This window comes from Dechloromonas sp. ZY10 (assembly GCF_041378895.1).
GTDB classification, from domain to species: Bacteria; Pseudomonadota; Gammaproteobacteria; order Burkholderiales; family Rhodocyclaceae; genus Azonexus; species Azonexus aquae.
In genome coordinates, this window is the sequence record NZ_CP144212.1 from 388892 (window position 1) to 444934 (window position 56043).

Below are 56043 nucleotides of genomic sequence, written 5' to 3' on the forward strand. Positions count from 1 at the left end.
CAGATGTGGCGGCAGCAGGTCAAGGCGCCGGGCGAATGCCGTTCCGATCTCTGGCAGTACATTGAATTCGCCAAGCGCTTCAAGGTCGAGGAGGTCTGGCCGGCCGAACTGCTCGACAAGACTCCCGAGTACAAGGGCAAGACGCTTTACGATGTGCTCTATGCCAACAAGGACACGACCCGCTGGGGCATCGACGAGGTTGCCAAGGTCAATGCCCACGGGATCAAGGGCTACATGAACGACGAGTCGCAGGCTTTTGGCTTTTACGTCCAGAAGGGCCTGTTCGAGGAGTATGCCCAGTTCGGTCGTGGCAAGGCGCATGATCTGGCCGATTTCGATGTCTATCATCGGGCGCGCGGTCTGCGCTGGCCGGTGGTCAACGGCAAGGAGACCCTGTGGCGTTTCCGCGAGGGTTACGACAGCTATGTGCAGAAGGGCGAGGGCGTACGCTTCTATGGGTATCCTGATGGCAAGGCAATTGTTTTTGCTCTGCCCTATCAGCCGGCCGCCGAAATGCCTGATGCTGAGTACGATCTGTGGCTATGTACCGGCCGGGTGCTCGAACATTGGCACACCGGCTCGATGACCCGGCGGGTGCCCGAGTTGTACAAGGCGATGCCCGACGCCGTGATCTACATGCATCCCGAGGATGCGAAGAAACGCAGTCTGGTGCGCAACGACGTGGTCAAGGTTTCGACCCGGCGCGGCGAGATCCAGTTGCGGGTTGAAACCAAGGGGCGTAACAAGCCGCCGCTGGGTTTGGTATTCATCCCGTTCTTTGACGAACATCGGCTGGTCAACAAGCTGACGCTTGATGCTACCTGCCCGATTTCGAAGGAAACGGATTTCAAGAAGTGTGCCTGTAAGGTCGTCAAGGCCTGATGATCGGCTGAGAAAGAAAGGAAACCGGGTGGGCTGCTGCTGTTGGGGGACGCAGCGGCTGCCCGGCACGAGATGGAAAGCAATAGCAACAAAAAAACGCTGGCGCGTCGCCAGTTCATCTTTGACAGCGCCCGGATGGCTTGCGGTGTCGGCATGCTCGGCCTCGGCTTGGGTTTGTACGCCAAGCAGAGCAAGGCGCTGCCGGCGCTGGCCCTGCGCCCCCCCGGGGCCTTGCCGGAGGAGGATTTTCTCGGGGCTTGCATCCGCTGCGGGTTGTGCGTTCGCGACTGCCCCTACAACACCTTGTCACTGGCCAGGCCGGAACAACCGGTGGCGACCGGGACCCCATTTTTCACCGCCCGTAACATCCCTTGCGAGATGTGTGATGACATCCCCTGCGTCAAGGCTTGTCCGACGCAGGCGCTGGACCACGGGTTGACCGACATCAACCGGGCCAAGATGGGTGTCGCGGTCTTGATTGACCATGAAACCTGTCTCAACTTCCTCGGCTTGCGTTGCGATGTCTGCTATCGCGTCTGCCCGGTGATCGACAAAGCAATTACCCTCGACATGGTGCCCAATCAGCGGACCGGTCGCCATGCGATGTTCCTGCCGACGGTACATTCCGAGCACTGCACCGGTTGTGGCAAGTGCGAAAAATCCTGCGTCCTGGAGGAAGCCGCAATCCGGGTGCTGCCGCCAAAGCTGGCCAAGGGCGAACTGGGGCACCATTACCGGGTAGGTTGGGATGAGCAGAAAAAGGCAGGTGGCTCCTTGATCGATGAAAGCAAGATGCTCGACCTGCCGGATCGCCTGCCCGAAGGCGCAGTGGTTCCCGGGCATTACGATCCGGCCAGCGGGATGACTGCGACCGCGCGGGGTTTGCCGGGAAGTGAGGCCGGTGCGATTCCAAGCGCGCCGCCGGGATTGGGAGGGGGTAAGCCATGAGCAAGCGAATCGGAGCCGATGCGATTGCCGCCAAGGGCTGGCTGCGCTCTCACCGCTGGTTGCTGTTGCGGCGGTTTAGCCAGTTGTCGATTCTTGCCCTGTTTTTGCTTGGCCCATTGGCCGGGATCTGGCTGGTCAAGGGCAATCTGAATTACAGCTACACCCTCGATTTTCTCCCGTTGACCGATCCCTACGTTGCCATGCAGTCGCTGGTTGCCGGGCATCTGCCGGAAATGCTGGGCAGTCTCGGGGTATTAATTGTGTCGCTTTTCTATTTTCTGGTCGGGGGGCGCGTCTATTGCAGTTGGGTTTGCCCGGTGAATATGGTCACCGATGCGGCAGGTTGGTTGCGCGATCGCCTGGGGATCAAGGGCAGCGTGCATCTATCGCGGCAAACCCGCTACTGGATTCTGGGCATGACGCTGGTCGGCTCGGCTGTGAGCGGTGTGGTGCTGTGGGAATTGATCAACCCGGTCTCGATGCTGCACCGGGGGTTGATTTTTGGCCTCGGGGCGGCGTGGACCGTGGTGCTCGCAGTCTTTCTGTTCGATCTGTTCGTGATGAGCCGTGGCTGGTGTGGGCGTTTGTGCCCCGTGGGGGCTTTTTACAGCCTGATCGGGCGCAGGAGTCCGCTACGGGTACGCGCCGGACAGCGCCAGGCCTGCAACGATTGCATGGACTGTTTTGAGGTCTGTCCTGAGCCGCAGGTTATCCGCCCGGCGCTCAAGGGTGAGGAAAAAGGCGTCGGTCCGGTGATCCTGGCGCCGGATTGCACCAATTGTGGCCGCTGTATCGATGTCTGCGCGAAGGATGTGTTCGCCTTCGGCCTGCGTAGTAACAACCCGGCGTCGACGCTGCCTGGCCAGCGTCAGGGGGCGGGTGAGTGATCAACAAGTAACCGAGGAGGAGTAAGCACCATGAATCAGACGTTGAAGTCGACCTTTGCCGTACTTGCTTCCGCTGCATGCTGGACGTTTGCCTTGCCGGCCAGTGCGGAGGAATCGCCGCGTCCGATGCGGGGGGCTGATGTGGCTGTCAGCGATTCGGCACCGGAACTCAAGAAGTATCTTGGTGGCAAGCCCGGCGGGCAGGAAAAGGTGGCGCGCACCTTCCGCGATCAGCCACCGGTGATTCCCCATGCCGTCGAAAACTTCGATGAGATCACGCTGGAGGAAAATCAGTGTCTGAGTTGCCATGGTCCCGAGGTGTACAAGAAAAAGAATGCCCCCAAAATCGGCGACAGTCATTTCCGTGACCGCGAGGGGCGCGTTCTGAGCACTGCGTCGGCTGCACGGCACAATTGTGTTCAGTGCCATGTGCCGCAAGTCGATGCGCCGCCGCTGGTCGGCAATGATTTCAAGGGCGATGTCGCGACGGCGCCGGCAGCACAAACCGCCAAGGCCAAGAAAAAGAACTAGCGGCGAGCCGACGGTGATGTAAAAACGGGGCTCCCGAAATGGGGCCCCGTGCTTTTTGGGGGGCGCGCCCCTCAGGCGGCGAGCAGTCCGCGCATTTTTTGCAGCGCTTTGCTCTCGATCTGCCGGATGCGTTCAGCTGAAACGCCAAATTCAGCGGCGAGTTCGTGCAGGGTTGCGGCTTCGCCGTCGTGCAACCAGCGGGCCTCGATGATGCGGCGGCTACGCTCGTCCAGGCCGGCTAGAGCAGCCTGCAGACCATCGCTGGCGAGTTCGCTCTGAGCCTTGTACTCAAGCATGCGAGTCGGCTCGTAGCGGCTGTCGGCGAGATAGTCAATTGGCGCGAAACTGTCTTCGCCATCCTCCGGGCTACCTTCAAGCGCAAGGTCGCGACCACTGAGGCGGGTTTCCATTTCAACCACCTCTTCGGGTTTTACCCCCAGGCGGCTGGCTACTTCGGTGGCCTGTGAGGCGGACAGGGTGTCGACGCCTTCGTAATCGTTTTTCAGACTGCGCAGATTGAAGAACAGCTTACGTTGTGCCTTGGTCGTAGCGACCTTGACCAGCCGCCAGTTCTTCAGGATGTACTCATGGATTTCGGCCTTGATCCAGTGCATCGCGAAAGAAACCAGGCGCACGCCGCGGGTTGGGTCAAAGCGCTTGACTGCCTTCATCAGGCCAATATTGCCTTCCTGAATCAGGTCGGCATGCGGCAGGCCGTAGCCCAGATAGCCACGAGCAATCGAAATTACCAGGCGCAAATGCGACAGCACCAACTGGCGCGCAGCTTCCACATCGCCTTCGTTGCGGAAGCGCTCGGCCAGCCGGGTTTCTTCGCTCTCACTCAAAAGCGGGTAACGGTTCGCCGTTTGAATATAGGCGTCCAGATTGCCAGCAGATGAGAGAACAGGAAGCGCCAGAGCGTGGGTCATTGCGAATATCCTCCTTCAACGTTTGCTACATTTTAGCACTCGCTGTCTCAGAGTGCTAAGCGTTGCATTGGGTTCCCGCTGCCTTATCCGCCGAGCAGCGACTGCTCGCGCAGACTCTGCTCCGCATGGCGATAATCCTGGTGCAGTTGTTCGAGGCTGCGCGCAGCCCGGGGCCAATCCGGTGATGCAGGCCGGCAGCAGGCTTCCAGGTCTTTGGCGGTGGCCGACAGATGGCTGAAGCCAAGGTTGCTGCAGGCTCCCTTGATTTCGTGGGCCGCCGCTTCAAGTTCGCTGGCATCGCAGCGGTCCAGCGCTGCGGCAACCCGGGCCAGCAAGCCCGGCATGGTTGCGGTAAAAGCGTCCAGCAGCTCCCGGATGATTGTTTCGTCGTGGTCGCACAACTCGCGTAGCGGGCCCAGATCAAGCTTGCCGGGTGCGACGGGGGGCTGCTGCGTAACGGCGGCCGGTGCGGAGGCTGGCAGTTCCTCGCGGCGCGGGCGAGCGCAGCGCTGCAGGGCGCTGGCCAGATGCTCTGTATTGATTGGCTTGCTGACGTAATCGTCCATGCCGGAAGCAAGGCAACGCTCCCGGTCGCCTTGCATCGCGTTGGCGGTCATTGCGATGATCGGCATGTGCGGCAGGTTTTCCTCCTGCTCGATCCGGCGGATTTTGGCCGTCGCCTCGAAACCGTCCATCACCGGCATCTGGCAGTCCATCAGCAGGGCAGCAAACGGAAGAGTATTGAAAGTGTGTACCGCTTCCAGACCATTGGCGACGATGTGGGTGCGGTAGCCGAGTTTGCGCAATTGCAGTTCGGCGACCTTCTGGTTGGTCGGGTTGTCTTCTGCAAGCAGGACCAGGCGCCCCTGGTTCAAGGCTTCCCGTAAATTGCAGGCATCGGCGGCTTGCCCTTCGTGGTGTGCGGCCTCGGCGGCATCGTCCGGGGCTGGGCTGCCAAATAGCGTGTTGAACAACTCCGACTGGTGCAGGGGTTTGCTCAGGCATGCGGCAAAGCCGGCATTGAGTGCCTGCTCGAACAGTTCGCGCTGGTCGTAGGCGGTCATCAGAACCCGCCGCAATGCAGGCGGCCCTGGCATTGCGCCGATCGCCTGCGCCAGTTCCAGTCCGTTCATTTCCGGCATTCGGTAGTCGATCAATGCAGCCGAGAAAGGGCGCCCGCTCTGTTCGGCATCGTCAATGGCGGCAAGTGCATCGCGGGGCCGGGCGACACAGACGTTATCGATGCCCCAGGAGTTGAGGTAGCGACGGAGGATGGTGCGATCAGTGTCCCGGTCGTCGACTACCAGCACCCGTTCGCTGGCAATCTGTTCCGGGGTGGTGCGCAAGGGGCGTTGCTGTCCGTTGCCGGCAGGGAGCGGGAGATCGAACCAGAAGGTCGAGCCTTGCCCTTCTTCGCTGGTGACGCCAATTTCACCGCCCATCAGGGTGACGAGTTGCTTGCTGATCGCCAGTCCGAGGCCGGTGCCGCCAAATTTTCGGGTGGTGGAGCCGTCGGCTTGCGAGAACGACTGGAACAGGCGACGCTGGCCGTCGGGGGAAATCCCGATCCCACTGTCACGAACGGCAAAACGCAACCAGTTCGGCTCGGATCGCGGGCTGGCCTGGACCATCACCTCAATGCCGCCCCGTTCGGTGAATTTGACTGCGTTGCCGATCAGGTTGAGCAAAACCTGGCGCAGGCGGGTCGGGTCGCCGCGCAGGTTGTCGCACAGGCCAGGGTCGATGTAGCTCATCAGCGACAGTCGCTTGTCGCTGGCCTTGGGAGCGAGCAGATCAATCACGCCCTCGACGACTTGCTGCAACGAGAAATCGATATTTTCTATATCCAGCTTGCCAGCTTCGATTTTCGAGAAATCGAGAATGTCGTTAATGATGGTCAGCAGTGAGTTGGCCGAGTCCCGCACCAGACGGGCAAAGTCGTGCTGCTCGGGATCGAGTTGCGTATCCAGCAGCAGATCGGTCATGCCAATGATGCCGTTCATCGGTGTCCGAATTTCGTGGCTCATGTTGGCCAGAAATTCCGATTTCATCTGCGCATTGGCCAGCGCCTGGTCATGTGCTTCGCGCAAGGCTTGTTCGGCGGCTCGCCGGGTGCTGATGTCAGAGAGGTGGGCGATGAAGTGCGAGATTGCCCCGTCGTTGCCATGTACCGGCGAGTAGTCGATTTCCGCAGCAAAGAGGCTGCCATCCTTGCGCTGGTAGTCGATTTCGGCAGTGAACCGTTCGCCGCGTTCGAGGCTGGAGACCAGCGCTCTGATCGTTTGCGGATCGGTATCGGGACCTCGCAGCAGGGCGGTTCGGCGTCCCTGGGCTTCGCCGGCCGGATAGCCGGTGATCTGGGTAAAGCCGGAGTTCACATACTGAATGGTCGGACCTTCGAGCGTGGCATCGGCGGCCGTGATCATGATCCCCTGATCGCTCTCCTGAATCGCCAGTTCAAGCAGGCGGATCCGGGCTTCTGCCGCCTTGCGGGCACCGATGTCCTGGAATGAAACCAGCGCACCGACCAGTTCCCCTTCGAAGGTTAACGGGGCAGCCCGGTAGGAAACCGGGAAGGCTTCACCGTCGCGGCGGAAGAAACAATCTTCGCCCTCGTGAGCCTCGCCTTGGCGGGCAACGGCCAGAAGCGGGCAAGCGGCTGCCGGGTAGGGGCGGCCATCGCAGTGACTGTGGTGGGTATGGGCGTGTGCCGGCAGCCCCAGCAATTGGCTGTTTTCCCAGCCAAACATCTGTTCGGCAGCCCGGTTGATGAAGGTGATCTTGCCGTCGCAATCGGTTGCGTAGACTCCGTCGCTCAGGGTGTCGAGGATGGTGGTGATGCGTTCGCGCTGGAGCGCTGCCTCCCGGCCGTGGCTGCGTGCCGCCTGCAGGGACAGGTTGAGATGGCGGATGAACTGGACGCCGATCAGCGCGGCAAAAAAGATGACTAGCAGGATCAGGCCGGTTTCAACCTGATTGAAGTACCTGCGCTTGGTGTTGATCTCGCTTTCGAGCGATTGCAGGCGCTGTTCGCCTTCGACAAACAGGCGATTGGCATTTTCCTGCAGGCGTTCAAAGTACGGCGGGGTTCGCTTCAGGTAGAGAGCCAGTGCTTCCTCCGCGCGGTAAAAATCGCGCGGATTTTCGTTTTCGAGAGCCACCCAGCGCTGCTCGAGCAGTGCGCCGAGTTCCCGGCTCAATTGCTCGACCTGATGCAGATTGGTGCCGACCTCTATGTCTTCCATGATTCTTTGCCGGTCTTCGGCGGTCGGCTGGAAGTAGACTTCCTGGGCTTTTTCCTGCTGCTCGGCGAGGTTCAGCAATAGGGAACGCTGGGCAACGCCGCCGTCGCGCAGGACGCCCAAATCATGGCGGACCTTTTCCTGGCGGGCGGCAAGGGCGCGCTGGATGCGCAGGAAGCCGGCGCGGTTCTGGGTGACCGCCATCTGGTAAATGTCGCGCTCCATGGAGCGGATGCTGTGCACGATCTCTTCGCCGATGAACAGGCGGGCGCGCTCGTTGTTGCTGCGCTGTTGCAGTTCCTGATCGAGATCGGCGAAAAATAGCCGTACCCCGAGGATCAGGCCGATGCAAAGCAGGACAAAGGCGATCAGCCAGGACAGTGAGCGGCTGGCTGATTGCACAACGGCGGTCGTGTTCCGGCTATCGGTCGGGGGCGAAGAAACGGTCATCGGGGGCGGCAGGGCTCGCCGTGAGCACATGAAGGCAACAGTTTAGCTGACGCCGCGCTGACCGAGAACGGCGCGTGGCTGGATAATCAGGATTTTCTTATAAAAAACCCCTTCAATAAATGTGGTTTATGGGTGCTCACTGCTAGAATTGACGGCTCCAGTGGCCGCTTCCGGAGATTTTCTGCGGCCCGTGTACGCTTCTTCTCGATGCGAGTTAGTCATGCGCTGGTTCAATAATCAAAAAATCTGGTTACGCTTGGTCGGCGTGATTTCGGCAATGCTGTTGCTGTTGTGGTCGGTAACCATCCTGTGGACGCAGGCGGAACAGCAACACAATGCCGAGGTGCAGGCACGCGAGTTTGCCGGCAGCGTTCATCAGATGACGCTGGCTGCGCTGACTGCGATGATGATGACTGGCTCCATCGATCAGCGGCAGCTGTACCTTGACCAGATTCGCAATACCAGCAATATCCACGAACTCGAAGTGTTTCGTGGCGAGGCAGTCGCCGCCCAGTACGGACCGGGTTTGGCGCCCAAGCGGGGGGCCGACGCCGATGAACTGGCCGTGCTGCGCCTGGGTTCGCCGGTATTCCGGGTTGAGCCGGGGCAGGGCGCCTTGAAGGCGGTACTGCCGATTTTTGCGAGCAGCAATTATCTCGGCAAAAACTGTCTGGGGTGCCACAGCGTACGAGAGGGCGCGGTGATGGGGGCGGTGAGCATGAAAATCTCGCTTGAGCAGGTCAATGCTCAGGCTCGCGATTTTGTCCTGCGCCTGTGCGGGCTGGCCCTGCTGCTGGCGGTTCCCTTCCTGTTGTTGATTTACGGCTTCATCTCGCGAGCGGTGACCCGGCCGCTGGAACGGGTGATCGGCTACTTCGACGCCATTGGTGCCGGCCGCTACGATAACCGGATCGAAGCGCACAGCCGGGATGAGGTTGGCACCTTGCTGCACGATCTCGATCTGATGCAGCAGAAATTGCGCCACGATGTTGCCGAGAGTCGCAGGGTGGCCGACGAAACGATGCGGATCAAGGTGGCGCTCGATAATGCGACGACCAATGTGATGATTGCCGACAACGATGGGCGGATCATTTATCTGAACCGGGCAGTATGTGCGATGTTGCGGGCGGCCGAGGCTGATTTACGGCGCGACTTGCCGAATTTCACGGTCGACGGCCTGCTTGGCGAAAATTTCGACGTGTTCCACCGGCAACCGGCACATCAACGGCAACTGCTGGCCGCCCTGGGGCAGCCTCACCGGGCAGAGGTTCGGGTTGGCGGGCGGGTGTTCCGCCTGATCGCCAATCCGGTGGTGAATGAGCGAGGAGAGCGTCTCGGGACTTCGGTCGAATGGCTGGATGCCACGCAGGAGGTGGCGATCCAGCAGGAAGTGCAGGCGATTGTTGCGGCAGCACTGACGGGGGATCTTCAGCGGCGTGTCGAACTGAGCGACAAGCAGGGTTTCATGCGCGAACTCGGGCAGGGGATCAATGCCTTGCTGCAAACCAATGCCCAGGTTCTGGGTGATCTGCAGCGCCTGCTGTCGGCGTTGGCCCGCGGTGATCTGACCGAACAGATCAGCGCCGATTACCATGGCATCTACGGTGAGTTGAAGGACGATGCCAACGCGACCGTGGTCCGCCTGCAGGAAATGATTGGCCAGGTCAGGACGGCCGTCGAATCGATCAATACCGCTGCCGGCGAGATTGCCTCGGGCAATACCGACCTGGCGCAGCGTACCGAAGAACAGGCTACTTCGCTGGAGCACACGGTGACCCGGATGGAAGAACTGACCCAGACGGTCGAGGCGAATGCGGCAAACGCTGCGCGTGCCAACCAGATGGCGATTCAGGCGTCGGAAGCGGCTGCCCGCGGTGGCGAGGTAGTCGGCCGGGTGGTCAGCACCATGGAAACGATCAATGAAGCTTCGCGGCGGATCGGCGACATCATCGGGGTAATTGATGGGATTGCCTTTCAGACCAATTTGCTGGCTCTCAATGCAGCGGTTGAAGCTGCGCGGGCAGGAGAACAGGGGCGCGGTTTTGCCGTGGTGGCTACCGAGGTGCGCAAGCTGGCTCAGCGTAGCGCCGAAGCCGCCCGTGAAATCAAGGGGCTGATCGACGATTCGGCAACCCGGGTTGATGCCGGTTCGCGCCTGGTCGAGCAGGCTGGCGTGGGGATGGGGGAAATCGTGACGGCAATTGCGCAGGTCACCGGCATCATGGGGCAGATTTCGACCGCCAGTTCGGAGCAGTCGACCGGGATCGGCCAGGTCAACCAGGCCCTGGCCCAGATGGACGACGTCACGCAGCAGAATGCGGCGCTGGTCGAGGAGGCCGCTGCTGCTGCCGAATCGCTGGAAGAGCAGGCGCGCAACCTGAGCGATGTGGTTGCCCTGTTCCGGCTGGATGGCGCCGCCCCATCCGTCCCCGCGTATACCCCGGCGCCGCTTGCGGTGGCCCGGCTGCCGGCAAAGGCGCCGGGGCGGGACAGTGAATGGGCCGAGTTCTAGGCTTTTCGATTACCCCGGCAGGGGGCATGATGGTTTCAGCGGACAGCCGGCAGGCAAGGGTATATCCTTGCCCGGTGCAGAACTATCTCGCGGGCTGACATGCTCCTTCCCTTCGTCGCCAAATCTCCAGCTCAGGCTTTTCGGCGCGCCACTTTGGCGACCGGCGTGATGTTCGTGCTGTTCGCACTGAGCTTTGCCATTTATGTCAGTACTGAAAAACGGATCGACCAGGCGAACGAGTTGCGGATCCGTTCCTTCCTGCTGGCCGACGAATTGCGCCAATCCTCCGATGACCTGACGCGCATGGTGCGCAGTTATGTCGCGACCGGCGAGGTTGGTTACCGGCAGTATTTTTTCACCATTCTCGATATCCGTGAGGGCCGGCAGCCGCGTCCGCCCGATTATCACAATATTTACTGGGACCGGGTCCTGGCGGGCGAGACCATGCCCGTCGGGGATGAAGCGGTGCCCTTGCTCGAATTGATGCGTCGGGCCGGATTCACGGCCGAGGAGTTCGCCAAGCTGAGCGAAGCCAAGGCCAATTCGGATGTCCTGGTACGCCTCGAGCGGACGGCCATGCGCATGGTCGAGGAGCAGGGGGCGGCACCGGCCGAGGCCTTGTTGCTGGTCCATGGGCGTGAGTACCACCAGGCCAAGGCAGCGATCATGAAGCCGATCGGCGAGTTTTACCGGATGGTCGACCTGCGGACGCAGGCGGCGGTCGAGGCGACCAGCCACATGGCCTGGGTGATGCGGCTGGTGTTCATCGTGTTCGCTTTGTTGCTGGTGCTGATGATCCGCTACCTCTACCAGACCTTGCGGACGACCCTGGGCGGCGATGTCGGCGCTGTTCATGCCCAGATCGAACGGCTCGCTGCCGGCGATTTTTCTGAACCGGCGGGTGCCGCCGGGCAGGGGGAGAACGTCCTTGGCTGGCTGGCGGAGACTCGGGGGCGTCTGCGCCGGATGGAACAGGCCCGGCGTCAGGCCGAGCGCGATAGCCGGCAGCAGCTTGAAGCCCTGGTCGGTCAGCGGACCGAGGAACTGACCGCTGCCAAGGAGGCTGCTGAAGCGGCCAGTCGGGCCAAGGGCGCCTTTGTCGCCAACATGTCGCACGAAATTCGCACGCCTCTGAATGCGATTACCGGGATGGCGCATCTGATGCGTCAGGGCGGGCTGCCTCCCGAGCAGATGGAGCGTCTCGAAAAGCTGGAAACCGCCGGGCGCCACCTTTTTGCCATCGTTAATGACATTCTTGATTTGTCCAAGATTGAGGCCGGCAAGCTGGAGTTGGTGGACGAGCCGCTGTCGCCAGCTTGTCTGGTGACTAATGTGCTGTCCATTCTGCAGGTTCAGGCGCAAGCACGAGGCCTGGAACTGAGCCACGAACTCGGGCCGGTATATGCTCCTCTCCGGGGGGATCCCGGACGTTTGCAGCAAGGCCTGCTCAATTATGTCGGCAATGCCGTCAAGTTCACCGAGCGTGGCCGGGTGGTGGTGCGCCTCAAGCAGTTGGCCGAAAGCAGCGACGATGTCTTGCTGCATTTTGCGGTCGAAGACAGCGGGATCGGGATTGCGCCTGAGGTTCTGCCCCGCCTGTTCGCATCCTTCGAACAGGCTGACAATTCGCATACCCGGCGTTTTGGCGGTACCGGTCTGGGCTTGGCGATTACCCGCAGGCTGGCGCAGATGATGGGAGGCGATGCCGGGGTCAGCAGTACCTTGGGCAAGGGGAGCCTGTTCTGGTTTACCGTGCGCTTGCGCAAGGGGCAGGTACCGACGCCGACTGTTTCTCCGTTGCCGGTCGCCGGACTGGCGCCTCCGGCTGGGCGGGTGTTGCTGGTCGAGGATGAGCCGATCAATTGCGAGATTGCGTTATCCCTATTGGCGGAGCTCAGTTCCTTGTTGCAGGTTGATGTGGCTGCGAACGGCCGGATTGCGGTAGGTCTTGCGGGGGAAAATTTCTACGACTTGATTCTGATGGACATGCAGATGCCGGAAATGGATGGCTTGAGCGCCACCCGGGCCATCCGGGCAATGCCGCAGCACGCGCAGACGCCGATCGTGGCAATGACCGCAAATGCCCTGGCCGAGAGCCGCACGGCCTGCAGCCAGGCCGGGATGAATGATTTTCTGGCCAAGCCGGTGGAGCCGGCGGTGTTGTTTGCCATGGTGGGCAAGTGGTTGCAGAAGTAGCGGCAGTTTTGCCGCAGGCGCAGTATCGCGGGCGCTTTGCGCCGTCGCCGACCGGGCCTTTGCATTTTGGCTCGCTGGTGGCGGCAGTCGGCAGCTATCTTGATGCCCGCAGCCAAGACGGCGAATGGCTGGTGCGGATCGAGGATGTCGATACTCCGCGCTGCCAGCCGGGAATGGGCGACGCGATCCTGCGCAGTCTCGATGCCTTCGGCTTCGCCTGGGATCGCGAGGTGATCTGGCAAAGCCGGCGCAGCGAGGCCTATGCTGCAGCGCTCGATGAGTTAAGGCGGCGCGGTCTGGCCTATGCGTGTGGTTGTTCACGCAAGGAAATCGCTGATTCGGCGACGCGGCCGGCGGTCGATGGCGGTTTGGCCTACCCCGGGACGTGTCGTGACGGCCTGGCGCCAGGGCGTAGCGCGCGGGCGTGGCGCCTGCGCGTGCCGGACCAGCGGATCGGTTGCGTGGACCGGATTCAGGGCGAGGTTGCGCAGCACCTGGCCGAGGATGTTGGCGATTTCGTCCTGCTGCGGGCAGACGGTTTGTTTGCTTATCAACTTGCTGTCACGGTCGACGACCAGTTTCAGCAAATTTCCGACATCGTGCGCGGTGCCGACTTGCTCGATTCGACGCCGCGCCAACTCTGGTTGCAGCATTGTCTGGGGGCGCCAACGCCGCGTTATGCGCATTTGCCAGTGGTTGCCAACGCCGCCGGCGAAAAGCTCTCGAAGCAGACACGGGCTGCCGCGATTGATCCCGCGCAGGCCGCGCCGCAACTGGTGGCCGCGCTGCGTTTTCTCGGGCAGCCGGTGCCGGACGAACTGGTGTGCGCATCACTTGCCGAGGTCTGGGCTTGGGCGCTGGCGCACTGGGATTTCGCGCGGATTCCGCAGCAGCGGGCGGCGATCATTTAACTGCGCTTGCACCCTTTGGCTCTTTGACCGGGGGGCAGGATCGGGTCCGTAGTTGTTGGTGCACAGCCTAGTCGTCGGTGCGGTCGGTTGGCAGTACCAGATTGGCCGCCAGTCGGACCAAGCCGTAGCTGGCCCAGCGCAACAGGCGCGAAGGCCATGGCTGGCGCTCGAACTCGCCAGCGCGCATGCGCCGGGCCCCGCTGGCGAGAGCCTGTTCGACGCGCGCCTGCAGTTGTTCGGCAAAGCGCCGGTCGGCGACGACCAGATTGGCCTCCTTGGCCAGCAGCAGACTGAAAGGGTCGATATTCGACGAACCGACGGTTGCCCATGTGCCGTCGATGACCGCCACCTTGGCGTGGAGGAAGCTCTTTTCGTACTCGAAAATCTCGATTCCGGCTGCTAGCGCACTGCGGTAGAGCGTTTGCGTCGCATAACGCAGTAGCGGATGGTCGCTCTTGCCCTGCAGCAGGATGCGTACTCGTACCCCGCGGCGGGCGGCGGCGTAAAGGGCGCGGCCGAAGCGGACGCCGGGCAGGAAGTAGGCGTTGGCAATCAGGATTTCGCGGCGGGCGCTGCGGATCGCATCGAGATAGGCGTTGAGAATGTCGGCGCGGTGGCGGATATTGTCGCGAATGACGAAGGCGGCACTCTGGTCGCCGACCTGCGGCGGCGTTGCCGGTTGGGTGTCGAGCAGGCGATAACGGCGCTTGAAGTTGGCCCAGGCGACAATTTCCCACATCCGCCGCATGTTCTGATGCATCCGGGCGACCAGCGGGCCTTCGACCTGTACTGCGTAGTCGTAGCGCGGGCGCATCTCGGGCGGGGCGTTGTCGTCGTCGACGATGTTGATGCCACCGATGAAAGCGATCCGGCCATCGATCACCGCCAGCTTGCGGTGCAGGCGGCGGAGGCGGTGACGGCGCAGCCGGAAGCGGGCGAACTCGGGGCGATAAAGCATGGCCTGCACGCCAGCTGCGAGCAGTTGCGGCAGAAAATCGGCGGGGAAATTCCGCCCGCCAAAGCCGTCGACCGTGACATGTACCCGCACCCCGCGCAGCGCCGCCCGGCACAGCGCGGCGCTGACCGCCTGGCCAATGGCATCGTTGGCGTAGATATAGCTTTCGAGGTGAATGTCGCGGCAGGCGCTGTCAAGTGCGGCGAGCAGGGCGGGAAAATACTCGCGTCCCGACTCAAGGAGGGTCAACCGGTTGCCGGGAATCTGCTCAGGAGGCATGCCGCGTCAGGTGGGCTGAGAGCGCGGCGTGGTCGGAAATGGCCGACCACGGCGGGCCGTGGTGGATTTCGGTACGGTGCACGGCGAAGCCGCGCAGGTAGATGCGGTCGAGGCGGAACATCGGCAAGGCGGCCGGAAAACTGCGCGCCGGGATGCCGCGTGGACAGCTGAAGGCTTCGCTCAGGCCGAGGCGGCGGGCAAGCTGGTCACCGGCGCGGTTGCGCCAGTCGTTGAAATCGCCGGCGATGATCAGCGGTGCCTGCGGGTCGGCCTCGCGGTCGAGATAGTCGGCCAGCGCCTCCATCTGCCGCCGCCGCGAATGACCGAACAGCGACAGGTGCACGCAGACACAATGGGCGACGGTTTCCGGCAACTGGATGCGGCAGTGCAGCAGGCCGCGTTTTTCAAAGTGCAGGTGGGTGACGTCCTGGTTGTGGCTGTGCAGGATCGGAAAGCGCGACAGGATCGCGTTGCCGTGGTGGCCGTGGTCGTAGATCATGTTGCGCCCGTAGGCGCTGTCCAGCCAGTGCTCGTCGGCGAGGAACTCGTGCTGCGGCGCGGCCGGCCAGTCGGCATGATTTTCGGCGTGCTGCAGGTGCAGGCCCTGGACTTCCTGCAGGAAGACGATGTCCGGGTTGAGATGGCGCAGCCGCTCGCGCAACTCGTGCACCATCATCCGCCGGTTGAATTGCGAAAAGCCCTTGTGGATGTTGTAGGTGGCGACATGCAGCGCGGGCATTTTCATCGTCGGGGCCGCTTCAGGAAATCGCCAGCATCCGGTCCAGTGCCAGCTTGGCCGCAGCCGTTTCGTGTTCCGGCACCTTGATCTGATTGACCACCTTGCCCTCGGCCAGGTTTTCCAGCGTCCACGCCAGGTGCTGCGGGTCGATCCGCTGCATCGTCGAGCACATGCAGATGGTGGTGGCCATGAACTGCACGATCTTGTTCTGCGGCAGCACTTCCTTGGCCAGGCGGTCGACCAGATTGAGCTCGGTGCCGACCAGCCAGCGCGTGCCTTCCGGTGCTTCCTTGATGGTCTTGACGATGTGCTCGGTCGAACCGACGTAGTCGGAGGCGGCGCAGACTTCGAAGTTGCACTCCGGGTGGGCGATCACCTTGCCCTCGGGATACTTGGCGCGGAAGGCGTCGATGTGCGACTTCTGGAACATCTGGTGCACCGAGCAGTGGCCTTTCCACAGCAGGATGCGCGCCTTCTTGATCTGGGCCGGGGTGAGACCGCCCATTTCCAGATCCGGGTCCCAGACCACCATTTCGTCCATCGCGAAACCCATGTTGTGGCCGGTCCAGCGACCCAGGTGCTGATCGGGGAAGAACAGCACTTTCGGGCGCTGGTCAAAGGCCCATTTGGCGATAGTGCCGGCATTCGAAGAGGTGCACACGATGCCGCCGTGCTCGCCGCAGAAGGCTTTGAGGTCTGCGGCCGAGTTGATGTAGGTGACGGGGGTGACTTCTTTTTCGACATCGATCACCGCGCCTAGCTCGCGCCAGCAGCGTTCGACCTTGGCCAGGTTGGCCATGTCGGCCATCGAACAGCCGGCGGCAAGATCGGGCAGGATCGCGATCTGGTTGGGTGCGGTCATGATGTCGGCGACTTCGGCCATGAAGTGCACGCCGCAGAAGACGACATATTCCGAGTCGGTTTGCGAGGCGAGGCGCGACAGCTTGAGTGAGTCGCCGGTCAGATCGGCATGCTGATAGACGTCGGCACGCTGGTAATGGTGGCAGAGGATCACGGCCTTCTTGCCGAGCTTGGCGCGGGCAGCGCGGATGCGTTCCTGACAGGCTTCGTCGGAGAGGCTGTTGAACGGGTCGAAGGAAATGGTCGCGGTTTGCATGCTGAGACAGAGTGTAAGGGTTGGTTTTTGTCGATTTTTACGGTCGACCGTGAAAATTCGCGAAAATGCCTGGCCGCATCAGCCCTGGTGCCAGGGCAGTCCGGCCTTGCGCCAGCCGCCGATGTGACCGCGCTGACCGTTGGCGTCCTTGTCGCCCTCGAAGCCTTCAAGGATGTTGTAGCAATTGGTGAAACCCACTTCGCAGGCCGTGCTGGCGGCGCCAATCGAGCGCACGCCGCTACGGCAGAGGAACATCACCAGCGCTTCGCGATCGACCTGGCGGGTCAGTTCGGCAACGAAGTGCGGATTGCGCGTACCGCCCGGGTACTGGTTCCATTCGATTTCGACTGCCTGCGGTACCCGGCCGACCCAGTCCCATTCGGCACGGGTGCGCACATCGACCAGACGGGCGCCGGGCGCCTGCTGCAGGAGCAGGTAGGCTTCCGCCGGCAATAGTTCGCCCTGATAGGGGCGGCCCAGGCCTTCGGCACGCGCCTGCGCCAGGCGCAAAATTTCGGTAATCGTTCCCATGGGTGGCGGCTGCTAGAATCCAGGGGCGTAAGTATAGGGCAGAGACGATGGCAGAGGGCGAATTCGACCTGGGCAGTAACGGCGCGTTGCGTCACGCGGAGGCGCAGCGCGCCACCTGGCTGAGTGCCGGCGTCAATCTGCTGCTGACTCTGGCGCAGTTGCTGGTCGGCTGGCTGGCGCACTCGCAGTCGCTGCTGGCGCATGGTCTGCATTCCTTTTCCGATCTGCTGTCGGATTTTCTGGTGCTTTTTGCTACCCGCCAGAGCGCGCACCCGGCTGATGCTGCGCATCCGTATGGTCATGCCCGCTTTGAAACGGCTGCGACGCTGATCCTCGGAACTTCCCTGGCGCTGATCGGCGGTGGCATCCTCTGGGATTGCGCCAGTCGTCTGCAGCAGGGCGAGGCACCGCCTGCGGTGGCGGCAGCGGCCTTCTGGGTTGCCTTGGCCACGGTGGTTGCCAAGGAAGGGTTATATCGTTACCTGGCGGCAGTAGCCGATCGCCTGCGTTCGAAATTACTGTTGGCCAATGCCCTGCATACCCGGGCTGATGCCGCTTCGGCCCTGGTGGTGGTGGTCGGTGTCGGCGGTGCCTTGCTCGGCTGGCCTTTGCTTGACTTGCTGGCAGCTGCCTTGATGGGCCTGATGATTCTGCGCCTGGGCGGCGAACTGGGGCTGGGGGCGCTGCGCGAACTGATCGATACCGGGCTGGAGGCTGCCGAGGTTGCGGCGCTGACCACGACGGTCCGGGCGGTGTCCGGAGTAGTTGGCGAGCCCCGGCTCAGGACCCGGCGGATGGCGCAGCATGTGCTGGTCGATGCACATGTTCAGGTCCGGCCACGGATCAGCGTCTCCGAAGGGCACCGGGTGGCCGAGGCAGTACGTGAGCGCCTGCTGGCGATGCACCGGGATGTCCTTGATGTACTGGTTCATATCGACCCCGAGGACGATGGGCAGGCTTTGCCGGCGCCTGGTTTGCCGACGCGCGACGCCATCATGGCGGTGTTGGCGCCCGGGCTGGCGGGGTGGCCGCCGCTGGAGCGGATGGAGTTGCACTACCTCGGCGGACGCCTGGAAATCGAATTGTTCTTCACTGCGGCCTTGCCGGCAGGGGCGGGGCTGGAGGCGCTCGAGGCCCGGATTGCGGCAGCCTGGCCGGAGGTCGGTGGGCTGCGCAACTTGGCGGTCTGGGTGCGCCACGCACCGTAACGGTGCTGCCCCTGGTGGATGCGCACCAATTGCGTGCATGGATTCTTTTGGCGACGAGCTTATCCCCTTGTGGCACAATAGAAAGTTGAGTCGCAGGCAGTGGCATGCTTCCTGCTAGCAAACAGCGTTGCGATTTTTGATTGGCGCCGGACAGCCCGGCACATTGTTTTCTTAGGAGACTAACGCTTATGGCAACCCCGCAAGACGTGATGAAGATGGTCAAGGAAAACGACGCCAAGTTCGTCGATTTCCGTTTCACCGACACCCGTGGCAAGGAACAGCACGTCACCGTGCCGGTCTCCGCCTTTGACGAAGACAAGTTCGAAAACGGTCACGCTTTCGACGGCTCCTCCATCGCTGGCTGGAAGGGTATCCAGGCTTCCGACATGATCCTGATGCCGGATCCCGCTACCGCCTACATCGACCCGTTCTTTGACGAAACCACCGTGGTTCTGTCCTGCGACGTCGTCGATCCTGCCGACGGCCGTGGCTACGACCGCGATCCGCGCTCCATCGCCAAGCGCGCTGAAGCCTACCTGAAGTCCTCCGGCATCGGCGATACCGCCTATTTCGGCCCGGAACCCGAATTCTTCATTTTCGATGGCGTCGAATGGTCGGTCGACATGTCCGGCTGCTCGCTGAAGATCCACTCCGCCGAAGCCTCCTGGGGTTCCGGTGAGAAGAACGACGCCGTTGGCGGCGCCACCGGCCACCGTCCGACCGTCAAGGGCGGCTACTTCCCGGTCCCGCCGATCGACAGCCTGCACGACATCCGCTCCGCCATGGTCCTGACCCTGGAAGCCATCGGCTGCCCGGTCGAAGTGCACCACCACGAAGTGGCCAACGCTGGCCAGTGCGAAATCGGTACCGTCTTCAACACCCTGGTCAAGCGTGCCGACCAGACCCAGATGCTGAAGTACGTGGTGCACAACGTTGCCCACCAGTACGGCAAGACCGCCACCTTCATGCCCAAGCCGATCGTTGGCGACAACGGTTCCGGCATGCACGTGCACCAGTCGATCTGGAAGGACGGCAAGAACCTGTTCGCAGGCGACCAGTACGCCGGCCTGTCTGAAACCGCCCTGTTCTACATCGGCGGCATCATCAAGCACGCCAAGGCCCTGAACGCGATCACCAACCCGGGTACCAACTCCTACAAGCGTCTGGTCCCGCACTACGAAGCTCCGGTCAAGCTGGCTTACTCCGCCAAGAACCGTTCCGCTTCGATCCGCATCCCGTTCGTCGCCTCGACCAAGGCCCGTCGTATCGAAACCCGCTTCCCGGATCCGATCGCCAACCCGTACCTGTGCTTTGCCGCTCTGCTGATGGCTGGTCTGGACGGTATCCAGAACAAGATCCACCCGGGCGATCCGGCTGACAAGAACCTGTACGATCTGCCGCCGGAAGAAGACGCGCTGATCCCGACCGTTTGCGCCTCGCTCGAAGAAGCTCTGGCCAATCTGGACAAGGATCGCGAGTTCCTGACCCGTGGCGGTGTCTTCTCCAACGACTGGATCGATGCCTACATCGCCCTGAAGATGGAAGAAGTCAATCGTATCCGCATGACCACCCATCCGGTCGAGTTCGATATGTACTACAGCTGCTAAGCAGCCACTGTAGTAGCCAGAAGGCGGGACTTGTTCCCGCCTTTTTTATTGTCGTTGCAAGACGCAGTCAGTTCGGTAGACTTGCCCTCCGGAGGAGTTCATGGCGATGACAAAAATCTTGGTCCGGGCGTTGCTGCTGGCGTCCCTGGTGACGTTGCCGGCATCGGCGCAGGTTATTTACAAGTGCGTAGATGCCGGTGGCGGGGTGTTGATTTCGAATCACCGCGTCGATAAAAACTGCAAACCCATCGTCAGCGCACCTGAGAACAACTTGCCGCCGCCGAAAGCTGCGCCCAAGGCTGCGGCAACACCCAGCCCGGCGGGGTTCCCCCGTGTCCAGGAAGAAACCCAGAAGGCTCGCGATAGCGATCGGCGCCATATCCTTGAGCAGGAGTTGGCGGGCGAACAGCGCAGTCTCGAGACCGCCCGGCGCGATCTGGCCGATCTGGAGGCGCAGCGGCCCGGTGTGGATCGGTTGCTGCCCTATCGCGAGCGGGTGCAGCAGCATGAGCGCAATGTCCAGGCGCTGCAGAAAGAACTCGGCAACTTGCGTTAGTCCCCGGGGTTGGCGCTTGCACCACTGAGGGGGCCGGGTATCCCTCAGTGATCGCTGCTAGCCGGTACCTAGGCTTTGACCCTGTGCCAGGCCGCGTAGAGCGCCGGCAGGAAGAGCAGGGTGAGCGCCGTGGCGACGATCAGGCCGCCCATGATCGCCACGGCCATCGGTCCGAAGAAGTCGTTGCGCGACAGAGGGACCATCGCCAGCACGGCCGCCAGTGCGGTCAGTACGATGGGGCGGAAGCGGCGCACGGTCGATTCGACAATGGCCTCCAGGCGAGCTTTGCCCGCCGCCAGGTCTTGTTCGATCTGGTCGACCAGAATGACTGAGTTGCGCATGATCATCCCGAACAGCGCGATCGCACCGAGCAGGGCCATGAAGCCGAAAGGCTTGTTGAAGACCAGCAGAAACAATGCAATGCCGATGATGCCAAGCGGCGCGGTCAGCAATACCATGATTACCTGCGAGACGCGCTGCAATTGCAGCATCAGGATGGTGATTACCGCGAGGATGAAGATCGGCATGCCTGCAGCTACCGATGCCGATCCTTTCGAAGATTCTTCGACCGAGCCGCCAATCGCCAGTTTGTAGCCCGCAGGCAGCTTGCCGGCAATGCTGCTGATTTGCGGCTGCAGGCGGTCGACAATGGTCGCCGGCTGGGTTTTGCCATAAAGGTTGCCGCGGACAGTAATCGTTGGCAGGCGGTCGCGGCGCCAGACAATTCCGGGTTCGAAATCGTGGTGCAGGGTGGCGACCTGTGACAGCGGTACACTCCGGCCGCTGCGGGTGGGTACGGCAAGATTCGGTAGTTGTTCCAGTCGGCGCTGCTCGTCGGCAGCACCGCGCAGCACGATGTCGATGCTCTTCTCGCCCTCGCGGAAGTTGGTTACGGTCAGGCCGTTGCGGCTGAGGTTGAGCAGGGCCGCGATGTCCTGGCTGGAAACGCCAAGCAGGCGGGCCTTGTCCTGGTCGATCTCGACGCGGACGACCTTGGATAGTTCGCTCCAGTCGGTATTGATGTGCGACAACTCGGGGTCGCTACGCATCACCTCAGCAATTTCTGCAGCGATCCGGCGCAATTCGCCGAGGTCCTCACCGGAGACCCGGTACTGCACCGGATAGCCGACTGGCGGACCATTTTCAATCCGGGCGATGTGTGCGCGGGCAGCGAAATCGCCTTGGTCGAACAGGGTGATCAGGCGCTGGCGCAGGGCTTCGCGCGATTCAACGCTACGAGTGACGATGACCAGCTGGCTGACGTTGGCGGCCGGCAACTGCTGGTCAAGACCGAGGTAATAGCGCGGCGAACCGGAGGCGACGTAGGCGATGTAGTGCTCGAAATCTTGATGTCGTTCCTGATCGGCATCCAGCCAGCGTTCAAGGCGTGCCGTTTCCGCGTCGATGGCAGCGACCGAGGCGCCTTCCGGCAGGCGCAGTTCAACGTTGAGTTCCAGTCGGGTCGAGTTGGGAAAGAACTGTTTCTGGACCTTGCCCATGCCGGCCAGCGACAGGACGAACAGGCCCAGGGTCAGCCCGATCACCAGCCAGCGGCGGTGTACGCAGAGCGCGACGAGAGCGCGGAAGCGACGATAGAAGGCGGTGTTGTATACATCGTGATCTTCTCCATGTGCCGGGCCGCCGAGGCCAAGCCGGACGAGCGCGGCGTACAGGCGCGGCAGCCGTCGTTCAATCAGGCCGGCTGCGCGCGGTGCACGCGGGTCCGGGAGCAACTTGTAGCCCAGCCAGGGAATCGCGATCACTGCCGCCAGCCAGGAGAGCAGCAGGGCGATGGCGTTGATCTGGAAAAAGGCAAAGGCGTATTCGCCGGTCGAGGATTTGGCAATCGCAATTGGCAGGAAACCGGCGACGGTGACCAGTGTTCCCGACAGCATCGGGCCGGCGGTGCTGGTGTAGGCGAACGATGCGGCACGGGTGCGCTCCCAGCCCTGTTCCATCTTCACCCACATCATTTCGACGGCAATGATGGCGTCGTCGACCAGCAAGCCGAGCGCCAGTACCAGCGCACCGAGCGAGACCTTGTGCAGGCCGACGTTGAACAGGTGCATGCAGAAAAAGGTGGCGGCCAGAACCAGCGGGATCGAAATTGCAACCACCATCCCGGTCCGCAGGCCGAGGCTGATGAAGGTGACCAACAGGACGATGATCACTGCCTCCGCCAGCGACTGGACGAAGGCATCGATCGAGCGCTTGACGGCCTGCGGCTGGCTGGCGGCCTCGCCGATTTCGACGCCGACCGGCAGAGTCTGGCGCAGTTCGTCGAGGCGGCGGTCGAGTGCCTTGCCGAGCTGGATGACGTCGCCGCCCTTGCTCATCGCAACGCCGATAGCCAGTGCCTGCTTGCCGCCGTAGCGGACCATGGTATTAGCCGGGTCGCTGGTGCCGCGATGGACGCGGGCAATGTCGCCGAGTCGCAGATTGCGGCCGTTGGCGCGAATCGGGGTGGCGGCGATGGCCTCGACGCTGTTGAAGCTGCCGCTGGGGCGAATCTGGATACGTTCGCTGCCGGTTTCGGCAAAGCCGGCGCCGCTCACCGCATTTTGCTGACCGAGTGCCTGGGTGATCGTCGCCAGATCGATCCCCAGTGTGGCCAGTTGCGCATTGGCCAGATCGACATAGATCTTTTCATCCTGGATGCCGAACAGTTCGACCTTGCCGACATTGGGCAGGCGCAGCAATTCATCGCGCAGGCGCTCGGCAATATCTTTCATCTGCGGGTAAGAAAGACCTTCTGCGGTCAACGCGTAAACATTGCCAAAAACGTCGCCAAACTCGTCATTGAAAAATGGTCCCTGAACTCCGGCTGGCAAGGTGTGGCGAATATCGCCGACTTTTTTGCGGACCTGGTAATACACATCGGGGACTTGTGCAGGCGGTGTGCTGTCCTTGGCAAAGAACAGCACGGTCGATTCGCCGGCGCGCGAATAGCTCGACAGGCGATCAATGAACGGTGTTTCCTGCAGTTTTTTCTCGATCTTGTCGGTGACCTGTCGTTCCACCTCCTGCGCCGATGCGCCAGGCCAGAAAGTCCGTACCACCATCAGCTTGAAGGTGAAGGGCGGGTCTTCGGCCTGGCTCAGCTTGCCCCAGGCAAAAACGCCGAGCAAGGCGGTGACGAGCAGGAAATACCCCACCAGGGTGCGATGGTGCAGGGTCCAGTCGGAGAGGTTGAAGCGTTGGCTTGGGCTGTGTCCGTTTGGCATGGCGGTGGCTTCCGTGGCAGTCAGCGTTGTTGCGCCGGCGGCGTTGCTGTCTTCGGCTCAACCGCTTCGCCTTCGGCTAGCCGGGCGGCGCCGGCGATCACCACCAGTTCGCCTGGTTGCAGGCCGCTGGCGATACGCACGCCGTTTTCCTCGTACGCCGCCACGGTGACCGGTCGTGATACGACCTTGCCCGCCACCACCACCCGCACGATCGCTCCCTGGCCCTGATTGATCACTGCCGGCAGGGGCAGGAGCAGACCCGCTCCAGGCTGCCCGGCAGCGCTGACCCGAACGCTTGCCGTCATTCCCAGACTGACTTCGGGTGGCGGGTCGATCAACCGAATTCGTGCTGCATAGCTGCGGGTTTGCGGGTCGGCGGCCGGGGCCAGTTCGCGCAGTTCGCCGCGCAGGGAGATTTTCGGGTTGGCCCACAGGTTGACCGTGAATTGTTTGCTTGCCCGCAATTCGGCAACCCGGCCTTCCGGAACAGCAATGGCGACTTCCTTTTGCTCCGGGCGGGCCAGGCGCAGCACCGGCTGGCCGGCTGCCACTACCTGCCCGGCCTCGGCCAGGACGGCGGTGACGACTGCCGGCGCTTCGCTGCTCAGGCTGCCATAGCTGGCCTGGTTGCCGCTGATCCGTGCTTGCGCGCGGGCCTGGTCGAGGCGCGCACGCGCAGCGTTGGCGGCATTGTCACGGGTTTCGAAGGCGCTGGGGCTGACGAAATTCTTGCTCAGCAACCCGGCATAGCGTTCGCGTTCGGCACGGGCCGTCGCATGTTCGCTTTCGGCACTGGCCAGTTGTGCGGCTGCAGCGCTGGCCGCAAGTTGCAGATCAGCTGGGTCAAGCCTGGCCAGCGGCTGGCCCGGGCGAACCTCGGCGCCGGCATCGACCAGTCGGGCGGCGATCTTGCCGCCAACGCGGAACGCTAGGTCAAATTCATGGCGGGCCCGTATCTCTCCGCTGTACAGCGAAATGCTCTGCTGCTCTTCTCCGGCGGCTTGCACTAAAACGGTGCGTGGTCCGCTCGGTGGCGCTTCCTGGCGGGTACAGCCGCCAAACAGAGGGAGCAGGATCAGCGTTCCAAGGGCGGGGAGAAGCAGCCGGGAGGGGAAGAAGAGGCAGCGCATGGCAGTCGATGGGCGGAGAGGGAAGCAGGATGATAATGAACGACGGGTCAGTAACGCAAGGTGCATCCTTGCCCGTATGGCAAAGCGCCGTACAATGCAGCGATGGAAAACAACGCCCTCCCCGTTTCGGCCTTTGCCGCTTTCGATCTGCTGGCCTCAACCGTGCTTCTGCTCGACGAAGCCCAGCAGTTGCGCTACATCAACGCTGCCGGCGAGAACCTTCTTGCAGTTAGTTGCCGCTTTGCAGCCGGCAAGCCACTGGCGGCGGTGTGCACCTGTTCGGCGACGCTGCAGGGGGCGTTGGAAAATGGTCTGGCCAACAATTGGGGTTATACCGGTCAGAATGTCGAGGTCCGCCGGCTGGATGGCGAGGTCCTGCATCTCAATTGTACGGTCACCCCCCTGCGCCCCGAGGTTGCAGCCGGGATGCGCCTGTTGCTCGAATTTCAACCGATTGAGCATCATCTCGCGGTGACTCGCGAGGAGCGTCTGATTGAGCAGCAGCAGGCCAATCGTGAATTGATCCGCAATCTGGCTCACGAAATCAAGAACCCTCTGGGGGGCTTGCGGGGGGCTGCGCAACTACTTGAGCACGAATTGGTGGGGTTGCCCAATGCGCCTTCGCTCAAGGAATACACGCAGGTCATCATCAAGGAGGCTGACCGGTTGCAAGACCTGATGCAGCGCTTGCTGACTCCGCAGCGGCCAATGCTGCCGGCAACCGTGAATATTCATGAAATTCTCGAGCGGGTGCGCAGTTTGCTGACCGCCGAGTTTCCCGGCACCTTACAGGTGCGCCGTGATTACGATACCAGTTTGCCGGAATTGTTCGGCGACCGGGAACAATTGATCCAGGCGCTGCTCAACATCGCCCGCAATGCTGCGCAGGCGATGGAGGGGCATGGACGCATCGTGCTGCGGACCCGCTCGTTGCGGCAGGTGACCTTGGCCAAGAAGCGCTATCGTCTGGCGATTGAAATTCGGGTGATTGACAACGGCCCGGGGATTCCCGATGAAATCCGCGAACGGATGTTTTACCCGCTGGTTTCCGGGCGCGAGGGCGGCAGTGGCCTGGGGCTGACGATCGCCCAGAACTTCATCCAGCATCATCACGGGACGATTGATTGCAGCAGTCGTCCCGGAGAGACAGTTTTCGTCTTGCGACTGCCGATTGAAGAAGCCTGAGCATGATCAGGTCCGACTCTTGCTAGGGGAGTGCATTCCGACTATGAGTGAGTGCGCCACCATGAAACCCGTCTGGATCGTAGACGACGACCGTTCCATCCGCTGGGTGCTGGAAAAGACCCTGGCCCGCGAGGGTATTCCTTTTCGCAGCTTTGCCTCGGCTAACGAGGCTCTAGCCGAACTGGAGCAGGGCGAGCCGCCGCAGGTGCTGATGTCGGATATCCGGATGCCCGGACGCTCCGGCCTGGATTTGCTGCAGGAGGCGAAAACCCGTTTTCCGACACTGCCGGTGATCGTGATGACGGCCTACTCCGACCTGGAGAGCGCGGTGGCGGCTTTCCAGGGCGGCGCATTCGAGTATTTGCCCAAGCCCTTCGATGTCGATCTCGCCGTGGAACTGATCCGGCGCGCGATTGATGAATCGTTGCACCAAAGTGGTGCTCTTGAGGAAGAGGCTCTGGCCCCGGAAATCCTTGGGCAGGCCCCTGCGATGCAGGAAGTTTTTAGAGCTATCGGCCGTCTTGCATTGTCACATGCGACGGTGCTGATCACCGGTGAGTCAGGATCAGGCAAGGAACTGGTGGCGCGCGCACTGCACCGGCATAGTCCGCGTGCCGACAAGCCGTTCATTGCAATCAACACGGCAGCGATTCCGCGCGACTTGCTCGAATCCGAACTGTTTGGCCACGAGCGGGGGGCGTTCACCGGGGCGCAAACCCAGCGGCGCGGCCGCTTTGAGCAGGCCGAGGGCGGGACCCTGTTCCTTGATGAAATCGGCGATATGCCGGCCGAACTGCAGACCCGGCTGCTGCGCGTGCTGTCGGATGGGCATTTCTACCGGGTCGGGGGGCATTCGCCAATCAAGGCCAATGTCCGGGTGATCGCTGCGACCCACCAGCATCTGGAGGCCCGGGTCAAGGATGGTCTGTTCCGGGAAGATTTATTTCATCGTCTCAATGTGATCCGGATTCGGCTGCCGGCCCTGCGCGAGCGTCGCGAGGACATCCCGCTGCTGACCAAGCATTTTCTGCAAAAAAGTGCTCGCGAACTGGGCGTTGAGCCGAAGCGACTCAGCGAAGCTGCGCTCAAGTACCTGGCGGCGCTCGACTTCCAGGGCAACGTCCGGCAACTGGAAAATCTCTGTCACTGGCTGACCGTGATGGCGCCGGGGCAACTGGTTGAAGTGGGCGACCTGCCCGCCGAACTGCGTGCCGAAACTCCGGTAGCTCAGGCTGACAATTGGGAAAATGCGCTGGCCGCCGAGGTTGATTCCCTGCTTGCTCGTGGCGTACCTGATGTGCATGGCGAACTGGTCCAGGTCTTCGAGCGAATCCTGATCTGCCGCGCACTGCAGCATACGGGGGGGCGCCGTATCGAAGCGGCTAACGCGCTTGGCATAGGGCGCAATACGATTACCCGCAAGATTACGGAACTGGGGATCGATGCACAGAAGGAGCCAGGCGCCGCCTGACTCCGCTCCGGCATGCAATGGGGCGAACGGGGCACCGCAGTTGACGGATGGATGACGTAGATTCGATGGCGGTGCCGGAAATGATGCTATCTTTAAAAGATCTACAGGATCAGTTGGGGTCAGCGCATCATGCAGGACTTTCTGCCTCGGGAAAACCTTCCGGCCGGATACCTAGTTTGCCGCTATGGCGAGCCGGGTGACTCTGCCTACATCATCGAGGCCGGTGGAGTCGAGGTAATCACACCGGCCGGGGTCAGTATCGCGCAACTCGGTGCCGGTGAGATTTTTGGCGAAGTTGCCTTGCTGGATCGCCAGTCACGCACCGCTTCGGTGCGTACGTTGAGTGAAACCACCTTGTTGCGCATCGATCGGGTGCATGTGCAGGAGTTGCTGAAGCGCACCGACCCGGTGATCCGGCATCTGCTGACGGTCCTGCTCGAACGTTTCCGGGCCCGCAGCGAGGCTCTGCTGCCGCTTGACCGACGGGCTGCGGTCGAGGATGGACGGATTGCCACCCAGACGCTGATGCTGACTCAGGACCTAGCGCATGCCATTGCCAGCAACCAGCTGGAGTTGGCGTACCAGCCGCTGGTCGATTTGCCCTTGCGCCGTCTGCTCGGGTTCGAGGCGCTGATCCGCTGGCGGCATCCGCTGCTTGGCCCGATCGTCCCGACCAGTCTGATCGCTTTGGCGGAGAAAACCGGACTGATTCATTCGCTCAGCGAATGGGTATTGCGCCGTGCCGTTGGCGACTGGCCGCAAATGCGTCGCTGGTGCTGCCAAGAAGCTGATTGCACCCCGTTCATCTCGGTCAATCTGTCGGCCCCGGATTTGTCTGATCCCGGCATTGTCGGTGTCGTGGCCGGTTTGTTGCAGCAATCGGAAATGCGTTCCGGCGAACTGCACCTTGAATTGACTGAAAGTACCCTGATTGAGGACCGCGATCAGGTCAGCTTGATTCTCGGCCAGCTTTCCGCACTCGGGGTCAAGGTCGCACTCGACGATTTTGGTACAGGCTACGCCGGCCTTGATTGCCTCAAGTCGCTGCCGGTTTCCTGTCTCAAGATCGACCAGGTGTTCGTGCGTGAAATGCTGAGTTCTCAGCGTAGTCACGAGATTGTCTCGACGGCGATCAATCTGGCGCGCTCGCTCGGCTTGTCCACAATTGGTGAAGGGATCGAGGAGGAGGCCGTCGCCGCTGAACTGGAGCGCCTGGGGTGCGATATCGGCCAAGGCTATCATTTTGCCCGGCCGCTGGCGCTGGCCTCGGTTGCTGCATGGGTAGGAGAGGCCCGGCGGCTGGGGCGGCTCCAGGGGGCGATGTTGTGCGATTGAATGAATTGGGCCGGTGGTTGCATCCCGCGCCCCCAGTTCATCGGCCGGCCTTGCGCTGATTGATCCTAACAACCAGTTTGGAAGCCGGTCGGCTAACCGACTTTTCTGCGATTGCTGATGCCTTTACTTGATCCTGTGGTTTTGCGTCCTTTGCTGGGCGCGTATGCCGGTCGTTTCGATGTCGATGCGCTGGCCGTATGTGATTCAACCAGCAGCGAATTGCTGCGCCGTGCCGATGCTGGAGCGCCGTCGGGGACCGTGGTGGTGGCCGATGCCCAGACCGCCGGGCGAGGTCGGCGCGGGCGCAGCTGGTTATCGGCGCCGGCCGATAGTCTGACCTTTTCGTTATTGTGGCGTTTCCCCTGCAGCCCGCTGCAGTTGTCGGGCCTATCGTTGGCCGTTGGGGTGGCTCTGGCGCGTGCCCTGAGTGGTCTGGGGGCACGTGGAGTCGGGTTGAAATGGCCGAACGATGTATTGCTCAGACGTGCCGGCGAATTTGCCAAGCTGGCCGGTATTCTCATCGAAATGGCCTCAGACCGCCGGGGAACCCAGGTGGTGATAGGCATCGGCCTTAACCTGCGGGCGCCGGATGCGGTTCCCGGGCAGCCGGCGGCCGGGTTGGTCGATGCGCTGGCGAGCGGCGAATTGCCGGAACGGCACGCCTTGTTTGCCGCCCTGCTGGTCGAATTGGCACAGGTGCTCGACGCATTTACGGTCGACGGCTTTGCCGGGCAAAAAAACGAATGGCAGCGCTGGCATGCCTGGCAGGACGAGCCGGTGCGGGTGGTCGAGGATGGTCGCGAATTGCTCGCCGGCACCTGCATCGGTGCCGATTTCGATGGCGCCTTGCTGGTCCGTGGGGAAAACGGGGTCGAACGGGTGCTGGCGGGCGATGTCAGCTTGCGCCACGGATGATGGCGGGCCCTGCCGGATTGCCGCAGGCGGCCGCTTTTCCGCAGTCTCACGGCTTCCGCCGGGTCGGGCAGGGGGCCGCTGGGTCCCGGGGGCTGCGGCCCCGGTCTGTGGCTGAAACGGGGTTTGGCCGATGATACTCTGCATCGATTGCGGCAATAGCCGGATCAAGTGGGGCCTCTGGTCAGCTACCGGCTGGCGGGCGCAAGGCGCGCTGGCGCATGGCGAGGTCGGACAGCTGGCAACGCTCACGGTCGACGCGCCGGAAGTGCAAAAAATCCTGCTTGCCAATGTCGCCGGGCCGGCGCTGGCGGCCCAGATCGCGGCATTGGTCGCCGCTGCCTGGCCGGGGCGTCCGCTCCTGACGGCAGCGAGCCAGCCGGCTGCGGTCGGGGTCCGTAACGGCTACCGCTCGCCGGAGCGTCTGGGCGTGGACCGCTGGTGCGCGCTGCTCGGAGCCTGGGCCAGGGTGCGCGGGGCCTGCCTGGTGGTGATGGCGGGGACTGCGACAACGGTCGACAGCCTGACTGCCGATGGTTTTTTTCCGGGGGGGCTGATCCTGCCCGGTCTCGAACTGATGCGCAAAAGCCTGGCCCGCGATACCGCCGGGCTGCCGCTGGCGCAGGGGCAGCATGTGGCGCAGCCCAACTGCACCGACGACGCGATCATCAGCGGCTGCCTTGAGGCACAGGCGGGCGCCATCGAGCGCGCCTGGCGCCGGCTGGCCAACCCTGTGGCCCCCTGCCTGTTGTCTGGTGGCGCTGCCGGGCTGATCGGGCCGGCGCTGGAAATTCCCTGGCAAGGGGTCGATAATCTGGTGCTCGACGGGCTGGCGACGCTTGCCAGCGAACCCATGCCGCCGCTTCTGGGGTGAACCAGGAGGCCGCAGTTAACCGCTTTTAATGTCGGCTGGGGCCGTTTCCAGGTTGAATATTCGCCGGGCGCGCCGCACAATCGCAGCAGACTTTTCCCGGAGGCCTCCATGTTCGATCCCGTTCTTTCTGCCTTGCCGGCCTTCGCCAGTTTTTTCCTGACCGCGCTGGCCTTGCTGGCGGCCTTTCTCGGGCTCTACATCGCGGTTACTCCGTATAATGAAATGGCATTGATTCGTGCCGGCAACGAAGCGGCAGCGGTTAGCCTCGGCGGTGCGACCCTCGGATTCGCCCTGCCGATTGCGGTGTCGGTTGCGGTCAGCCACAACATCTATGCGATGCTCGGCTGGGGCGTGGTCGCCGGCGGCGTGCAGCTGCTCGCCTACACGCTTGCCCGTCTGGTGCTGCCGACGCTGAACCAGGCGATTCCGCAAGGGCGACTGGCTGCTGCGATCTTCATGGCCTCGTTGTCACTGGGGGTCGGTATCCTTAACGCCGGTTGCATCATCTGACCCAGCCAACTTTCCAAGGAGCCGCTCATGGCACTGATGGACTTCATCAAAAAGCAGTTTATCGACATCCTGCAGTGGACTGAGGACGGCGACGGCACGCTGGCCTGGCGCTTCCCGATGCAGGAAATGGAAATCCAGAACGGCGCCAGCCTGACTGTTCGTGATTCGCAACTGGCGCTCTTTGTCAATGAAGGCCAGGTTGCCGACGTCTTCGGCCCCGGCATGTACAAGCTGAATACGCAGACGCTGCCGGTTCTGACCTACCTGCAGAACTGGGACAAGCTGTTCGAGTCGCCCTTCAAGTCGGACGTCTATTTCTTCTCGACGCGCGGCCAGCTCGATCAGAAGTGGGGGACGCCCAACCCGATCACGATCCGTGACAAGGACTTCGGGATTGTCCGTCTGCGTGCCTTCGGCATCTATTCCTACCACCTCAGCGACGCCAAGGCCTTCTACCAGAAGATCTCCGGCAGCCGCGAGCGCTACGGGCGCGACGAGCTCGAAGGGCAGTTGCGCAACACCCTGGTCGGCGGCATCAGCGACCTCTTCGGCGAGTCGGGGATCCCCTTCATCGACATGGCGGCGAACCAGGACGAGTTCGGCCGCGCGATGTTCGCCAAGGCGGCGCCGCTGTTCGCCGAGTACGGCCTGACGCTGGATAGCCTGGTGGTGCAGAACGTTTCCTTGCCCGAGGAGTTGCAGAAGGTTCTCGATCAGAAGATCGGCATGAACATGATCGGCGACCTGCAGCGCTTTACCCAGTACCAGGTGGCCAATGCCATCCCCGAGGCGGCGAAGAACGAGGGCGGCATGGCCGGCCTGGGGGTTGGCATGGGCGCTGGCGTCGGTTTCGGCCAGGTGATGGCGCAGGCGCTGGGCCAGGCCGTCGCTGCGCCGACGGCGGCCCCGGGCGGTGCCGCCACGGTCTCGGCCGACGAGGTGGTGGCGACGCTGGAGAAACTGCACGGACTGGTGCAGAAAGGCATTCTCAGCCAGGCCGAGTTCGACGCCAAGAAGGCGGAATTGCTGCAAAAACTCGGTTGACCGTGAAAGTGCCTCGTTCCCGCCAGGTGTTGGCTTAACTTGCGCCAGTTCCCGTGGCCCTGACCGCTTCCTGTCCCTCCTGCGGCGCCCCGGTCGTCTTCCAGTCGGCCGGGTCGGTTTTTGCCGTCTGCGAATACTGCCAGAGCACGCTGGTCCGCCGCGATCAGGCGCTTGAAGACATCGGCAAGATGGCGGCGCTGGCCGAGGATCGCTCGCCCCTGCAACTAGGCAGCGAAGGGGTTTATAAAGGCGTGCATTTCGCGCTGATCGGGCGCATCCAGATCAAGTACAGCCAGGGCTTGTGGAACGAATGGCATCTGCTCTTCGACGACATGCGCACTGGCTGGCTGTCAGAGGCGGCCGGTGAGTATGTGCTCACCTTCCTAAAGCACCCTGGCGAAGCGCTGCCGGCCTTTGCCGAACTGCAGGCCGGGCGCAAACTGATGCTGGGCGGCCAGGCCTGGACGGTGAGCAACAAGGAAGAAGCCGAGTGTGTTGCCGGCCAGGGCGAGTTGCCGTTCAAGGTCGGTGCCGGCTACCCGCTGGCGGCGGCCGACCTGCGCCATGGCAAGCAGTTTGCGACCCTCGATTATTCGGAAACGCCGCCCTTGTGGTTCGTCGGCGAGGCGGTCGAGTTTTCCGCCTTGCAGTTGCGCAATTTGCGCGCAGGGATGCCGCTGCCGGGTGCCACGGCGGCCACGGTGGCGGCCGAGGTATTTCGCTGCGGCGTTTGCGGCAGTCCTTTGCAGGCGAGTTCGCCCAGCATCGTCGCAATTGCCTGCCGCAGCTGCGGAACGGTGGTCGATGCCGCCGACGCCAACCATGCGATCCTGTCGCGTGCTTCGGCCAAGGACACCAAGCAGTACCAACCCCGCTTGCCCTTGGGCAGTAAAGGCCAGCTCGACGGCGAGACGGTCGAAGTGATCGGCTTCATGGTCCGCCGCACGCGCAGCGAGGGCATCGCCTACGACTGGCGCGAATACCTGCTGGCGGCGCCGAACGGGCGCTATCGCTGGCTGACCGAGTACAACAATCACTGGAACGTGGTCGATGTGCTGTCCGACCCGCCAGCCGGCGGCATTATCGAAGTCGACGCGGTGCGCTATCGCGGTGAGTCGTTCAAGCATTTTTCGACAGCGCTTAGCGCTGAAGTCATCCAGGTCGCCGGCGAGTTCACCTGGCGGGTGACCCACGGCGAAAGCTGTCGCGCTGTCGATTACGTCGCCCCGCCGCAGATGCTGTCGTGTGAGTCCAACGACAAGGAAATCACCTGGTCGCTCGGGCGCTATGCCAGTACCGACGAAATCGCCGCAGCTTTCGCCCTGAAAAAACTGCCTGCCCCGCTCGGGGTCTATGCCAACCAGCCGAACCCGTGGGCGGAAACGCATCGCCAGGCCTGCCGCCGCTTCTGGCGCGTGCTGTTGTTGCTGGTCGGTTTGCAGGTCGCCGCGCTCTCGCTATTCGGTAGCAAAACCCTGCTGCGCCAGGACTTCAACTTTGCGCCACAACTGCTGGGCGGCCCCGAGAGTACCCTGCGCAGCCGCGAATTCGTTGTTTCCCGCCCCGGTAGCCGGCTGGCGGTACGCAACGCCACCTCGCTCGACAACAACTGGCTGGCGCTCGACCTGATGCTGGTCAACAAGAGCACCGGCGAAGCCTGGCCGGCAGCGCGTGAAATCGCCTATTACTATGGCTATGACGACGGTGAGAGTTGGTCGGAAGGAAATCGCGAGGACGAGGTGGTGTTTGTCGATTTGCCGGCGGGTACCTATTACCTGACCGTCGATGCCGACCTGGCACCGGAAAAGCCTGTGCCGGTGAGCAACCGCGTGGAAGTGGTGACGGCAGGAGCAGGGTGGTCGAACTTCATCCTGGCCCTGCTGCTGATAGCCCTTTTTCCCGTATTCAGCCGTTTTCGCCACGCGGCCTTTGAGGGCGCGCGCTGGGCGGATAGCGACCACCCGCCGATCAATTCCGACGATTCCGGAGACGACGACTGATGTTCGGCAAATTCAACCTGGCGGTTGCCGCACTGACCTTGGTCCTGTTTTCCTGGGCGCAGCAGCAAGGCTGGAGCCTGTTTGACGACGTGGCCAATGCCTCAGGGCGCGGCGGCTCTTCGCGCAGCGTCTACCACAAGTAAGCGCGACCGCTTTCAGTCACCGCCGCAGCCACCTCCATCGCTGCCACCGTCACTCCCGCCGCTATCGCCGCCGCAGCCGCTGCTGCAGCCGATATGGCTGGCGCAAAAGCCACTGCTATCGGGGTGATTACGGGCGAGGCAATCAAGGTGGTAGATGAAGCCACCCGCAATGCCCAGGGCCGCGTCGAGCGCGAACAGTCGTGGCAGGCGGTCGGGGGCCTTGGGGTCGATACCTTCGTGAGCGCAGGCCAGCCCCCAGCTGCGACGCAAGCTCTCGCTGGCCTGGGTGGGGGTGGTCATGGCTTCGGCCGGGGTGTGGTGCAGAAAGCGGCCAAAGGCATGGCGACAGAATTGCTCGTACTGGCGGGTGAAGAGAATGAATTCGTGCCAGGCATCGTCGACCGCTTGCGATGGCATCGCCAGCATTTGGCGCCGGGCTTGGGTACAGAGCAGGAAATAGTCGTGCAGTCCGGCAAAAACCTCGCTGCGCTGGGTTGCGCTCAGTTCGGGGCGGCGCGCGGCAAGGCGGGCATCGAGCAGGCGTTGGTAAGGAAAACGGTTGAGGTAGCGTAGCCGGCGTTGCCGGGCCAGATTGCGCCAGAGAAGCAAAGCCAGAATGGCAACGGCGAGCAGCAGCAATAATTGGGGCATGGCAAGTCCGGCCGCGAGTCACGAGGGATGCGGGGATTGTAGAGGCCCGCAGCGATAATCCGGTGGGGAAAATGCTGCTTTTTCACGGTCGACCGTAAAAAAGAGCCAAAAACCCCGGGGAGACCCAGAGGAGGAAAGCTATTTATTGATTGGCTTGAAAAACAATTGCTTGCGCCATTCTTCAAGAATCTGCTTTAATTTAATCGTACCCTTCTTGCGAATCCGCCTCCGTGTTCTCCAGTCTGTCCGTTGCGCGTTGCTTCTTGTCGCTTGCTGCATTGTGCGGGCTGGCCGCTTGCGGCAGTTTGCGCCCCCCGGTGGCTCCGGCCACGGTCCCTGCTGCGGCGGCGACCGCACCGCTGCGCAGCGAGTTGGGCAATGAAATTGCGCTGTACGCCTTGGGCCTGATCGACACCGGCTACCGTTTTGGCGGCAAGAATCCCGATGCCGGCCTCGATTGCAGTGGCATGGTCAGCTACATCTTCGAGCGAGCCGCCGGCATTCGCGTGCGCGGCAGCGCCGCCGACATCGCCCGGCAGGGGCGGGCCGTCGGCAGCGAAGCGCTGCGCCCGGGCGACCTGGTTTTTTTCAATACCCGCAATGCCCCGTATTCGCATGTCGGTATTTACATTGGCGACGAACGCTTCATCCATGCCCCGAACCGTAACGGTAAGGTACGCATCGATCGGATCGCCGATCGCTACTATGCGCAGCGCTTCGAGGCGGCGCGGACTTTCCTCGATTGAGCACGGTCGACCGTGAAAATTGAATGAAAGTTGGACTTGCACCGGAAAGAACGGTTAGAATTGCGCCCTTCTCTGCGCCCGTAGCTCAGCTGGATAGAGTACTGCCCTCCGAAGGCAGGGGTCGGACGTTCGAATCGTCTCGGGCGCGCCAGATTTGGCTAAAAAAGGCACTTCATTCCGAAGTGCCTTTTTTACGTTTTGACGCGTGAATTTATGGCGAAATGGCAAGCCTTTCCCGGAGCGCTGGCGACCTATGTCGGACGCAACAAGGGGCTGACCCGGAATGTCCAGGTACTGGCCGAGGGGCGGAGTGGTTATATGGTGGTCGAAGCCATCGGCCGCAAGGGCGCCCGGGTCAGGCTGACGGTCAAGCGCGACAGCCTGGTACAGCCGCAGCCGGACCTTTTCATCTAATGGCGGAGTTCGCATGCGATCCCCTTTCCTTGGTCTGAGCCGGCTCGAGCTATTGCTGTTGCTGGCGGTTGCCGCAGCACTGGTATTGCTGGCGAGCGATCAGTTCAGGCAGCGACGCTTGCAGGCGCGGCTTGGACCAGTTCTGGTTGCGCTGCAGCACGCAGCTGATGGTATGCACGAACAATGGCGGCAACAGGGGAGCTATGCCAATGGACCTTGTCCTGCCGATACTCGGGAATTCGCCATGCAGTGCCGACAGCCTCCGCCGGATCGGGCAGGTTTCCGGATCGAGGCGCGGGGGCTGGGTGAGATGTCAGCCTTTGTCTACCGCATTGATCACAGTGGCCGCCGTGAGTCGGTCACTCCTTGGCAAGGCCTACAGCCGTGCTGGGTGGTTTCCCGTCACGGAGGATGCCAGCCTTAAGCGGGTTCAGGCATCGTCGCGCAGCATCGCTGCACAATCGGTCGCCAGTTCGCCGATTTCATCTGCGGTCAACTGCAGCCGGGTACAGCAGCAGGCGCCCAGTTTTTCCCATTCGCAGGTTTGATTCAGGCCGCTGATCTGCTGCAGCAGGTGTTCTGCCAGTTGGGTGACGGCGATCATGTCGCGGCTGACCTCCGGTAGTGCCAGCGGATTGCCCTCAGCAAATGCCTCTGGCTGATGATGATGGCGGATGGCGGCATGGATGTCTTCCGGCAGCAGCCAGTTTTCGGCAAGTTCGGCCCCGACCAGTGCGTGGTTGAGCGCCAGAAGTTCGTCCTCAATCTCGGTAAAGCTGCGTTCGCGTTCGCTGTTGGCGGCTTTCAGGATATCCAGATATTCGGGGAAGGGAATCATCAGCATCGGGATTCCGCAGTCACGGAACAGCGCGAAGGTATAAGCATCGTCGGGCCTGGCCTGGCTGCGCTTGCGCAACTGCAGGGCCAGCCAGGCTGAAATTCGCGCGGTGGTTGCCGAGGCGTCCCAGAAGCGTTCAAGATTGGGCGTGTTGGGAAATATGTTCTGAAGCGACAGTCCGGCGAGGGTCCGGACCACTGCCTTCAGACCCAGCACCAGCAGGGCATCATGGACTGAGCGGACTTTGCGGCCAAAGGCGAAAGCAGGGGAGTTGGCTGTCTTGATCAGGCCCGCAGCCAGCCCGACATCGGCGCTGATCAACTGTTCCAGGTGGCGGAAGTCGGGCTCCTCCTTGCGCATTTCCCGGTCGATCTGTTCAAGGATGGTTGGGCGGGGTGGAATGCCGATGTCGCGCAACTGGGTGCGGAAGTTCTTCTCCAGCGGGTCGGTATGCGGGTCGTTGCCGGCTGGGCGGGTACTGGTCGCAAGCATCTTGGGCTATCGTTGGTGGGGCGGAAGCTATAACGTATACGCTTGGTGAGCGAATCAGGCAAGGCTTGGCTCCCCGTTTCCATTTCTTCTTTCTGCCCCGTCGATGAATACTCAGACCTTCTATCGTCACCTGACCTTTCTGGATCCCGTGCGCCATGCCGCGTTACGCCTGGCTCCGGTCAATGATTTTTCCTTCGCGGCACAAAGCCAGACCCTGCCACTGCTCGCTGTCGAAATGAACGAGGCTCAGCGGGAGTTTCCGCTGGTATTCGCCCGTGATCAGGAGGGGCAGATTACCCCGTTGGCGCTGCTGGGCCTGCGTCAGAACGAAAACCTTTTCATTGCTGCCGATGGCCGCTGGCAGGCCGAGCATTTGCCGGCATTCATCCGGCGTTATCCGTTCGCCACCGTGCAGGTCAATGGCGAAGATCTGGCCGTTTGTGTCGACGAAGCAGCCGGTTGTCTCTCGTCCGCAGTTGGCGAACCTCTCTTTCCGGCGGATGGCAGTCGCGAGTTGCTGACCCGGATACAGCAGGTGTTACAGGAGTACCAGCATGAGATTGCGCGTACCCGTGCCTTCTGCACTCGCCTCCAGGAGCTCGATTTGCTGCGCGAGGCGTCGGCACAGATCGAACTTCCCGACGGGGAGGCCTTCTCGCTGACCGGGATGCTGATCGTCGAGGAGGAACTGTTGCGTGCGCTGAGTCCCGAGCAGGTACATGCGCTGGTGCAGACTGGCGAATTGGCGTTGATCCAGGCCCATATGCTCTCGCTGGGCAATTTCCCCCGCCTGCTGCGCCGCCGCAATCAGCACCCCGGTGCCTGAGTCGGGTCGGCGCTAGTCGGCAGAGTCGCTCTTGCGGCTGGCTTCGTAGGCGGACAGGGTGATGCCCGCGTGCGCAAGAAATTCGCGCAGGGCTTTGATTTCGTTGCGGCCGCAGGTATTGCCGCCATGCGGGTGGTGGAGGAAGGCCTCGACACGGTTCAGCGTCACTTTGAAGCGGGCGCCGCCGGCCGGTTCGATCGTTGCCCCGAGGTGGCCGAGCAGGGATTCGACTTCGCGCCAGTGGATGTTGGCCGCGTGCGGGTCCTGAAAGACGGTACGCAGCAGATGGGCGTGCTTGTGGCTCATGACCGGCTCCTGTGCGGGTGCGATGCAGTCATTCTAAGCCCGCCCTGCGGCAGCGGGAAGCGCCGGGCTTAGCCGAGCAGTCGCTTGAGCAGGGCCAGCGCGAGCAGGGTGTAGCCGGCGGCAACCAGGTCGTCGGCCATCACCCCGAAGCCATTTTTCACATGGTGGTCAAAATAGCGCGCCGGCTGTGGCTTGACGATGTCGAAGAAGCGGAACAGCGCAAATGCCGTCGCCTGCCACAGCCAGCCAGCCGGAGTCAGCAGCAGGACCAGCCAGAAGGGCACGATCTCGTCCCAGACGATGCTGCCATGGTCGGGGTCGCCCAGACTACGCCCGGCAACGTCGATGATCCAGATGCCGGCAAGATAGGCGGCGCCAAGCAGGGCGAGAAATTGCAGTTCGCTGAGCGGGGCTCGCAGCAAGGGGAAGGTCAGCCAGGCGAACAGAGTGCCGACGGTACCCGGCGCCTTGGGCGAGAGGCCGCTGCCGCAGCCGCAGGCGAGGAAGTGCGCCGGGTGCGCGAAGAGGAAGCGCAGACCGGGGCGGGGCCGGGGGCTGTCAGGCAAAATGATCGTACCCCTTGCGCGCGAATTCGACCGGCTTCAGATCCGGATCGTAGACCGTCACCAATTCTTCGCCATGGGCCGGAATGATTTCGCCGATATGCCACAGCGGCAGTTCGAGGCGAGCGGCAATCGCGGCGATGGCCTGGCTCTGGCTACCTGTTGCGGTGAAGCACAGTTCATAATCGTCGCCGCCGGCGAGTTGGCATTCGAGCGCGATGCGGCGCAAGTCGGCGTCGTACTGTTCGCCCTTGGGCAGATGCGGCAATTGCACCAGGTTGAGCGCAGCGGCAACGCTCGACTCGGCGCACAGGTGGCCGAGGTCGGCCAGCAGTCCGTCGGAAACGTCGATCGCAGCGCTGGCGATACCGCGCAGGGCGCGCCCCAGTTCGATCCGGGGGCGGGGTTTTTCCAGTGCCGCAATGCACAGGCGGCGCCAGGTTTCCGGAAGGGCCCGGGTTTCCGGCCGGTTCTGCAGGCAGGCGAGCCCCAGGCTGGCTAAGCCGGGGCGTCCGGAAATCCAGATGCAATCGCCAACCCGGGCACCGCTGCGGCGCAGCGCCTGGCCGGGTTCGACCTCGCCGATGGCGGTGATCGACAGGGTCAGCGGTCCGCGCGTGGTATCGCCGCCGATCAGGTCAACCCCATAGGCGGCGGCGCAGGCAAACAGACCTTCGGCGAATTTTTCCAGCCAGGGCTGGTCGACCGTGGCCAGTGTTGCCGGCAGCGCGCCGGCCAGCGTGACCCAGCGCGGCAGCGCACCCATTGCTGCAAGATCCGACAGATTGACCGCCAGCGACTTCCAGCCCAGGCGGGCGGGGTCGGTGTCGGGCAGGAAGTGCACGCCGGCAACCAGCATGTCGGTGGTGATTGCCAGTTCGCAGCCCGGGGTTGGCGCAATCAGCGCGCAGTCGTCGCCGGGGCCGAGCAGGGTTCCTGCCTGCTGCTGCGGACGCTTGAAATAGCGGTCGATCAGCGTGAATTCACCGGCCATCGGCTGCCTTGCTCCGCATTACTTGCCTTGCTGCTTGCGGCGGGCTGCCACTTCCGTCGGACGGACTTCGCCGGCAACCTTGTCGAGCACGCCATTGACGTACTTGTGGCCGTCGGTGCCGCCAAACGCCTTGGCCAGCTCGATGGCTTCGTTGATGATCACGCGGTAAGGCGTGTCTGGGTGGTTGATCAGCTCGAAGCTGCCGATCATCAGCACGCAGGCTTCGATCGGCGACAATTCGCTGAACGGACGGTCGATATGGCGGCTGATTCGCTCCGCCAGCGCATCGCCTTGACCCATCACCCCGCGCAGCAGGCCAACGAAAAATTCGCGGTCGGCTTTGGCAAAGTCTTCCAGTTGTGGCAGATGGCCTTCGATGGCGGCCGCATCGGCACCGCCAACCCGCCACTGATACAGGCCTTGCAGCGCAAATTCACGGGAGCGGCGGCGCGCCGGCTTGGGGCGGGGCAGTTCCTGGTCGAGATTCTGGTTGTCGCTCATTTTTGTACCGCTTTCAGGGCTTTTTGCAGGTTGGCCATTTCGATCGCCGCCTGCGCACAATCGGTGCCTTTCGGTTGCATGCGGACTTCCGCCTGCTCATCGGTGTCGCAAGTGAGGATGCCGTTGGCGATGGGAATGCCGGTGTCGAGCTGGACTTCCATGATCGCACGACAGGCGTCGTTGGAGACCACTTCGAAATGATAGGTGTCGCCACGGATCACCGCGCCCAGCGCTACCAATGCGTCGAAACGGCCGCTGCTGGCCATGGTTTGCAGAACCAGCGGGATTTCGAGGGCGCCGGGGACGTTGGCGATTTCCATGTCGGCATCAGCTACCCCGAGGCGCTTGAGTTCGGCAACGCAGGCCGAGAGCAGGCCTTCGCAGACCGGCAGGTTGAAGCGGCTCATGACGATGCCGACGGCGAGGCCGTTGCCGGCGAGGGAGTTGTCGTATTCGTGGATGTTGTCAAAACGGGACATGGTTTTTCCTTAGAGGTCCGCGATGGAGGTGACAAAGCCGGTGACCTCAAGGTCGAAGCCGGTCATCGAAGGCATCTTGCGCGGGCTGGAGAGCAGGCGCATCTTGGTCACGCCAAGGTCGCGCAGAATCTGGGCGCCGATGCCATAGGTGCGTGGATCCCATTTTACCTGCTGCTTCGGGGCATTCTGTGCCGGGCCGGTGAGGCGGGCGAGCAGGGCGTCGCCGTCTTCCGGGCGATGCATCAGGACGATCACGCCGTGGCCGAATTTGGCCAGCGCTGCCTGCGCCTCGTCAATCGAGAAGGACTGGCGCTTGCTGGCCGGGTCGAGGAAGTCGAGTACCGACAGCGGTTCGTGCACTCGCACCAGGGTTTCGCCGCCGGTTGGAATCGTGCCGTGCTGCAGCACCAGATGAGTGGCGCCGCCGGCACGGTCGACATAGGCGTGCAGGGTAAATTCGCCGTGTGCGGTTTGCACCGGTTTGCTGGTGACGCGCTCGACCAGTTTTTCGGAGGCTGCTCGGTAATGGATCAGGTCGGCGATGGTGCCGATCTTCAAGCCATGTTCCCTGGCGAATTCGATCAGTTCGGGCAGCCGGGCCATGGTTCCGTCGTCGTTCATGATCTCGCAGATCACCGACGAGGGTTCGAGTCCGGCCAGCCCGGCGAGGTCACAGCCGGCTTCGGTGTGGCCGGCACGAACCAGCACGCCGCCGGGGCGGGCGGTGATCGGGAAAACGTGGCCGGGCTGGACGATGTCGTCGGCCGTGCTGCTCTTGGCGACGGCAACCTGAATGGTACGGGCCCGGTCAGCTGCCGAGATGCCGGTCGTGACGCCGGTGGCGGCTTCGATCGAGACAGTGAAGGCGGTGCCGTACTGGGTGCCGTTGCTGCGTGCCATCTGGGTCAGCCCCAGCTTCTTGCAGCGGGCCTCGGTCAGGGTCAGGCAGATCAGGCCGCGGCCATACTTGGCCATGAAGTTGATCGCTTCCGGGGTGATGTGTTCGGCGGCCATCACGAGGTCGCCCTCGTTTTCGCGGTCTTCTTCGTCGACCAGAATGACCATGCGGCCGGCCTTCAGCTCGGCTACGATTTCATCAACAGTGGCAATGGCGGGATGCGGGGGCATGGCGGGAGACAGAAAAAAACGGGGGCTGCTATTTTCGCAGAAACCGGCGCTGGCGACCTATTTTTCCGTCGCGGCCGTGCCGTCGCTATAAGCGGTTCACGGCTCAAGCCGGCAGCAGGCGGTGCAAGACCTTTTCCAGGGTCTGGAAGCAAACCGGCTTGGCCAGGATCGCGTCCATCCCGGCAGCGTAAAATTCGTCGTGCGGGATCAGCCCTTCGCTGGCGGTGACGGCAACCACCGGCAGGCGCCGGCGGGCTTCCGCTGCTTCGAGTGCGCGCAGAGCCCGGGCCGCCTCCATACCGTTCATTTCCGGCATGTGGTAATCCATCAACACCAGTTGGAAGGGGTGTCCGGGCGTTAGCAGGGCAACGGCTTCGCGGCCATTTTCGGCCTCGGCCGTGCGGTAGCCTTTGCGTTTGAGCCAGAAGTCGAGCAGGCGGCGATTGGCCAGGTTGTCGTCGACGATCAGGATGTACTGCGGCATGGCAGTGCTTAACTGGGGCGCAGCAAACCCAGGCGGATGGCCTGGGCAATCGCTTGCCGGCGTGAGCCAACCTGGAATTTGTGGCGGATGTTGGCCATGTGGAAATTCACTGCCGATTCGGAAATCTGCAGAATTCCGGCGATTTCCCATGATGACTTGCCTAGTGCCGACCATTGCAGGCATTCCAGCTCTCTTGGGGTGAGCCGGAAAGGAGCATCAATGGCCAGCGCCTCGACCCGGTTGCCGCCCTCGTTGATGGCCTGGCGCAACATCCGTTCGGCGGCATCGATCAGGATCTGGCTGTCGCATTCCTTGCGTGGCACGGCGGTGGCCAGGCCGATGCTGAGGGTGCAGTGGGGAGGTGTGGTCAGCTGGCAGTCGGCCTGGCAGAGTTCGTTCATGGTCTGGCGCAGGCGCTCGGCGACGGTCAGTGCGCCGCTGACCGGAGTGTCGGGGAGGATTGCGCCGACCTGCCATTGGCGGAAATGTGCGGCAAAATCCGAAATCCGTGCGGCGCTATGGCGCAAGGAGAGCGCCGCCTGGCGCAAGCAGGCTTGCAGGGCTTCGAGCGGAGCGCTGTCACGCTGGGCTTCCAGCCCATCGATGCAGGCAAAGAGCAGGCTGACCGGTTGCTGGGTGCGCGAGCAACGGGCAAATTCCTGGGCCAGTTTGTGGCGGGCCGCTTCTTCGGTGGCCAGGCCGGTGCTGCTATCGACGGCGGTAGCTTGTGCGACCTCCTGCTCGGCGGCGGGGGTATCAAGCCGGCCAAGCAGTGATTTCATGCCGACGATGCGGCGCATGGCCAGCAACTTTGCATTGAGAACCAGGGTGTTGATCGGCTTGGTCAGGTAGTCGTCACCACCGGCGGCAATGGCTGCTGCGATGTCTTCGGGCTGGGTATTGGCCGAAATAAAGATGATCGGGGACCAGCGGTTCTGGCGAGCGCGAATCCGGCGTGCGGTTTCGAGTCCGTCGATGCCGGGCATCATCACGTCAAGCAGAATCACATCAGGTGCTTCCTGCGCGGCCAGTTCAAGCCCGTCGAATCCGTTGTCGGCAAGCAGGACCTGATGGCCTTGGGCGCGCAGGCTGGCTTCGATGCGTTGCCGCTCCAGGGCCGAATCGTCCACCACCAGGATTTTCATTGGGCTCGATCTCGCTCGTTGCAGGACAGGTGAGTGTAAAACACGCGCCAGGCTAAACGGTCGATTCTCCGGGGTCGAACTGCCACTGACAACCTAGCTGATCTGACAGGGTCTTGCCTTTCCCCGGCCTGGGGCGATTTCGGGGAAGGGCGTAGAATCGCGGGTTTTACGGCTCCGCGGGTCTGGCATGCGGCACGCACTGCTTCTTTCTGTTTTCGTCATAGCATCCTGTGGCCTGGCTTATGAATTGGTCGCGGGGGCCTTGTCGTCCTACCTGCTCGGCGATTCGGTGATGCAGTTTTCAACCGTGATCGGCGCCTATCTGTTTGCCATGGGCGTTGGTTCGTGGCTGTCTAAATACATCGTGCGCGATCTGATCGGGATGTTTGTCCGGATCGAGTTGCTGGTCGGTTTGCTCGGTGGCTTTGCCGCATTGGGGCTGTTTCTCGCGTTTGTCTGGCTGCCGGCACCGTTCCGCCTGCTGCTTTACCTGGCGGTATTTTTGATTGGCGTGCTGGTCGGGCTGGAGATTCCCCTGGTCATGCGCATCCTCAAGCGCGAGATCGAATTCAAGGACCTGGTGTCGCAGGTCCTGACCTTCGATTACCTCGGCGCCTTGGCGGTCTCGTTGCTGTTTCCGCTATTTTTGGCACCGCACCTGGGAATGTTGCGCACCGGTCTGCTTTTCGGCTTGCTCAACGTTGCGGTGGCCTTGTGGGCTTTGCGCCTGTTTGCCGACCAGTTGCCGGCACGCCGCTGGCTGACACTGCAGGCGTGGGCGGTTTTCCTGTTACTGGCCGCAGGCTTTGCCGGCGCCGGGCGGCTGACTTCGCTGGCCGAGGCGCAGATTTACGCCGATGAGATCGTGCATGCCGAAACCACGCCTTACCAGCGGCTGGTGGTGACCCGCTGGCGCGACGATCTGCGGCTGTTCATCAACAATAACCTGCAATTTTCCTCGCACGATGAATACCGCTACCACGAGGCGCTGGTGCATCCGGGCCTGGCTGCCCTGCCCTGGGCACGGCGGGTGCTGGTGCTGGGTGGCGGCGACGGGCTGGCGGTGCGAGAAATCCTGAAATATCCCCAGATCGAGGCGGTGACGCTGGTTGATCTGGATGCAGCGATGACCGAACTGTTTGCGACCGCGCCGGCGCTAGTCGAACTGAATCAAGCGTCCCTGAGCTCGCCCAGGGTCAAGGTGGTCAATGCCGATGCCTTGGTCTGGCTGGAGCAGAATCGCGAGCATTTTGATTTCATCGTGGTTGATTTCCCCGATCCGTCGAATTTTGCCCTGGGCAAACTGTACACCTCGGCCTTTTATCGCCTGCTGGAAAAGCGCCTGGCGGCCAACGGCCTGATCGTGGTGCAGTCGACCTCGCCGCTTTACGCTCGCCAGTCATTCTGGTGCGTGGTGACGACGCTGGAGGAAGCAGGGTTGCAGACTGCGCCTTACCACGCGCTGGTGCCCTCGTTCGGTGAATGGGGTTACATCCTGGCTGGGCGGCAAAAAATGGCTTTTTCTACGGTCGACCGTGAGAAAACACGCTTTTTGACTCCGGAAACCCTGCCCGGGCTATTTGTTTTTCCGGCGGATATGGCTCGGCTCCCGGTTGAGCCGAATCGTCTCAACAACCAGGCGCTGGTGCGCTACTTCGAGGAGGAGTGGCGGCGGGTGATCCGTTGAGCCGGTGCCGGTAGCGGCTGCTCACCGGCCGCACTTATTCGGCTTGTGCGATCGCCGCGTGGGGCTTGATGAAAGCGATCAGTTCGTCGGCGGGCAGTGGTTTGCTGAACAGGAAGCCTTGCAGCAAGTCGCACTCCTGCTGCTGCAGGTAAGCCTGCTGCCCGGGAGTTTCGATCCCTTCCGCCACCAGTTCCAGTCCCAGCTTGTGGCCAAGGGCAATCGTCGCCGAGCAGATTGCGGCGTCGCTGTGGTTGCTTTCCAGATCCTTGACGAAAGAGCGGTCGAGCTTGAGCCGGCGGATCGGCATGTGCTTGAGATAGGCCAGCGAGGAATAGCCGGTTCCGAAGTCGTCGATCGCCAGGGTGATCCCGGTGGCGGCGATCTGGTGCAGCAGGGCCAGGGTCTTGTCCGGGTTCTGCATCACCGCGCTTTCGGTGATTTCGATTTCGAGATCGCCCGGCGCCAGGTCGTAGCACGCCATTGCCCCCTGAATCAGCAACAGCAGGTTCTCGTGGCGTAATTGCTGGGCCGAGACATTGATCGACATCCGGATGTCGAGCCCGGCATCGCGGAAGGCGCGGGCGTGGTGACAGGCTTCCCAGATCACCCAGTCGCCGAGCGGCTGCATCAGTCCGGATTCCTCGGCAACCGGGATGAAGCGGGCTGGCGAAACATTGCCGAGCTTGGGGCTGTTCCAGCGCAACAGCGCCTCCACTGCGCTGACTTTGCCGCTGCTGGCATCGATCTGGGGCTGGAAGTGCAGGCTGAACTCGGACAGGCCCGGGGCCATCGATGCGATTGCGTGGCGCAGGGTGTTTTCCAGTTGCAGGCGTTCGCCGGCGCTGGCGTTCATCTTCGGCGCATAAAACTGGTGATTGTTGCGCCCGGCCTTCTTGGCGTAATACATCGCCGTATCGGCATTGCGCAGCAGGGTGCCGGGGTCGGGGCCGTCGTCCGGGTAGAGCCCGATGCCGATGCTCGGAGTGGCGTAGAGGATGTGTTCGGCCACCTGATAGCTGTCGGCCAGGTTGCCTTGCAGTTTGGCGGCAATCCGGGCCGCGATCAGAGGGTCGTCGAGGTCGGGCAGCAGGACGACGAACTCGTCGCCGCCCAGGCGGGCAACCAGATCGGTTGAGCGCAGGGTTTGCCGCAGCCGGGTCGCGACTTTCTGCAGTAGTTCATCGCCGACATGGTGGCCGAGCGAATCGTTGATGTTCTTGAAGTTGTCGAGGTCGATCAACATCAGCGCCAGCTGCTTGCCTTCGCGGTCACAACTGGCAATTGCCTGTGACAACTGGGTTTCGAAGGCCATCCGGTTGGGCAGCCCGGTCAGCGGGTCGTGGTAGGCCAGATGCGTCAGGCGTGCGGTTGCTTCCTTGCTGGCCGTGATGTCGGTAAAGTTCGCGACGTAGTGGGTGATGACTCCGGCGTTATTGAAGATGGCTGAAATCGACAGCCACTTCGGGTACATGCTGCCATCCTTGCGTTTGTCCCAGATCTCTCCCTGCCAGCCGCCACAGCGCTGGAGTGTCCGCCACATCTCGCCGTAGAACTCGGGGGTGTTGCGCCCCGAGGCCAGCATGCCCGGATTTTGCCCGAGGACTTCCTCGGCGCCATAACCGGTCAGGCGGGTGAAGGCCGTATTGACGGCGATGATGCGATTGCCGGCATCGGTAATCAGTACCGCTTCCTGGCTCTGCTCGAAAATCCGTTGCAGAACGGCTTCGGGAAGCTCTTCAATGCTGGCGGGGAGAGGTTGGGCGAACATGCCTTTTGGATTAGACGTTGAACAGGAAGTTCATTACGTCGCCATCCTGGACAACGTATTCCTTGCCTTCGGCGCGCATTTTACCGGCTTCCTTGGCGCCGGCTTCGCCCTTGTAGGCGATGAAGTCGGCGAAGGCGATGGTCTGGGCGCGGATGAAGCCTCGCTCGAAGTCGGTGTGGATGACGCCGGCTGCTTGCGGCGCGGTATCGCCCTTGTGGATGGTCCAGGCGCGGACTTCCTTGACTCCGGCGGTGAAGTAGGTCTGCAGGCCGAGCAGCTTGTAGCCGGCGCGGATCAGGCGGTCGAGGCCGGCTTCGGAGAGGCCCATGGATTCGAGGAATTCGACCTTGTCGGCGTCTTCGAGATCGGCGATTTCAGCTTCGATGTTGGCGCACAGGGCGACCACTTCGGCGCCTTCGGCGGCAGCGTGCTGTTGTACTGCCGTCAGTAGCGGGTTATTGACGAAGCCGGTATCGGCGACGTTGGCGGCGTAGAGCACCGGCTTGGCGGTGATCAGGCAGAAAGGCTTGAGGCTGGCCCATTCTTCCTTGGAGAGGTCGAGGGCGCGCACCGGCTTGCCCTGGTCGAGCTGGGTCATGCACTTTTCAAGCACGGCAACCAGGATCTTGGCTTCCTTGTCGCCGGCGTTGGCCGGCTTCTTGTAGCGGTTCAAGGCCTTTTCCACGGTCGACATGTCGGCGAGGGCCAATTCGGTGTCGATCACTTCGATGTCGCGGATCGGATCGACGCTGCCGGAGACGTGTACCACATTCGGGTCGTCGAAGCAGCGCACGACGTGCACGATGGCGTCGGTTTCGCGGATGTTGGCCAGGAACTGGTTGCCCAGGCCTTCGCCCTTGGAAGCACCGGCGACCAGGCCGGCAATGTCGACGAATTCGACGATGGCCGGCTGGATTTTCTGCGGCTTGACGATTTCGGACAGTTGCTTGAGGCGAGGATCCGGGACTTCAACGATGCCGACGTTCGGCTCGATGGTGCAGAACGGGTAGTTGGCGGCTTCGATGCCGGCCTTGGTCAGGGCGTTGAACAGGGTGGACTTGCCAACATTGGGCAGGCCGACGATACCGCATTTGAGAGACATGGTGATTCCTTGAGAGAAAGTGGGCGAGCCGGGCGGCTTCAGGTCGGCTCGCGGCCTGCGGCTTTCGGCGGATGGCTCGCGCCGTGCAGATGTTGTTGGGCGCTGGCGTAATCGCCGGCGAGAAGGCGAGGCAGGGCCAGCTGGCAGCGGTGCAGGGCTTCGTCAATGGCCGGCATTTCTTCCTTGCGTGGCTGATGCAGCACGAAGTCGGCAACTTGTTGGGCCAGGCCGAGGCTGCGCGGATGGCCGATGCCGAGGCGCAGGCGCCAGAAATCGGCAGTGCCGAGCTTGGCCTGAATGTCCTTGAGGCCATTGTGGCCGCCGGTGCCGCCACCCTGTTTGATACGGATCGCGCCGGGGGCGAGATCGAGTTCGTCGTGAATGACCAGAATTTCGTCCGCAGTGATCTTGTAGAAATTGGCCAGTGCGGCCACCGCCTGGCCGGAGCGGTTCATGAAGGTGGTCGGCTGCAGTAGCCAGAGCTCACCGCTGCGCCCGGCCTTGCCGTAAAACTTGGTTTGCGGCGCCAGGTCAATGCGCAGTTCGGCGGCGATACGGTCGACCAGCCAGAACCCGATATTGTGGCGGGTGGCTTCATATTCCGGTCCGGGGTTACCGAGGCCGACGATCAGGCGGGGTGCGGGCATGCGGGATTCAACGGGCTCCGGCAGGAGCGGCAGGGGGTGAAATTTGCAAAGTCGCTAATATGCTAAATATCTGCGTGCTGTGCAAGGCGGGGTAACTGACTGCCTGCGGGGGCAACAGAAGGCGACTCGATGCCGTTGTTGCCGCAGCAGGTGGCAAAAAGCCGCCGGCGGTAAAAACCGGCGGCGGCCTTTCGGGATGCGGCGAGGATTACTCGGCAGCGGCTTCTTCAGCTGCGCCGCCCTTGCCGACGATGCCGACGACCACTTCGTCGCCATTGGCCAGAGCCTTGACGCCGGCCGGCAGCTTGACCTGGGAAACGTGGATGCTTTCGCCGGCCTTCAGTGCGCCGAGGTCGACTTCAACGAATTCGGGCAGGTCCTTGGCCAGGCACTGGATTTCCAGTTCGGTCATGACGTGGTTGACCAGGCCGCCGGACAGCTTGACGCCGGGGGCGGTTTCTTCGTTGATGAAGTGCAGCGGCACCTTGATGTGCAGCTCGTGGGTAGCGTCAACGCGCTGGAAGTCGACGTGATGCACGCGCAGCTTGTAGGCGTGAGCCTGATAGTCGCGCAGCACGACTTGTTCCTTCTTGCCATCAACAGAGATGTTGATGATGGCGGAGTGGAAGGCTTCCTTGCGCAGTTGCAGGTAGATTTCGTTGTGGTCCATCTCGATCATCACCGGGGCGGCTTCGCCACCGTAGATGATGCCCGGAACCTTGCCGCTGCGGCGCAGGCGGCGGCTCGCACTCGTTCCCTGCACTTGACGCGGTTGAGCGTTCAGATCGAATTGCATTGCAATACTCCAGATTGGATTCCTGACCCGCGACCAGGTCAGGAGGGTTGAAAAACAGAGCTTAGGATCAGGGTGCCTGGCGTTTGGAGCGGCTGGCTCAAGCTTCGGGCAGCCCGATCCTGGGTTTTAATCGATGAACAGCGACGAGACGGAGTCGTCGTTGCTGATCCGGCGAATGGTTTCAGCCATGATTTCGGCAACCGACAGCTGGCGGATACGCGGGCTGGCGGCGGCGTCGTCACGCAGGGTAATGGTGTCGGTAACGACCAGCGCGTCGAGGTCGGAAGTGTTCACGCGCTCGACCGCCGGGCCGGACAGCACCGGGTGGGTGCAGTAGGCGACGACCTGCTTGGCACCGTGCTGCTTGAGCGCGGTGGCGGCCTTGCACAGGGTGCCGGCGGTGTCGACCATGTCGTCCATGATGATACAGGTGCGGCCTTCGACTTCACCGATGATGTTCATCACTTCCGAGACGTTGGCCTTCGGGCGGCGCTTGTCGATGATCGCCAGGTCGCATTCGAGGCGCTTGGCCAGCGAACGGGCGCGGACCACGCCGCCGTGGTCAGGCGAGACCACCATCGGGTTTTCGTAGTTCTGCTTCTTGATGTCTTCGAGCAGGATCGGCAGAGCGTAGATGTTGTCTACCGGAATGTCGAAGAAGCCCTGGATCTGTTCGGCGTGCAGGTCCATGGTCAGGACGCGGTCGACGCCGGCTGCGACCAGCATGTTGGCGACCAGCTTGGCGGCGATGGGCACGCGCGAGGAACGCGAGCGGCGGTCCTGGCGGGCATAGCCGAAGTAGGGGATGGAGGCGGTGATGCGACCGGCCGAGGCGCGCTTGAGCGCGTCGACAACGACCAGCAGTTCCATCAGGTTGTCGTTGGTCGGTGCCGAGGTCGACTGCAGCACGAAAATGTCGCGACCGCGGACGTGCTCCTGGATTTCGACGCTGACTTCACCATCGGAGAAGCGGCCGACATTGGCGCGGCCGAGGTCGACGTTGAGATGTTTGGCGACGGCTTCGGCCAGTTTTGGATTGGCGTTGCCGGTGAAGACCATCAAGCTGTTGTAGGCCATGAGCAGATCCCGGGATTCATTCAGGACGTCGGCGTAAAGTCGCGGACGCAATGAAATTCGGGCAGGTTTTTAGGCCTGCCCGAAGGAAACTGGCTGGGGAAGAAGGATTCGAACCTTCGAATGCCGGAATCAAAATCCGGTGCCTTGACCAACTTGGCGACTCCCCAGTTGTTTCGTCAGTAGCGTTTGCTTGCTGACGAGGCGTGCATAATAGCTAGGCCTTTTAGGTTTGTCTACTCTTTTTTGAAAAAACTTACAGAGGCATCGTTTTTTTTGATCGTTGCCGGGTCAGCCCAGGGGCGCCAGCGGATGCTTGTCCAGCCCACTGGCGATCCAGCTTTCAGCTGTGGCGCCAAGTGCTGCCTGCGCTTGTTCGGCGGCGGCACGGCTGGCGAATGTGGCGAAGAGGCAGGCGCCGGAGCCAGTCATCAGTGCACTCGGGGCAATCCGGCGGAGTTGGGCAAGGGCTGTGGCAACGGCCGGAAAGCGGGCGCAGGCAACGGCTTCCAGATCGTTGTGGCCACAGCCCGGTTGCCATGTATCTGCGGCCATTGGCGGGGTATCCCGGCGTAGTTCGGGGGCGCCAAAAATGGCTGCGGTCGGTACGCTGGCTGGCGGTCTGACGATCAGGTAGGTTGCGGGCGGCAGTTCGAGGTCGGTGAATTGCTCGCCGATGCCCTCGGCGAAGGCATTGCGGCCGTGGATGAAGATCGGTACATCGGCCCCAAGAGGAAGGCCTAGGGTTTCCAGTTCCGCCCGGGTGAGCCCGGTTTGCCACAGCTGGTTGAGTGCGAGCAGGACAGTGGCCGCATCGGAACTGCCACCTCCCAGGCCGCCGCCCATCGGAAGCTGTTTGTTCAGATCAATGGTGACGCCCTGGCGGCAGCCGGTGGCTTGTTGCAGGCGGAGGGCGGCGCGGACGCACAGGTCGTCGGCCGGGGCGACGCCGGGGGTCGGGGTGGCGAGAACGATGGCGCCATCGGTGCGTGGGCTGAAACGCAGGCGGTCATGCAGGTCAATGAAGCGGAATACGGTTTGCAGCAGGTGGTAGCCGTCGGGGCGGCGACCGACGACGTGCAGGAACAGATTGAGCTTGGCCGGGGCCGGCCACTCGCTGTCCCAGTCGTAAATTGCCGAGGGGGGGCAGGTGGGAGTCAAGGTTCGCTCCTCCAGGTTTCGAGGCGCAGGCGCAGGTCGATCTGCTGCTGGCCGCTGTGAGATTGCAGGTCGAGGCGCTGGGGCAGGGCGTCAGGGTCTTCGTCGGCGTAGTCGTAGCTGATTTGCCAGCCGTTTTCGGCAATTTTCAGCGGTCGACCGTGGCGGTCGCTGGCCACGACCGGGCCGCGTGCCCTCAGCCAGTCGGCCAGGCGGCGCAGCGGCAGGCTGTGGCCGGTGACTTCCCGGAGCAGGGTTTCGCTGTCGGCGGCGGCATATTCGCGGCCATCGTCGGTGCGCAGGTGGCTGCGTTGAGGGCGGATCGTGATTTCGGCAATGCCTTGGCCGAGCGGTGTCATCAGCAGGATTTCAGCCTGCCCGGGGGCCTGCTGGAGCCAGCGCAACCGGCCGCTGGCCTGTTGTGCGGCAGCATCGGGGGGGCGGCTGGTCAGTGCAAAGCGGCCTTCCACGCTGAATGCCACCAATTGGCTGCGCGGCGGCAGCGGCATTTCACCCGGCGGCAGGGTCGAACAACCGCCGACCAGCAGGGCGGCCACGGCCAGCAGGCGGCGGATCAAGGCTGCAGCTTGCGCAGGGTATTGCGCAGCAGGTCGTTGTCCGGGTGTTGCTGGCTGGCTTCGCGCAACAGGCGGCTGGCTTCGTCGCGACGCTCCAGTGCCCACAGGACTTCGGCCAGGTGCGCGGCGATTTCAGGATCGGCCTTCAATGCGTGTGCCCGTTCGAGCAGTTCGCGTGCCTGGTGCAAATCTCCCCGGCGGTAATGCACCCAGCCCAGGCTGTCCATGATGAAGGGGTCGTCCGGGGCCAGCGCCAGCGCCCGGGCAATCAGACTCTGGGCTTCGTCGAGGCGAATGTTGCGGTCGGCCCAGGAATAACCCAGAGCATTCAGTGCGTGGGCGTGATCCGGTTTGACGCTAAGCAGGTGCTGCAGGCGGCTTTCGAGTTGATCGTGGCGACCCAGGCGTTCGCTGAGCAATGCCGCTTCATAGAGCAGTTCGGGGTTGTCCGGTGCCCGCTGCAGCGCGCTTTCAATCAGGTTCAGTGCTTCTTCGTGTTGCTGGGCTTCGCGCAGCAGTTGGGCTTCGGCGAGCAGGAGTTGGGTTTTTTCGCCGCTGTTGGTGCTGCGGGTTTCGCGCAGCATGGCCCTAGCCTCTTCCGGCTGACCTTGTTGCCATAACAGTTGCGCCAACCGCGAGCGGGCGGCGAGATACTGATCGCCCTGCGTGACCTGGCGGTAATGGCGGATTGCGATGTCTGGCTGCAGGCGGTCGTTGGCCAGCTGGCCGAGGAAAAAGTGAACGGTGCTCTTGTCCGGAAAATCGGTCTGCAACAAGTGCTCAAGCTGCTTGCGCCCGGTTTCGCTATCGCCTTGTTGCAGGGCCAGGATGGCAACCGGGTAGATGATTTCCGGGCTGTCCGGATGGTCACGCAGCAAGCGGTTAAAGTGAGCGCGCGCTTCGTCGTAACGTTTGACGCTGACGAGTAGTCTGGCCAGGGTCAGGCGGGCATCGCGGAGCCCGGGGTGGCGGCTGACAAATTCGAGCAGGGTGGCAGCGGCCTGCTCTGGCGACAACTCGGCTTGCAACTGGGTGCGCAACAGGGCTGCCGCTTCCCAGTCGGTTCGGCGGCTCAGCGCTTGCTCGATTTCGTCGAGGGCGCGCAGCCGGTCACCGGCGCTGGCAGCGGCCTGGGCCATCGCGAAGTGGGCTTCCGGCAGGCGGCGATAGGGCGCGGCGACACGGTCTACCAACTGCTGGACGGCTTTCTTGTCGGGATGCCGCAGCAGCATCCGGTTCAGGTGCATCAGGTTGCCGGCGAGGTTGGCCTGGTCCTGTTCGAGCAGCGCGCTCAGTTGCGGTGCCAGTTCGTCCAGGCGGTTGGCCAGTACCAGCAGCGACGAACGGGTTTGCCGGGCGCGCTGCGAATCCGGTTCGACACTGAGCCAGAGGTCCGACAGTTCGAGTGCGCGGTCGAATTGCCGGGCAAAACCGGCAACCTCGACGGCACGGGCGAGGACCTTGGGGTCGCGGGTACGTTGGGCCAGGTCGCTCCAGGCATCGAGGCCGAGGCGCAGGTCCCCGCGTTGCAGGGCCAGGTCGCCGAGCAGGGTCTGGAACACGGTGCGGGCCAGCAGGTCTTCGCCGCGCGGCTGCGCCTTGCGGGCCGCCGGCTTGGCCGGCGGGGGATCGTTGCTCGCAATGGCGCTGCCATGCAGCAGGGGCAGGACGAGGGCGAGAGCGGTGGCAAGGTACTTCTTCGGCGACATGAAAGTCTTTCGCGGGCGGTCAGGGTGTTCGTTAGAGCAGGAAAACCACGCAAGGTTTGCGATGTTACCGTGAACCGGTGGGCTGGATGCCGGCTGCCGGGGGTATTTACAATCCGGGGCGCGGCCGTTGGTCGTGATCAATTAGCCAGGAGTAAAAGATGCCGGAATTGCCGGAGGTTGAGGTTTGTCGTCGGGGAATCGAGCCGGAGTTGCTGGCCCAGCCGATACTGGGAGTGGCGATCCGGGCTCCGCGCTTGCGTCTGCCGATTCCCCCCGAATTGGCCGAGTGGTTGCCGGGTTGCTGCATCGCGGCGGTACGCCGACGCGGCAAGTATCTGCTCCTCGACTGCCGGCGTGCTGACGGTAGCGGTGGCACCTTGATCATTCATCTCGGGATGTCGGGACATCTGCGCTTTGTCGCGCCGGGCGATCCGGTCGGCAGGCACGATCATTTCGATCTGTGTTTGCCTGGGCGCATCCTGCGCCTTTCCGACCCGCGCCGCTTTGGTGTGGTGACCTGGCAACCGGGGGCACCGGAAGACAGCGCGCGACATCCCTTGCTGGCGGTGCAGGGGGTGGAACCGTTGTCCCCGGAATTTACGGTCGACTGGCTGGAAAGCGTATTTTCCCGTCGAGCCTCGCCCGTCAAGCCGGTCTTGATGGATAGCCATCTGCTGGTCGGAGTCGGCAATATCTATGCCTCGGAAAGCCTGTTTCGCGCCGGGATTTCGCCCTTGCGGGCGGCCAACCGGATTGCGCGCGGGCGCTTGGCGACGCTGGTGCAGGCGGTACAGGAGACCTTGAGCGAAGCGATCGCCGCCGGCGGCAGCAGTATTCGCGACTATGTTCATAGCGATGGCAGCAGCGGCTGGTTCCAGATCCAGGCCGCAGTTTATGACCGCGATGGCCAGCCCTGCCGCCGCTGTGCCGGGCTGGTCCGGCAGGTGCGCCAGGCCGGCCGCAGCACCTACTATTGCCCGGGCTGCCAGCGCTGAGCGGGGGCGGAACTGCGCGTCAGCGCAAAGTCGAAGCACAGTTGCGGCGAAGGCTCGGGTTCGGGCAGGTATTCGCCGAGCAAGGATGGCCATTCGGTTGGTTGCAGCAGGGTGGCGAACTCATCCTCGGGAAACTCCGCGTGTTCGGCCAGCCAGAAGGCGGCGGCTTCGCCTTGCAGCAACAGGGGCAGGCGTGGTTGCAGTCCGTGCGCCAGACCGATGGCTGGGGCGGTCAGTACGGCGCAAGTGCTGCCGGCGTGCGGGTGGTGGTCGAAGATGGCAGCGAGTAGCAGCAGTTCGCCATCGCGTTCCGCGATCCGCAGTTTGCGTCGCTGCCCCTCGCCGTCGGATTGCCAGCTCATGAAGGCGGTCGCTGGAATCAGGCAGCGCTTGCGGCGCAACAGGCGGTTGTAGAACGGGGTGGCGGCTAGGGTTTCTCCGCGCAGGTGGAGCAGCGGGCTACGCGGGCTCTGGTCAAGAAAATGTCCGACCAGTCCCCAGCGGGCATTGCTGGCCCGGGCACCGTCGCCGCCGCTGCTGATGATCAGCAGCGGTTCGCCAGGCGCCAGTTCGTCGTCGTCGGGCAGATCGCGGGCGCTGATCTGCAGGCGGCCGAAATGCCGGCTGATCTCTCTGACGCCGGCGTGCAGTTCG

The 56043-nt window shown here is 62.7% G+C and carries 52 protein-coding genes and 2 tRNA genes (2 of these 54 only partly in view); 25 read left to right on the forward strand and 29 right to left on the reverse strand.

Annotation, left to right across the window (positions count from 1 at the left end; genetic code table 11):
- From napA to VX159_RS01860, 4 genes are all read left to right on the forward strand, one after another.
- Positions 1-882 carry the 3' end of a nitrate reductase catalytic subunit NapA gene (gene napA, locus VX159_RS01845; protein WP_371324288.1) on the forward strand. Its footprint begins 1665 nt before the window's first position, so the window shows 882 of its 2547 coding nt (coding positions 1666-2547); the start codon falls outside the window, past its left edge; it ends in the stop codon at positions 880-882.
- Between the two features lie 72 nt (positions 883-954).
- Positions 955-1830 (forward strand): ferredoxin-type protein NapG, encoded by an 876-nt coding sequence (gene napG, locus VX159_RS01850; RefSeq protein ID WP_371324289.1) that lies wholly within the window; start codon positions 955-957, stop codon positions 1828-1830.
- A complete protein-coding gene (gene napH, locus VX159_RS01855; RefSeq protein WP_371324290.1) occupies positions 1827-2717 on the forward strand; it encodes a quinol dehydrogenase ferredoxin subunit NapH in 891 nt (296 codons plus the stop codon). Before napG ends, napH begins: the two co-directional genes overlap by 4 nt.
- Before the next feature lie 30 nt (positions 2718-2747).
- Entirely contained in the window at positions 2748-3248 is a 501-nt protein-coding gene (locus VX159_RS01860) for a nitrate reductase cytochrome c-type subunit (RefSeq protein ID WP_371324291.1), read from the forward strand.
- Positions 3249-3319: 71 nt separating this feature from the next.
- Here the strand turns inward: VX159_RS01860 and rpoH are convergent, their stop codons facing one another.
- Complete coding sequence (gene rpoH, locus VX159_RS01865) at positions 3320-4177, reverse strand: RNA polymerase sigma factor RpoH (RefSeq protein ID WP_371324292.1); 858 nt, start codon at positions 4175-4177, stop codon at positions 3320-3322.
- 83 nt (positions 4178-4260) lie between these two features.
- On the reverse strand, positions 4261-7869 hold the full coding sequence (locus tag VX159_RS01870; RefSeq protein ID WP_371324293.1) for a response regulator: 3609 nt from the start codon (positions 7867-7869) through the stop codon (positions 4261-4263).
- Positions 7870-8089: 220 nt separating this feature from the next.
- On the opposite strand from VX159_RS01870, the gene VX159_RS01875 reads away from it, so the two are divergent.
- From VX159_RS01875 to gluQRS, 3 genes are all read left to right on the forward strand, one after another.
- Positions 8090-10381, forward strand: a complete 2292-nt coding sequence (locus tag VX159_RS01875) for a methyl-accepting chemotaxis protein (RefSeq protein WP_371324294.1) — start codon at positions 8090-8092, stop codon at positions 10379-10381.
- A gap of 99 nt (positions 10382-10480) precedes the next feature.
- Positions 10481-12577 (forward strand): ATP-binding protein, encoded by a 2097-nt coding sequence (locus tag VX159_RS01880; RefSeq protein ID WP_371324295.1) that lies wholly within the window; start codon positions 10481-10483, stop codon positions 12575-12577.
- Positions 12562-13488 (forward strand): tRNA glutamyl-Q(34) synthetase GluQRS, encoded by a 927-nt coding sequence (gluQRS, locus tag VX159_RS01885; RefSeq protein WP_371324296.1) that lies wholly within the window; start codon positions 12562-12564, stop codon positions 13486-13488. Before VX159_RS01880 ends, gluQRS begins: the two co-directional genes overlap by 16 nt.
- Positions 13489-13555: 67 nt before the next feature.
- On the opposite strand, the gene clsB is transcribed toward gluQRS, so the two are convergent.
- From clsB to VX159_RS01905, 4 genes are all read right to left on the reverse strand, one after another.
- On the reverse strand, positions 13556-14722 hold the full coding sequence (gene clsB / locus VX159_RS01890; protein WP_371324297.1) for a cardiolipin synthase ClsB: 1167 nt from the start codon (positions 14720-14722) through the stop codon (positions 13556-13558).
- Positions 14712-15467 (reverse strand): endonuclease/exonuclease/phosphatase family protein, encoded by a 756-nt coding sequence (locus tag VX159_RS01895; protein WP_371324298.1) that lies wholly within the window; start codon positions 15465-15467, stop codon positions 14712-14714. Before VX159_RS01895 ends, clsB begins: the two co-directional genes overlap by 11 nt.
- Positions 15468-15480: 13 nt before the next feature.
- Positions 15481-16578 (reverse strand): quinolinate synthase NadA, encoded by a 1098-nt coding sequence (nadA, locus tag VX159_RS01900; RefSeq protein WP_371324299.1) that lies wholly within the window; start codon positions 16576-16578, stop codon positions 15481-15483.
- A 78-nt stretch (positions 16579-16656) separates the two neighbouring features.
- Complete coding sequence (locus tag VX159_RS01905) at positions 16657-17109, reverse strand: rhodanese-like domain-containing protein (protein WP_371324300.1); 453 nt, start codon at positions 17107-17109, stop codon at positions 16657-16659.
- A 47-nt stretch (positions 17110-17156) separates the two neighbouring features.
- On the opposite strand from VX159_RS01905, the gene VX159_RS01910 reads away from it, so the two are divergent.
- From VX159_RS01910 to VX159_RS01920, 3 genes are all read left to right on the forward strand, one after another.
- Positions 17157-18317, forward strand: coding sequence for a cation diffusion facilitator family transporter (locus VX159_RS01910; RefSeq protein WP_371324301.1), 1161 nt, complete (start codon positions 17157-17159; stop codon positions 18315-18317).
- 188 nt (positions 18318-18505) lie between these two features.
- Entirely contained in the window at positions 18506-19924 is a 1419-nt protein-coding gene (glnA, locus tag VX159_RS01915) for a type I glutamate--ammonia ligase (RefSeq protein ID WP_371324302.1), read from the forward strand.
- Positions 19925-20030: 106 nt separating this feature from the next.
- Positions 20031-20480, forward strand: a complete 450-nt coding sequence (locus tag VX159_RS01920; RefSeq protein ID WP_371324303.1) for a DUF4124 domain-containing protein — start codon at positions 20031-20033, stop codon at positions 20478-20480.
- Positions 20481-20548: 68 nt separating this feature from the next.
- Here VX159_RS01920 and VX159_RS01925 read toward each other — a convergent pair whose 3' ends face one another.
- Complete coding sequence (locus tag VX159_RS01925) at positions 20549-23704, reverse strand: efflux RND transporter permease subunit (protein ID WP_371324304.1); 3156 nt, start codon at positions 23702-23704, stop codon at positions 20549-20551.
- A gap of 20 nt (positions 23705-23724) precedes the next feature.
- Positions 23725-24834, reverse strand: coding sequence for an efflux RND transporter periplasmic adaptor subunit (locus tag VX159_RS01930; RefSeq protein ID WP_371324305.1), 1110 nt, complete (start codon positions 24832-24834; stop codon positions 23725-23727).
- 102 nt (positions 24835-24936) lie between these two features.
- On the opposite strand from VX159_RS01930, the gene glnL reads away from it, so the two are divergent.
- The 9 genes from glnL to VX159_RS01975 all read left to right on the forward strand — a co-directional run bounded on the left by glnL (position 24937) and on the right by VX159_RS01975 (position 34308).
- Positions 24937-26019: a nitrogen regulation protein NR(II) gene (gene glnL / locus VX159_RS01935; protein WP_371324306.1), complete on the forward strand. Its 1083-nt coding sequence runs from the start codon at positions 24937-24939 to the stop codon at positions 26017-26019.
- A gap of 61 nt (positions 26020-26080) precedes the next feature.
- On the forward strand, positions 26081-27490 hold the full coding sequence (gene ntrC, locus VX159_RS01940) for a nitrogen regulation protein NR(I) (RefSeq protein WP_371324307.1): 1410 nt from the start codon (positions 26081-26083) through the stop codon (positions 27488-27490).
- Between the two features lie 129 nt (positions 27491-27619).
- The gene (locus VX159_RS01945) at positions 27620-28825 is read left to right on the forward strand and encodes an EAL domain-containing protein (protein WP_371324308.1); all 1206 of its coding nucleotides are present in this window, start codon (positions 27620-27622) and stop codon (positions 28823-28825) included.
- 117 nt (positions 28826-28942) lie between these two features.
- Positions 28943-29740 carry a biotin--[acetyl-CoA-carboxylase] ligase gene (locus VX159_RS01950; protein WP_371324309.1) on the forward strand — a complete coding sequence of 266 codons (798 nt, stop codon included), beginning with the start codon at positions 28943-28945 and terminating at the stop codon, positions 29738-29740.
- Between the two features lie 130 nt (positions 29741-29870).
- Complete coding sequence (locus VX159_RS01955) at positions 29871-30611, forward strand: type III pantothenate kinase (RefSeq protein WP_371324310.1); 741 nt, start codon at positions 29871-29873, stop codon at positions 30609-30611.
- 108 nt (positions 30612-30719) lie between these two features.
- Positions 30720-31121: a DUF350 domain-containing protein gene (locus VX159_RS01960; RefSeq protein ID WP_371324311.1), complete on the forward strand. Its 402-nt coding sequence runs from the start codon at positions 30720-30722 to the stop codon at positions 31119-31121.
- A gap of 27 nt (positions 31122-31148) precedes the next feature.
- On the forward strand, positions 31149-32165 hold the full coding sequence (locus VX159_RS01965) for an SPFH domain-containing protein (protein ID WP_371324312.1): 1017 nt from the start codon (positions 31149-31151) through the stop codon (positions 32163-32165).
- Between the two features lie 53 nt (positions 32166-32218).
- Entirely contained in the window at positions 32219-34165 is a 1947-nt protein-coding gene (locus VX159_RS01970; protein ID WP_371324313.1) for a DUF4178 domain-containing protein, read from the forward strand.
- Entirely contained in the window at positions 34165-34308 is a 144-nt protein-coding gene (locus tag VX159_RS01975; protein ID WP_371324314.1) for a hypothetical protein, read from the forward strand. The genes VX159_RS01970 and VX159_RS01975 overlap by 1 nt, the downstream gene beginning before the upstream one ends.
- A gap of 12 nt (positions 34309-34320) precedes the next feature.
- On the opposite strand, the gene VX159_RS01980 is transcribed toward VX159_RS01975, so the two are convergent.
- Positions 34321-34959 carry a hypothetical protein gene (locus VX159_RS01980; RefSeq protein ID WP_371324315.1) on the reverse strand — a complete coding sequence of 213 codons (639 nt, stop codon included), beginning with the start codon at positions 34957-34959 and terminating at the stop codon, positions 34321-34323.
- A 263-nt stretch (positions 34960-35222) separates the two neighbouring features.
- Between VX159_RS01980 and VX159_RS01985 the strand changes: the two genes are divergently transcribed.
- The 3 genes from VX159_RS01985 to VX159_RS01995 all read left to right on the forward strand — a co-directional run bounded on the left by VX159_RS01985 (position 35223) and on the right by VX159_RS01995 (position 36119).
- Positions 35223-35705 carry a C40 family peptidase gene (locus VX159_RS01985; protein WP_371324316.1) on the forward strand — a complete coding sequence of 161 codons (483 nt, stop codon included), beginning with the start codon at positions 35223-35225 and terminating at the stop codon, positions 35703-35705.
- Between the two features lie 74 nt (positions 35706-35779).
- Positions 35780-35856, forward strand: a tRNA-Arg gene (locus VX159_RS01990).
- Positions 35857-35918: 62 nt separating this feature from the next.
- Positions 35919-36119 carry a hypothetical protein gene (locus VX159_RS01995; RefSeq protein WP_371324317.1) on the forward strand — a complete coding sequence of 67 codons (201 nt, stop codon included), beginning with the start codon at positions 35919-35921 and terminating at the stop codon, positions 36117-36119.
- Between the two features lie 49 nt (positions 36120-36168).
- Here the strand turns inward: VX159_RS01995 and VX159_RS02000 are convergent, their stop codons facing one another.
- Positions 36169-36297, reverse strand: coding sequence for a hypothetical protein (locus VX159_RS02000; RefSeq protein WP_371324318.1), 129 nt, complete (start codon positions 36295-36297; stop codon positions 36169-36171).
- 252 nt (positions 36298-36549) lie between these two features.
- Positions 36550-37449 (reverse strand): HDOD domain-containing protein, encoded by a 900-nt coding sequence (locus VX159_RS02005; protein WP_371324319.1) that lies wholly within the window; start codon positions 37447-37449, stop codon positions 36550-36552.
- 103 nt (positions 37450-37552) lie between these two features.
- Between VX159_RS02005 and VX159_RS02010 the strand changes: the two genes are divergently transcribed.
- Positions 37553-38275: a SapC family protein gene (locus VX159_RS02010; protein WP_371324320.1), complete on the forward strand. Its 723-nt coding sequence runs from the start codon at positions 37553-37555 to the stop codon at positions 38273-38275.
- Between the two features lie 12 nt (positions 38276-38287).
- Here the strand turns inward: VX159_RS02010 and VX159_RS02015 are convergent, their stop codons facing one another.
- The 8 genes from VX159_RS02015 to VX159_RS02050 form a co-directional block, all read right to left on the reverse strand.
- Positions 38288-38581 (reverse strand): type II toxin-antitoxin system HicA family toxin, encoded by a 294-nt coding sequence (locus VX159_RS02015; RefSeq protein WP_371324321.1) that lies wholly within the window; start codon positions 38579-38581, stop codon positions 38288-38290.
- A gap of 68 nt (positions 38582-38649) precedes the next feature.
- Complete coding sequence (locus tag VX159_RS02020; RefSeq protein WP_371324322.1) at positions 38650-39147, reverse strand: phosphatidylglycerophosphatase A; 498 nt, start codon at positions 39145-39147, stop codon at positions 38650-38652.
- The gene (thiL, locus tag VX159_RS02025; protein WP_371324323.1) at positions 39140-40138 is read right to left on the reverse strand and encodes a thiamine-phosphate kinase; all 999 of its coding nucleotides are present in this window, start codon (positions 40136-40138) and stop codon (positions 39140-39142) included. Before thiL ends, VX159_RS02020 begins: the two co-directional genes overlap by 8 nt.
- An 18-nt stretch (positions 40139-40156) precedes the next feature.
- On the reverse strand, positions 40157-40639 hold the full coding sequence (gene nusB, locus VX159_RS02030; protein WP_371324324.1) for a transcription antitermination factor NusB: 483 nt from the start codon (positions 40637-40639) through the stop codon (positions 40157-40159).
- Positions 40636-41118, reverse strand: coding sequence for a 6,7-dimethyl-8-ribityllumazine synthase (gene ribH, locus VX159_RS02035; protein WP_371324325.1), 483 nt, complete (start codon positions 41116-41118; stop codon positions 40636-40638). The genes nusB and ribH overlap by 4 nt, the downstream gene beginning before the upstream one ends.
- 9 nt (positions 41119-41127) lie before the next feature.
- Positions 41128-42246 carry a bifunctional 3,4-dihydroxy-2-butanone-4-phosphate synthase/GTP cyclohydrolase II gene (ribBA, locus tag VX159_RS02040; RefSeq protein WP_371324326.1) on the reverse strand — a complete coding sequence of 373 codons (1119 nt, stop codon included), beginning with the start codon at positions 42244-42246 and terminating at the stop codon, positions 41128-41130.
- Positions 42247-42349: 103 nt separating this feature from the next.
- Positions 42350-42730: a response regulator gene (locus VX159_RS02045; protein WP_371324327.1), complete on the reverse strand. Its 381-nt coding sequence runs from the start codon at positions 42728-42730 to the stop codon at positions 42350-42352.
- A gap of 8 nt (positions 42731-42738) precedes the next feature.
- A complete protein-coding gene (locus VX159_RS02050; RefSeq protein WP_371324328.1) occupies positions 42739-43875 on the reverse strand; it encodes a response regulator in 1137 nt (378 codons plus the stop codon).
- 187 nt (positions 43876-44062) lie between these two features.
- Between VX159_RS02050 and VX159_RS02055 the strand changes: the two genes are divergently transcribed.
- Complete coding sequence (locus VX159_RS02055; protein ID WP_371324329.1) at positions 44063-45562, forward strand: polyamine aminopropyltransferase; 1500 nt, start codon at positions 44063-44065, stop codon at positions 45560-45562.
- 34 nt (positions 45563-45596) lie between these two features.
- On the opposite strand, the gene VX159_RS02060 is transcribed toward VX159_RS02055, so the two are convergent.
- The 9 genes from VX159_RS02060 to VX159_RS02100 all read right to left on the reverse strand — a co-directional run bounded on the left by VX159_RS02060 (position 45597) and on the right by VX159_RS02100 (position 54394).
- Positions 45597-47330, reverse strand: coding sequence for a putative bifunctional diguanylate cyclase/phosphodiesterase (locus VX159_RS02060; RefSeq protein WP_371324330.1), 1734 nt, complete (start codon positions 47328-47330; stop codon positions 45597-45599).
- Positions 47331-47340: 10 nt separating this feature from the next.
- Positions 47341-48432 carry a redox-regulated ATPase YchF gene (gene ychF, locus VX159_RS02065; protein WP_371324331.1) on the reverse strand — a complete coding sequence of 364 codons (1092 nt, stop codon included), beginning with the start codon at positions 48430-48432 and terminating at the stop codon, positions 47341-47343.
- Between the two features lie 38 nt (positions 48433-48470).
- Entirely contained in the window at positions 48471-49079 is a 609-nt protein-coding gene (gene pth / locus VX159_RS02070) for an aminoacyl-tRNA hydrolase (RefSeq protein WP_371324332.1), read from the reverse strand.
- 208 nt (positions 49080-49287) lie between these two features.
- Positions 49288-49875 (reverse strand): 50S ribosomal protein L25/general stress protein Ctc, encoded by a 588-nt coding sequence (locus tag VX159_RS02075; RefSeq protein WP_371324333.1) that lies wholly within the window; start codon positions 49873-49875, stop codon positions 49288-49290.
- A 126-nt stretch (positions 49876-50001) separates the two neighbouring features.
- Complete coding sequence (locus VX159_RS02080; protein ID WP_371324334.1) at positions 50002-50952, reverse strand: ribose-phosphate pyrophosphokinase; 951 nt, start codon at positions 50950-50952, stop codon at positions 50002-50004.
- A gap of 90 nt (positions 50953-51042) precedes the next feature.
- Positions 51043-51119 (reverse strand) — tRNA-Gln (locus VX159_RS02085).
- Positions 51120-51240: 121 nt separating this feature from the next.
- Complete coding sequence (ispE, locus tag VX159_RS02090) at positions 51241-52110, reverse strand: 4-(cytidine 5'-diphospho)-2-C-methyl-D-erythritol kinase (RefSeq protein WP_371324335.1); 870 nt, start codon at positions 52108-52110, stop codon at positions 51241-51243.
- On the reverse strand, positions 52107-52685 hold the full coding sequence (gene lolB, locus VX159_RS02095; protein ID WP_371324336.1) for a lipoprotein insertase outer membrane protein LolB: 579 nt from the start codon (positions 52683-52685) through the stop codon (positions 52107-52109). Before lolB ends, ispE begins: the two co-directional genes overlap by 4 nt.
- Positions 52682-54394, reverse strand: a complete 1713-nt coding sequence (locus VX159_RS02100) for a tetratricopeptide repeat protein (RefSeq protein ID WP_371324337.1) — start codon at positions 54392-54394, stop codon at positions 52682-52684. The genes lolB and VX159_RS02100 overlap by 4 nt, the downstream gene beginning before the upstream one ends.
- 158 nt (positions 54395-54552) lie before the next feature.
- Here VX159_RS02100 and mutM point away from each other — a divergent pair, with 158 nt between their 5' ends.
- The gene (gene mutM / locus VX159_RS02105) at positions 54553-55389 is read left to right on the forward strand and encodes a bifunctional DNA-formamidopyrimidine glycosylase/DNA-(apurinic or apyrimidinic site) lyase (protein WP_371324338.1); all 837 of its coding nucleotides are present in this window, start codon (positions 54553-54555) and stop codon (positions 55387-55389) included.
- Here mutM and VX159_RS02110 read toward each other — a convergent pair.
- Positions 55365-56043 carry the 3' portion of an SOS response-associated peptidase family protein gene (locus VX159_RS02110; RefSeq protein WP_371324339.1) on the reverse strand. 14 nt of this gene lie beyond the right edge of the window, so only the last 679 of its 693 coding nucleotides appear in the window; its start codon lies beyond the right edge, outside the window; its stop codon occupies positions 55365-55367. The genes mutM and VX159_RS02110 overlap by 25 nt on opposite strands.

Bases quoted from the DNA above. Each gene is read 5' to 3' on its own strand.
- VX159_RS01945 (WP_371324308.1), top strand. From the start codon at position 27,620: ATGCAGGACTTTCTGCCTCGGGAAAACCTTCCGGCCGGATACCTAGTT.
- VX159_RS02015 (WP_371324321.1), bottom strand. From the start codon at position 38,581: ATGAGCCACAAGCACGCCCATCTGCTGCGTACCGTCTTTCAGGACCCG.
- VX159_RS01955 (WP_371324310.1), top strand. From the start codon at position 29,871: ATGATACTCTGCATCGATTGCGGCAATAGCCGGATCAAGTGGGGCCTC.
- pth (WP_371324332.1), bottom strand. From the start codon at position 49,079: ATGCCCGCACCCCGCCTGATCGTCGGCCTCGGTAACCCCGGACCGGAA.
- VX159_RS01910 (WP_371324301.1), top strand. From the start codon at position 17,157: ATGGCAGAGGGCGAATTCGACCTGGGCAGTAACGGCGCGTTGCGTCAC.
- mutM (WP_371324338.1), top strand. From the start codon at position 54,553: ATGCCGGAATTGCCGGAGGTTGAGGTTTGTCGTCGGGGAATCGAGCCG.
- VX159_RS01875 (WP_371324294.1), top strand. From the start codon at position 8,090: ATGCGCTGGTTCAATAATCAAAAAATCTGGTTACGCTTGGTCGGCGTG.
- VX159_RS01975 (WP_371324314.1), top strand. From the start codon at position 34,165: ATGTTCGGCAAATTCAACCTGGCGGTTGCCGCACTGACCTTGGTCCTG.
- VX159_RS01870 (WP_371324293.1), bottom strand. From the start codon at position 7,869: ATGACCGTTTCTTCGCCCCCGACCGATAGCCGGAACACGACCGCCGTT.
- nusB (WP_371324324.1), bottom strand. From the start codon at position 40,639: ATGAGCGACAACCAGAATCTCGACCAGGAACTGCCCCGCCCCAAGCCG.
- VX159_RS02050 (WP_371324328.1), bottom strand. From the start codon at position 43,875: ATGAAAATCCTGGTGGTGGACGATTCGGCCCTGGAGCGGCAACGCATC.
- ntrC (WP_371324307.1), top strand. From the start codon at position 26,081: ATGAAACCCGTCTGGATCGTAGACGACGACCGTTCCATCCGCTGGGTG.
- VX159_RS02005 (WP_371324319.1), bottom strand. From the start codon at position 37,449: ATGCTTGCGACCAGTACCCGCCCAGCCGGCAACGACCCGCATACCGAC.
- VX159_RS02080 (WP_371324334.1), bottom strand. From the start codon at position 50,952: ATGGCCTACAACAGCTTGATGGTCTTCACCGGCAACGCCAATCCAAAA.
- VX159_RS02060 (WP_371324330.1), bottom strand. From the start codon at position 47,330: ATGTTCGCCCAACCTCTCCCCGCCAGCATTGAAGAGCTTCCCGAAGCC.
- clsB (WP_371324297.1), bottom strand. From the start codon at position 14,722: ATGCCTCCTGAGCAGATTCCCGGCAACCGGTTGACCCTCCTTGAGTCG.
- VX159_RS01960 (WP_371324311.1), top strand. From the start codon at position 30,720: ATGTTCGATCCCGTTCTTTCTGCCTTGCCGGCCTTCGCCAGTTTTTTC.
- ribH (WP_371324325.1), bottom strand. From the start codon at position 41,118: ATGTCCCGTTTTGACAACATCCACGAATACGACAACTCCCTCGCCGGC.
- VX159_RS01925 (WP_371324304.1), bottom strand. From the start codon at position 23,704: ATGCCAAACGGACACAGCCCAAGCCAACGCTTCAACCTCTCCGACTGG.
- napH (WP_371324290.1), top strand. From the start codon at position 1,827: ATGAGCAAGCGAATCGGAGCCGATGCGATTGCCGCCAAGGGCTGGCTG.
- VX159_RS01860 (WP_371324291.1), top strand. From the start codon at position 2,748: ATGAATCAGACGTTGAAGTCGACCTTTGCCGTACTTGCTTCCGCTGCA.
- VX159_RS01965 (WP_371324312.1), top strand. From the start codon at position 31,149: ATGGCACTGATGGACTTCATCAAAAAGCAGTTTATCGACATCCTGCAG.
- VX159_RS02045 (WP_371324327.1), bottom strand. From the start codon at position 42,730: ATGCCGCAGTACATCCTGATCGTCGACGACAACCTGGCCAATCGCCGC.
- nadA (WP_371324299.1), bottom strand. From the start codon at position 16,578: ATGCAAACCGCGACCATTTCCTTCGACCCGTTCAACAGCCTCTCCGAC.
- thiL (WP_371324323.1), bottom strand. From the start codon at position 40,138: ATGGCCGGTGAATTCACGCTGATCGACCGCTATTTCAAGCGTCCGCAG.
- VX159_RS01895 (WP_371324298.1), bottom strand. From the start codon at position 15,467: ATGAAAATGCCCGCGCTGCATGTCGCCACCTACAACATCCACAAGGGC.
- glnA (WP_371324302.1), top strand. From the start codon at position 18,506: ATGGCAACCCCGCAAGACGTGATGAAGATGGTCAAGGAAAACGACGCC.
- ychF (WP_371324331.1), bottom strand. From the start codon at position 48,432: ATGTCTCTCAAATGCGGTATCGTCGGCCTGCCCAATGTTGGCAAGTCC.
- VX159_RS01880 (WP_371324295.1), top strand. From the start codon at position 10,481: ATGCTCCTTCCCTTCGTCGCCAAATCTCCAGCTCAGGCTTTTCGGCGC.
- ribBA (WP_371324326.1), bottom strand. From the start codon at position 42,246: ATGCCCCCGCATCCCGCCATTGCCACTGTTGATGAAATCGTAGCCGAG.
- glnL (WP_371324306.1), top strand. From the start codon at position 24,937: ATGGAAAACAACGCCCTCCCCGTTTCGGCCTTTGCCGCTTTCGATCTG.
- VX159_RS02075 (WP_371324333.1), bottom strand. From the start codon at position 49,875: ATGCAATTCGATCTGAACGCTCAACCGCGTCAAGTGCAGGGAACGAGT.
- VX159_RS01980 (WP_371324315.1), bottom strand. From the start codon at position 34,959: ATGCCCCAATTATTGCTGCTGCTCGCCGTTGCCATTCTGGCTTTGCTT.
- VX159_RS01905 (WP_371324300.1), bottom strand. From the start codon at position 17,109: ATGGGAACGATTACCGAAATTTTGCGCCTGGCGCAGGCGCGTGCCGAA.
- VX159_RS01950 (WP_371324309.1), top strand. From the start codon at position 28,943: ATGCCTTTACTTGATCCTGTGGTTTTGCGTCCTTTGCTGGGCGCGTAT.
- rpoH (WP_371324292.1), bottom strand. From the start codon at position 4,177: ATGACCCACGCTCTGGCGCTTCCTGTTCTCTCATCTGCTGGCAATCTG.
- VX159_RS01920 (WP_371324303.1), top strand. From the start codon at position 20,031: ATGACAAAAATCTTGGTCCGGGCGTTGCTGCTGGCGTCCCTGGTGACG.
- VX159_RS01995 (WP_371324317.1), top strand. From the start codon at position 35,919: ATGGCGAAATGGCAAGCCTTTCCCGGAGCGCTGGCGACCTATGTCGGA.
- VX159_RS02100 (WP_371324337.1), bottom strand. From the start codon at position 54,394: ATGTCGCCGAAGAAGTACCTTGCCACCGCTCTCGCCCTCGTCCTGCCC.
- VX159_RS01930 (WP_371324305.1), bottom strand. From the start codon at position 24,834: ATGCGCTGCCTCTTCTTCCCCTCCCGGCTGCTTCTCCCCGCCCTTGGA.
- napG (WP_371324289.1), top strand. From the start codon at position 955: ATGGAAAGCAATAGCAACAAAAAAACGCTGGCGCGTCGCCAGTTCATC.
- VX159_RS02055 (WP_371324329.1), top strand. From the start codon at position 44,063: ATGCGGCACGCACTGCTTCTTTCTGTTTTCGTCATAGCATCCTGTGGC.
- VX159_RS02010 (WP_371324320.1), top strand. From the start codon at position 37,553: ATGAATACTCAGACCTTCTATCGTCACCTGACCTTTCTGGATCCCGTG.